The sequence below is a fragment of the Deltaproteobacteria bacterium genome (assembly GCA_035063765.1).
GTDB lineage: Bacteria > Myxococcota_A > UBA9160 > UBA9160 > PR03 > CAADGG01.
On sequence record JAPSFT010000003.1, the window covers coordinates 57145 to 113641 of the forward strand.

The 56497-nt window shown below is 74.9% G+C and carries 53 protein-coding genes and 1 pseudogene (2 of these 54 running past the window's edge); 24 read left to right on the plus strand and 30 right to left on the minus strand.

Annotation, left to right across the window (positions count from 1 at the left end; all coding sequences use genetic code 11):
- Both OZ948_02205 and OZ948_02210 read right to left on the minus strand, forming a co-directional pair.
- Positions 1-160: the beginning of a UUP1 family membrane protein gene (locus OZ948_02205; protein ID MEB2343534.1), read on the minus strand. The gene continues 1412 nt to the left of window position 1, outside the view; 160 of the gene's 1572 nt are visible here — the first part of the coding sequence; its start codon is at positions 158-160; its stop codon lies off the left edge, out of view.
- Between the two features lie 53 nt (positions 161-213).
- Positions 214-1455, minus strand: a complete 1242-nt coding sequence (locus OZ948_02210; protein MEB2343535.1) for a TerC/Alx family metal homeostasis membrane protein — start codon at positions 1453-1455, stop codon at positions 214-216.
- Between the two features lie 194 nt (positions 1456-1649).
- Here OZ948_02210 and OZ948_02215 point away from each other — a divergent pair, with 194 nt between their 5' ends.
- Both OZ948_02215 and OZ948_02220 read left to right on the plus strand, forming a co-directional pair.
- Complete coding sequence (locus OZ948_02215; GenBank protein ID MEB2343536.1) at positions 1650-2600, plus strand: DnaJ domain-containing protein; 951 nt, start codon at positions 1650-1652, stop codon at positions 2598-2600.
- Positions 2597-2881: a hypothetical protein gene (locus OZ948_02220; GenBank protein MEB2343537.1), complete on the plus strand. Its 285-nt coding sequence runs from the start codon at positions 2597-2599 to the stop codon at positions 2879-2881. The genes OZ948_02215 and OZ948_02220 overlap by 4 nt, the downstream gene beginning before the upstream one ends.
- Before the next feature lie 79 nt (positions 2882-2960).
- On the opposite strand, the gene corA is transcribed toward OZ948_02220, so the two are convergent.
- From corA to OZ948_02240, 4 genes are read right to left on the minus strand one after another with little or no spacing between them, the layout of a single operon-like run.
- Positions 2961-4067 carry a magnesium/cobalt transporter CorA gene (gene corA / locus OZ948_02225; protein MEB2343538.1) on the minus strand — a complete coding sequence of 369 codons (1107 nt, stop codon included), beginning with the start codon at positions 4065-4067 and terminating at the stop codon, positions 2961-2963.
- The gene (locus OZ948_02230) at positions 4064-6412 is read right to left on the minus strand and encodes a mechanosensitive ion channel (GenBank protein MEB2343539.1); all 2349 of its coding nucleotides are present in this window, start codon (positions 6410-6412) and stop codon (positions 4064-4066) included. The genes corA and OZ948_02230 overlap by 4 nt, the downstream gene beginning before the upstream one ends.
- A 37-nt stretch (positions 6413-6449) precedes the next feature.
- Positions 6450-7769, minus strand: a complete 1320-nt coding sequence (locus OZ948_02235) for an MFS transporter (GenBank protein ID MEB2343540.1) — start codon at positions 7767-7769, stop codon at positions 6450-6452.
- Position 7770: 1 nt separating this feature from the next.
- Positions 7771-8379: a glutathione S-transferase family protein gene (locus tag OZ948_02240; protein ID MEB2343541.1), complete on the minus strand. Its 609-nt coding sequence runs from the start codon at positions 8377-8379 to the stop codon at positions 7771-7773.
- A 76-nt stretch (positions 8380-8455) separates the two neighbouring features.
- Between OZ948_02240 and OZ948_02245 the strand changes: the two genes are divergently transcribed.
- A complete protein-coding gene (locus OZ948_02245; protein MEB2343542.1) occupies positions 8456-9628 on the plus strand; it encodes an aspartyl protease family protein in 1173 nt (390 codons plus the stop codon).
- Between the two features lie 28 nt (positions 9629-9656).
- A complete protein-coding gene (locus tag OZ948_02250; protein ID MEB2343543.1) occupies positions 9657-10505 on the plus strand; it encodes a thioesterase family protein in 849 nt (282 codons plus the stop codon).
- On the opposite strand, the gene OZ948_02255 is transcribed toward OZ948_02250, so the two are convergent.
- On the minus strand, positions 10502-12100 hold the full coding sequence (locus OZ948_02255) for a serine/threonine-protein kinase (GenBank protein ID MEB2343544.1): 1599 nt from the start codon (positions 12098-12100) through the stop codon (positions 10502-10504). The genes OZ948_02250 and OZ948_02255 overlap by 4 nt on opposite strands.
- A gap of 105 nt (positions 12101-12205) precedes the next feature.
- On the minus strand, positions 12206-13726 hold the full coding sequence (locus OZ948_02260) for a serine/threonine-protein kinase (GenBank protein ID MEB2343545.1): 1521 nt from the start codon (positions 13724-13726) through the stop codon (positions 12206-12208).
- A 90-nt stretch (positions 13727-13816) separates the two neighbouring features.
- Here OZ948_02260 and OZ948_02265 point away from each other — a divergent pair, with 90 nt between their 5' ends.
- Together OZ948_02265 and OZ948_02270 are read left to right on the plus strand one after the other, a co-directional pair.
- On the plus strand, positions 13817-14584 hold the full coding sequence (locus OZ948_02265) for a (Fe-S)-binding protein (protein ID MEB2343546.1): 768 nt from the start codon (positions 13817-13819) through the stop codon (positions 14582-14584).
- Positions 14585-14672: 88 nt separating this feature from the next.
- Positions 14673-15797, plus strand: a complete 1125-nt coding sequence (locus OZ948_02270; GenBank protein MEB2343547.1) for a nitronate monooxygenase family protein — start codon at positions 14673-14675, stop codon at positions 15795-15797.
- A gap of 9 nt (positions 15798-15806) precedes the next feature.
- Here OZ948_02270 and OZ948_02275 read toward each other — a convergent pair whose 3' ends face one another.
- The gene (locus OZ948_02275; GenBank protein ID MEB2343548.1) at positions 15807-16850 is read right to left on the minus strand and encodes a ChaN family lipoprotein; all 1044 of its coding nucleotides are present in this window, start codon (positions 16848-16850) and stop codon (positions 15807-15809) included.
- Positions 16851-16923: 73 nt separating this feature from the next.
- Here OZ948_02275 and OZ948_02280 point away from each other — a divergent pair, with 73 nt between their 5' ends.
- The 3 genes from OZ948_02280 to OZ948_02290 all read left to right on the plus strand — a co-directional run bounded on the left by OZ948_02280 (position 16924) and on the right by OZ948_02290 (position 19714).
- A complete protein-coding gene (locus OZ948_02280) occupies positions 16924-17709 on the plus strand; it encodes a hypothetical protein (protein MEB2343549.1) in 786 nt (261 codons plus the stop codon).
- Entirely contained in the window at positions 17706-19037 is a 1332-nt protein-coding gene (locus OZ948_02285; protein MEB2343550.1) for an LUD domain-containing protein, read from the plus strand. The genes OZ948_02280 and OZ948_02285 overlap by 4 nt, the downstream gene beginning before the upstream one ends.
- A gap of 89 nt (positions 19038-19126) precedes the next feature.
- Positions 19127-19714, plus strand: a complete 588-nt coding sequence (locus tag OZ948_02290; protein MEB2343551.1) for an LUD domain-containing protein — start codon at positions 19127-19129, stop codon at positions 19712-19714.
- 48 nt (positions 19715-19762) lie between these two features.
- Here the strand turns inward: OZ948_02290 and OZ948_02295 are convergent, their stop codons facing one another.
- The 5 genes from OZ948_02295 to OZ948_02315 are packed head-to-tail and all read right to left on the minus strand — an operon-like array spanning position 19763 to position 24391.
- Entirely contained in the window at positions 19763-20470 is a 708-nt protein-coding gene (locus tag OZ948_02295) for an ABC transporter ATP-binding protein (GenBank protein MEB2343552.1), read from the minus strand.
- A 14-nt stretch (positions 20471-20484) separates the two neighbouring features.
- On the minus strand, positions 20485-21279 hold the full coding sequence (locus tag OZ948_02300) for an ABC transporter ATP-binding protein (protein ID MEB2343553.1): 795 nt from the start codon (positions 21277-21279) through the stop codon (positions 20485-20487).
- Positions 21276-22289 (minus strand): branched-chain amino acid ABC transporter permease, encoded by a 1014-nt coding sequence (locus tag OZ948_02305; protein ID MEB2343554.1) that lies wholly within the window; start codon positions 22287-22289, stop codon positions 21276-21278. Before OZ948_02305 ends, OZ948_02300 begins: the two co-directional genes overlap by 4 nt.
- Positions 22289-23191 carry a branched-chain amino acid ABC transporter permease gene (locus OZ948_02310; protein MEB2343555.1) on the minus strand — a complete coding sequence of 301 codons (903 nt, stop codon included), beginning with the start codon at positions 23189-23191 and terminating at the stop codon, positions 22289-22291. Before OZ948_02310 ends, OZ948_02305 begins: the two co-directional genes overlap by 1 nt.
- Positions 23192-23203: 12 nt before the next feature.
- Positions 23204-24391, minus strand: a complete 1188-nt coding sequence (locus OZ948_02315; protein MEB2343556.1) for an ABC transporter substrate-binding protein — start codon at positions 24389-24391, stop codon at positions 23204-23206.
- A 263-nt stretch (positions 24392-24654) separates the two neighbouring features.
- Here OZ948_02315 and OZ948_02320 point away from each other — a divergent pair, with 263 nt between their 5' ends.
- The gene (locus OZ948_02320) at positions 24655-25089 is read left to right on the plus strand and encodes a VOC family protein (protein MEB2343557.1); all 435 of its coding nucleotides are present in this window, start codon (positions 24655-24657) and stop codon (positions 25087-25089) included.
- Between the two features lie 38 nt (positions 25090-25127).
- Here the strand turns inward: OZ948_02320 and asnS are convergent, their stop codons facing one another.
- Together asnS and OZ948_02330 are read right to left on the minus strand one after the other, a co-directional pair.
- Positions 25128-26522, minus strand: a complete 1395-nt coding sequence (gene asnS, locus OZ948_02325; GenBank protein MEB2343558.1) for an asparagine--tRNA ligase — start codon at positions 26520-26522, stop codon at positions 25128-25130.
- 10 nt (positions 26523-26532) lie between these two features.
- On the minus strand, positions 26533-27717 hold the full coding sequence (locus OZ948_02330; GenBank protein ID MEB2343559.1) for a pyridoxal phosphate-dependent aminotransferase: 1185 nt from the start codon (positions 27715-27717) through the stop codon (positions 26533-26535).
- Positions 27718-27784: 67 nt separating this feature from the next.
- Between OZ948_02330 and OZ948_02335 the strand changes: the two genes are divergently transcribed.
- Positions 27785-28708: an SMP-30/gluconolactonase/LRE family protein gene (locus tag OZ948_02335; GenBank protein MEB2343560.1), complete on the plus strand. Its 924-nt coding sequence runs from the start codon at positions 27785-27787 to the stop codon at positions 28706-28708.
- A gap of 106 nt (positions 28709-28814) precedes the next feature.
- On the opposite strand, the gene OZ948_02340 is transcribed toward OZ948_02335, so the two are convergent.
- On the minus strand, positions 28815-29705 hold the full coding sequence (locus OZ948_02340) for a cytochrome c (protein ID MEB2343561.1): 891 nt from the start codon (positions 29703-29705) through the stop codon (positions 28815-28817).
- A complete protein-coding gene (locus OZ948_02345; protein MEB2343562.1) occupies positions 29706-30203 on the minus strand; it encodes a cytochrome c in 498 nt (165 codons plus the stop codon). It abuts the gene before it with no gap.
- A 93-nt stretch (positions 30204-30296) separates the two neighbouring features.
- Between OZ948_02345 and OZ948_02350 the strand changes: the two genes are divergently transcribed.
- The 8 genes from OZ948_02350 to OZ948_02385 all read left to right on the plus strand — a co-directional run bounded on the left by OZ948_02350 (position 30297) and on the right by OZ948_02385 (position 38599).
- On the plus strand, positions 30297-30689 hold the full coding sequence (locus tag OZ948_02350) for a hypothetical protein (protein MEB2343563.1): 393 nt from the start codon (positions 30297-30299) through the stop codon (positions 30687-30689).
- Positions 30690-30694: 5 nt separating this feature from the next.
- Positions 30695-32404: an AarF/ABC1/UbiB kinase family protein gene (locus OZ948_02355; GenBank protein ID MEB2343564.1), complete on the plus strand. Its 1710-nt coding sequence runs from the start codon at positions 30695-30697 to the stop codon at positions 32402-32404.
- Positions 32405-32557: 153 nt separating this feature from the next.
- On the plus strand, positions 32558-32707 hold the full coding sequence (locus tag OZ948_02360) for a hypothetical protein (protein ID MEB2343565.1): 150 nt from the start codon (positions 32558-32560) through the stop codon (positions 32705-32707).
- 84 nt (positions 32708-32791) lie between these two features.
- Positions 32792-34000, plus strand: a complete 1209-nt coding sequence (locus OZ948_02365) for a hypothetical protein (protein MEB2343566.1) — start codon at positions 32792-32794, stop codon at positions 33998-34000.
- An 85-nt stretch (positions 34001-34085) separates the two neighbouring features.
- Entirely contained in the window at positions 34086-35123 is a 1038-nt protein-coding gene (locus tag OZ948_02370) for an EamA family transporter (GenBank protein ID MEB2343567.1), read from the plus strand.
- Between the two features lie 274 nt (positions 35124-35397).
- Positions 35398-36585 carry an efflux RND transporter periplasmic adaptor subunit gene (locus OZ948_02375; GenBank protein ID MEB2343568.1) on the plus strand — a complete coding sequence of 396 codons (1188 nt, stop codon included), beginning with the start codon at positions 35398-35400 and terminating at the stop codon, positions 36583-36585.
- Between the two features lie 8 nt (positions 36586-36593).
- Positions 36594-37379, plus strand: coding sequence for an ABC transporter ATP-binding protein (locus OZ948_02380; GenBank protein ID MEB2343569.1), 786 nt, complete (start codon positions 36594-36596; stop codon positions 37377-37379).
- Positions 37376-38599, plus strand: a complete 1224-nt coding sequence (locus tag OZ948_02385; protein MEB2343570.1) for an ABC transporter permease — start codon at positions 37376-37378, stop codon at positions 38597-38599. The genes OZ948_02380 and OZ948_02385 overlap by 4 nt, the downstream gene beginning before the upstream one ends.
- A 31-nt stretch (positions 38600-38630) precedes the next feature.
- On the opposite strand, the gene OZ948_02390 is transcribed toward OZ948_02385, so the two are convergent.
- The 5 genes and pseudogenes from OZ948_02390 to OZ948_02410 form a co-directional block, all read right to left on the minus strand.
- Entirely contained in the window at positions 38631-39389 is a 759-nt protein-coding gene (locus OZ948_02390; GenBank protein ID MEB2343571.1) for a sulfite exporter TauE/SafE family protein, read from the minus strand.
- A gap of 10 nt (positions 39390-39399) precedes the next feature.
- Positions 39400-40461, minus strand: coding sequence for a pyrroloquinoline quinone biosynthesis protein PqqE (gene pqqE, locus OZ948_02395; protein ID MEB2343572.1), 1062 nt, complete (start codon positions 40459-40461; stop codon positions 39400-39402).
- Between the two features lie 3 nt (positions 40462-40464).
- Positions 40465-40698: a PqqD family peptide modification chaperone gene (locus tag OZ948_02400; GenBank protein ID MEB2343573.1), complete on the minus strand. Its 234-nt coding sequence runs from the start codon at positions 40696-40698 to the stop codon at positions 40465-40467.
- 9 nt (positions 40699-40707) lie between these two features.
- Positions 40708-41421, minus strand: a pseudogene (pqqC, locus tag OZ948_02405) (pyrroloquinoline-quinone synthase PqqC).
- 57 nt (positions 41422-41478) lie between these two features.
- On the minus strand, positions 41479-42402 hold the full coding sequence (locus OZ948_02410; protein ID MEB2343574.1) for an MBL fold metallo-hydrolase: 924 nt from the start codon (positions 42400-42402) through the stop codon (positions 41479-41481).
- 93 nt (positions 42403-42495) lie between these two features.
- On the opposite strand from OZ948_02410, the gene OZ948_02415 reads away from it, so the two are divergent.
- Positions 42496-43122 (plus strand): hypothetical protein, encoded by a 627-nt coding sequence (locus tag OZ948_02415; GenBank protein ID MEB2343575.1) that lies wholly within the window; start codon positions 42496-42498, stop codon positions 43120-43122.
- Here OZ948_02415 and OZ948_02420 read toward each other — a convergent pair.
- From OZ948_02420 to OZ948_02430, 3 genes are all read right to left on the minus strand, one after another.
- On the minus strand, positions 43101-44846 hold the full coding sequence (locus tag OZ948_02420) for an acyl-CoA dehydrogenase family protein (protein MEB2343576.1): 1746 nt from the start codon (positions 44844-44846) through the stop codon (positions 43101-43103). The two genes, OZ948_02415 and OZ948_02420, sit on opposite strands and share 22 nt — an antisense overlap.
- Before the next feature lie 28 nt (positions 44847-44874).
- Positions 44875-48069: an isoleucine--tRNA ligase gene (gene ileS / locus OZ948_02425; protein MEB2343577.1), complete on the minus strand. Its 3195-nt coding sequence runs from the start codon at positions 48067-48069 to the stop codon at positions 44875-44877.
- A gap of 128 nt (positions 48070-48197) precedes the next feature.
- Positions 48198-48770 carry a YIP1 family protein gene (locus tag OZ948_02430; GenBank protein ID MEB2343578.1) on the minus strand — a complete coding sequence of 191 codons (573 nt, stop codon included), beginning with the start codon at positions 48768-48770 and terminating at the stop codon, positions 48198-48200.
- A 76-nt stretch (positions 48771-48846) separates the two neighbouring features.
- Between OZ948_02430 and yhbY the strand changes: the two genes are divergently transcribed.
- The 3 genes from yhbY to OZ948_02445 all read left to right on the plus strand — a co-directional run bounded on the left by yhbY (position 48847) and on the right by OZ948_02445 (position 52504).
- Positions 48847-49146 (plus strand): ribosome assembly RNA-binding protein YhbY, encoded by a 300-nt coding sequence (gene yhbY / locus OZ948_02435; protein ID MEB2343579.1) that lies wholly within the window; start codon positions 48847-48849, stop codon positions 49144-49146.
- Positions 49143-50168: a beta-eliminating lyase-related protein gene (locus tag OZ948_02440; protein ID MEB2343580.1), complete on the plus strand. Its 1026-nt coding sequence runs from the start codon at positions 49143-49145 to the stop codon at positions 50166-50168. Before yhbY ends, OZ948_02440 begins: the two co-directional genes overlap by 4 nt.
- A 182-nt stretch (positions 50169-50350) precedes the next feature.
- Positions 50351-52504, plus strand: coding sequence for an anthranilate synthase component I (locus tag OZ948_02445; GenBank protein MEB2343581.1), 2154 nt, complete (start codon positions 50351-50353; stop codon positions 52502-52504).
- A gap of 9 nt (positions 52505-52513) precedes the next feature.
- Here the strand turns inward: OZ948_02445 and OZ948_02450 are convergent, their stop codons facing one another.
- From OZ948_02450 to OZ948_02465, 4 genes are all read right to left on the minus strand, one after another.
- Complete coding sequence (locus OZ948_02450; protein MEB2343582.1) at positions 52514-53443, minus strand: alpha/beta hydrolase; 930 nt, start codon at positions 53441-53443, stop codon at positions 52514-52516.
- Between the two features lie 244 nt (positions 53444-53687).
- Positions 53688-54608 carry a GGDEF domain-containing protein gene (locus tag OZ948_02455; protein ID MEB2343583.1) on the minus strand — a complete coding sequence of 307 codons (921 nt, stop codon included), beginning with the start codon at positions 54606-54608 and terminating at the stop codon, positions 53688-53690.
- A 77-nt stretch (positions 54609-54685) separates the two neighbouring features.
- On the minus strand, positions 54686-55489 hold the full coding sequence (locus OZ948_02460; GenBank protein MEB2343584.1) for a thioesterase family protein: 804 nt from the start codon (positions 55487-55489) through the stop codon (positions 54686-54688).
- Between the two features lie 102 nt (positions 55490-55591).
- Positions 55592-56227: a glutaredoxin family protein gene (locus OZ948_02465; GenBank protein MEB2343585.1), complete on the minus strand. Its 636-nt coding sequence runs from the start codon at positions 56225-56227 to the stop codon at positions 55592-55594.
- A 167-nt stretch (positions 56228-56394) separates the two neighbouring features.
- On the opposite strand from OZ948_02465, the gene OZ948_02470 reads away from it, so the two are divergent.
- A protein-coding gene (locus OZ948_02470; GenBank protein ID MEB2343586.1) for a PilZ domain-containing protein crosses the window boundary here: on the plus strand, positions 56395-56497 show its 5' end (the start). Its footprint extends 1124 nt past the window's final position; the window shows 103 of its 1227 coding nt (coding positions 1-103); its start codon is at positions 56395-56397; its stop codon lies off the right edge, out of view.

A 56497-nucleotide genomic window follows, 5' to 3' on the forward strand; every position in this document is an offset into this window, starting at 1 on the left:
GGGCGCCGCCTCCGCGCACGGTGATCGCGAGCTCCACCCGCCACAGGCCTTCCGGGTCGCCAGGGACGACGGGCAGGCCGTAGCCGAAGACCTTCCACGCGAAGATCCCGAGGCCGAGCGCGACGAGGACGAGGCCCGTGGCGGCTGCGACGCGGTTCATCGAGCCGGGGGTGTACCGGTGGCCCGGAGCACTGTCCAGCCCGGCGGGTGGGGCTAGGCGGAGCCGTCACCCCGACCCTTCCCGGCGCCCACCAGGCTACGCACCTCGTTGCGCAGCCGTTGCAGGAGCCGGCGGGCCCAGACGAACTCGCTGGCGAGGATCGCGAGGCCGGCCGGGATCACGACCAGCGCCGGCCCCGGGAGCACCACCATCGCGGCGCCGATCACGAGCACCGTGGCGCCGAGCACCAGCACGATCAGCTTGCGGGCGGCGGTCAGGGTCGAGCGCGTGATGGCGTCGAGGTCGGCCCCCGGCAGGCGCAGCGGCCCCGCCTCGCGGGCCAGGGCCAGCGCGCTCGCCAGCACGCCCACCGCGAGGATCCCGATGATCACCGACAGCGAGATCCGGGTCGGGATCGGCTCGTGGTGGGAGAGGATCATCTTCACGCCGACGAAGGCCAGCACGAACACCAGCGAGAGCTTCAGGTAGCGGAACTTGTCCATCAGCGGCGCGATGGCGAAGTAGAGGCTGCGCAGGCCCAGGATCGCGAAGACGTTCGAGCTGAAGACCAGGAAGGGATCGCGGGTGACGGCGAAGATCGCCGGGATCGAGTCGACCGCGAAGATCACGTCCGTGCTCTCCACGACCAGCAACACCAGGAACAGCGGGGTGGCTGCACGGCGCCCGTTCCAGTCCACGAAGAAGTGCTCCCCGTGGAGCGTGGGGGTCACCGGGTAGAGACGCCGGGCCAGCCGTACCACCGGGCTCTTCTCGGGCTCGACGTTCTCGTGGCCGGAGAAGAGCATGCGCAGCGCGGTCAGGATCAGGATCCCGCCGAAGACGTAGATGATCCAGTCGAAGCGCGAGATCAGGGCGGCACCGAGTGCGATCATGATGCCGCGCATGATCAGCGCGCCCAGGACCCCCCAGAACAGCACCCGGTGCTGGTAGGCCAGCGGAATCTGGAAGTAGTTGAAGATGATCGCGATCACGAAGACGTTGTCGAGCGAGAGGCTGTACTCGAGCAGGAAGCCCGTGAAGAACTGGAGCGCCGCGGTACCGCCGTCGAGCGGGTGTCCGACGTGGTGGCCGACACCGAACAGGTTGTGCTCGTACAGGAAGTAGACGAGCAGGTTGAAGGCGAGGCCGAGCGAGATGTAGATCACGCTGCGCGTCAGGGCCTCGCCGAAGGTGATCGCGTGCGCCTCGCGCTTGAACACGCCGAGGTCGAAGGCGAGCACCACGCCGATCAGGGCGAGGAAGAACAGCCAGGGGACGAGGTCCAGCGGCGACATCGGCCGGGCAGGTTACCTCGCGCGCCGATGGCTGCGATACCCTCGGGCCGCGGAACCACGATCTGCCCGGGACGCGGTCACCAGGAGCACGGTCACCAGGAGCCCGGTCACCAGGGGCACGGTCACCAGGGGCACGGTCACCAGGGGCGCGGTCACCAGGGGCGCGGTCATCGACGAGGGGCGCGGCCATCGAGATGGACGAACAGGACCTGTACGCGACGCTCGGCGTCGATCGCAAGGCGGGCGAGGACGAGATCCGCAAGGCCTATCGCCGGCTCGCCCGGCGGTACCATCCCGACGTCAACCCCAACGACCAGACGGCCGAGGAGCGCTTCAAGGAGATCTCCTTCGCCTACGACGTCCTCTCCGACCCCGAGAAGCGCGCCCGCTACGACGAGTTCGGCGTGCAGGGGCTGCAGCCCGGCTTCGACCCCGAGCAGGCGCGCGCGTACAAGCGCTGGTCCGAGGGCGCGCGCCGCTCGCCCTCGCACGAGGCCTTCGGCGCCGAGGAGGTCGATCTCGACGAGCTGCTGGGCCGGCTCGGCGGCCTCGGGGGGCTCGGCGGTGCGCGGCGCGGGTGGCGGAGCGTTCCGCGCCAGGGCCGCGACGTCCACGCCGAGGTCGCCGTCGACTTCCTCGACGCCGTGCTCGGCCGGGAGGTGCGGCTCGAGGTGCCGGGCCGCGGCACCCTGCGCGTGCGGATCCCGGCCGGCGCGGCGGAGGGCGCCCGCGTGCGCCTCGCCGGCCAGGGCGAGCCCGGCGCCGAGGGGGCCCCGCCGGGCGATCTGTACCTGACCCTGCGCGTGCGTCCCCACCCCTTCTTCCGGCGCGAGGGCGACGACCTGGCCCTCGACCTGCCGGTCACGCTGCCGGAGCTGGTGCTCGGGGCGTCGGTCGAGGTTCCGACGCCGGACGGTGTCGCGACGGTGAAGGTCCCGCCGCACGCGCGCCCGGGCCAGCGCCTGCGCCTGCGCGGCAAGGGCGCCGGCCGGCGCGGCGGCGCGGAGCGCGGCGACCTCTATCTGCACCTGGTCGTGGACCTGCCCGAAGGGCGCGGTGCGGAGCTCGAGGAGATCGCGAAGGGCATGGAGCCGCTCTACGCCGGCCGCGACCCGCGGGCGGCCCTCAAGGGAGGCCCGCGATGACCTCCTACAGCCTGCGCCAGATCTGTGAGCTGCTCGAGCTCGACGAGGGCCTGGCCGGTGAGCTGGTGCGCGAGGCCGTCCTGGTGGCCGACGCACCGGAGCGCGACCGCTTCTCGCCGTTCATGCTCGAGCGGGCGCGGGTGGCGCGCGAGCTGGTCCAGGAGCTCGAGGTGAACGTGGCGGGCGCCGCCGTGATCGTGCGCCTGCGCGAGGAGATCGTCGACCTGCGCCGAGCAGCCTCGGAGATCGCGCTCGAGCTCGAGCGGGTGCGCAGGCGCTAGAGCGCCTCTCGCGGATGCAGGCCGGGCCGGATCGAAGATCCGTGGCGGGCGACGGGAGCATCCGTGGGACGTGCGCTCGTCAGGGATCGTCCTCGTCGTCGCCGCCCGTGGGGTCGCCGAGCCAGCCCCGGTGCCGGAACCAGCCGAGGAGGGCCAGGCCCACGGTGATCATCACGATCCACACCACCGGGTAGCCCCACCTCCAGCGCAGCTCCGGCATCCAGTCGAAGTTCATCCCGTAGACCCCGACGATGAAGGTGAGCGGGATGAAGATCGAGGCCATGATGGTGAGCGTCTTCATCACCTCGCCCAGCCGGTTGCTCACGCTCGACAGGTAGACGTCCATCAATCCGACGGTCAGCTCGCGGTAGCTCTCGATCGCGTCGAGGACCTGGAGCGAGTGGTCGTGGGCGTCGCGGAAGTAGACGCGCACGCCCTCGCCGAAGGGCGTGCCGTCGCCGCGCAGGATCTGGCTCAGGGCGTCGCGCTGGCGCCACATCGTACGGTGCAGCGTCATCAGCACCCGGCGCACCGCGTGCAGGCGCACCAGCGTGTCGCGCCCGGGGCGCGCCAGGATGTCCTCCTCGAGCGTCTCCAGGAGCTCTCCCAGCGACTCGAGCACCGGGAAGTAGCCGTCGATCACCGCGTCGACGATCGCGTAGGCCAGGTAGTCGGCACCCATGCGGCGGATCGGGGCGTGCGCGCGCAGCCGCTCGTGCAGCGGCTCGAACAGGTGGTCGCAGGGCTCCTCGAGCACGCTCACCACCCAGTGTGGGCTCGCCACCACCGAGACCTGGGTCATCTCGACGCCCTCGTCCTCGAGGATCCGCACGTGCTGGGCGATCACGAGGTCGCGCTCGCCGTAGTCGTCGAACTTCGGGCGCTGCGGCACGTTGGCGATGTCGGCAACCGCCAGCGGGTGCACCCCGAGCACGTCGCGGATCCAGCCGAGCACGCTGCCGTCACCGAGGCCGACCACCTCGATCCAGGTGAGGCCGGGGCTGTCGACCGCCGCCCGCAGCTCCTCGGGCCCGTGGATCTCGCGCTCTTCGAGCCGTTCGGCGTCCCAGATCACGGCGCGGATCCGGGTCGGGGGGGCCCCCTCGGGCAGCACGAAGACGCCGGGGTGCGCGCCGGGCGGCGGCCGCCGCGCCGAGAACAGGTTCGCGGTGCCGGCGATCCTCATGCGTGCCCCTGCGGAGGGGAGTGGCCGGGCACGTGGGCAGCGAGGTCGCGCACCGGGTAGGCGATCACGATCCCGCGCCGGCGGAAGGTCTCGTCGATCGCGTGGCGCAGGCGGCTGCGCACCGCGCGGTCGTCGAGCAGCGGCGAGAGCTTGACGAAGAACTCGGCATGGAAGCGCAGCGAGTCGGCGGCGAAGTCGTCGAAGACCACGGCCGGGCGCGGGTGCGCGAGGATCTCCGGCTGCGCCGCCATCAACTCGAGCAGCAGCTTCTCGACGTCGCGCGTCGGCGTCCCGTAGGTGACGCCGACCGTGACCCGCGTGCGGACCACGCCGTCCGACAGCGTCCAGTTCACGACGTTGTTGTCGAGCAGCTTGCTGTTGGGGACGATCAGGTAGACGTTGTCGATGGTCCGGATCCGCGTGCTGCGCGGGCCGATCCGCTCCACGCGCCCGGTGTTGTCGGCGTAGACCACCATGTCGCCGACCTTGATCGGCCGTTCGATCATCAGGATCAGGCCGCTCACGAAGTTGTTCACCACGGCCTGGCTGCCGAAGGCGATGCCGATCGCGATCGCCCCGCCGGCGACCGTGAAGGCGGTGAGCGGGATGTTCACGCTGTCGAGCGCGACCAGGAAGAAGAGCGCGACCAGCGCGTAGAAGGCGAGGCTGCGGATGGCGTCGACGGCTCCTTCGTCGAGGGCGCTGCGCCGGCGCACCAGCGCGGCGAAGCCGCGCGAGAGCAGCCGCGACACCACGATCCCGAGCCCGAAGAGCAGGATCGCGGTCGTCACCTTGCCGATCGTGATCGGGTTGTCCTCGACGGCCACGAGCTCCTTCGACCAGACCGAGGCGACCGCCTCGTAGGCGTCCGCGGCGCGGTCGGCGAGCGTGGCACGCTGCTCGCGCAGGCCGAGCGCGCGGCCCAGGCGCCGGGTCAGGCGCTCGTTCTCGGCGAGCCCCGCGAGCTGCTCGCGTGCCTCCGCGAGCACCTGGTCGAGCTCGCGCGCCTGCTCGGCGAGCCAGCGCTGCTCCTCGCCGGGGGCCCCCTCGGCCGGCGCGGCGGCGCGGGCCGCCAGCGCGGTCCGCTCGCGCTCGACGTCCGCGATCCGGGCTTCGACGAGGCGCCGGTCGCGCTCGTGGTCCGCCTCCAGGCCCGGCAGCTCGCGCGCCCAGGTGCGGAGCTCGTCGCGCGCCGCCCCGCCCGAGAGCACGCGCCAGCGCTCCTGCCACAGCCGGCGCAGCTCGGCGAGCCGTTCGAGCTCGTCCGCGAGCCGCGCCTCGTGGCGCTTGGCCACCACGAGTCCGATCCGGCGCGCGTCGAGCTCGGCGAGCAGCGCGGGGCCCGGCTGCGGCTCGGCGTCGGCGCGCTTCTGCACCGCGTCGAGCCGCCGCTCGGCCGAGCGCACCGCCTGCGCGGCCGCCGGCTGCTCCTCGCGCAGCCGGAGCTCCTGCTGCTCGATCCCCGCGAGCTCCTTGGTGAGCTCGTCCTCGCCGAGCGCGAGCCGCTCCTCCACGAACGCGATCCGGGCAGCCAGCGCCAGCCCGTTCTTGCGCTCGATCTCGACCTCCTGGCGCGCGGTCGCGAGCGCGAGCTCCTCGGCCAGCACGCGCTGGCGGGCGATCTCGCTGGCCAGCTCGGTCCGGCGCAGCACGCGCTCGGCCTCGGCGCGGGCCGGGTCGTCGGCGCCGCTGCCGGCGGCCTCCTTCGCGGCGCGGCGCTCCGCCTCGCGCTTCTCGAGCGTGCGCTTCGCGTCCTCGACGCTCTCCTCCGCGGCGGCCACCGCCGCTCCGAGCGCCGCCGTGCGCTCGGCCTTCTGGTCGTCGGAGTCGAGGAGCCGGTCGAGCAGGTCGATCGGGAAGGGCGGCTCGGAGCCGACCTCCGCCCCGGGCCCGTTCGCGAGCTGGCGGTCGAGCGTGGCCAGCACCTCGCCCTGGGTGGCGAGGCGGCGCAGCGCGTCGAGCTGGCGCCCGTAGCTGCGCTCGAGCCGCTCGAGGAGCATCACCCGCTCGGTGAGGCCGGGCTCCGCGCCGGCCTCGCCGCCCGCCGCGGCGATCCGGGCCGCGAGCGCCTCCCGCTCGGCGCTGACCTCGCGGCGGCGCGCCTCGATCGTGGCCGGATCGGGCGCCTGGTCCGCTGCCGCGGGCTGCCCTGGCGCCGGCGGTGTCGCCGGCGGCTCGGCCGTGACGAGCGTCTTCGGGAGCGGGAGCTGCGCCGCCGCGGGCCCGGCGCACACCCCGATCACGGCGCCCGCGGCGAGCAGGCCCGGCCCGGCCAGGCTGGTGAGCAGGCTGGCGAGCAGGCTGGAGAGCAGGCCGGGGAGCAGGCGGGGGAGCTGCCAGGCCATTGCGCGCCGCGGAAACCGCACGCGCGACGGGGTAGCACTAGGCCTCTTCGTCCGCCTGCGCGGTGGGCAGGATCGGCCCCTGCAAGGCGCCGGCGTTCGGGCGCACGGCCACCGTGCGCAGCTCGAGCGGCGCCTCGGGCACCGCGACGTCGCGCACGCCGGCGAGCAGCAGCAGCGCGCCCGCGCGCCCGGCGGTGGAGAGCGCGAAGAGCAGCGCGTAGCCCGCCCGGCCGCCGCCCATGGCGGCGAAGACCAGGCTGCCGAGCGCCGCGCCCCCGGCGATCGCGAGCGCGTTGGCGAGGTTGTAGATCGTGAGCACGCCGGTGCGTTCCGACGCATGGATGTGTTCGAAGAAGGAGAGCAGGATGGCGAGCTCGACGGCGCCCCACGCGATGCCGGCGGCGATCTGGATCGCCAGCAGGGCGGGAACCGCATCGCTCGCGAGCCACAGGACCGGGAGCGGGACGATCCCGAGCGCGCCCGCCCACAGGAGCCGGCGCGCGCCGCGGCGGTGCGCGAGCCGCCCGAGCAGCGGCAGCGCGACGATGCGCGAGGCGAAGACCGCCCCGACGAGTCCCGTGAACGAGGCCCACGAGAGCGCCAGGTGCTCCAGCATGTAGGGGGTGAAGAACGGCGCCGCCACGTTCACGCCGACCTGCATCGCGAGCAGGTAGGCGAGCAACCGCGCGTCGTTGCCGGCCGCGCCGGGACGGAAGCGCCGGCCGAAGTCCAGGAAGGAGACGTGGCGGTGGTCCTCGGGCAGCGGCACCGGCTCGCTCTGGCTGGCCAGGAAGCCCGCCGACACGAGCCGCGCGAGGCCGGCCGCCGCGAACAGCGCCCCGAAGAGCCCGAGACGCTCGCCGCCCGCGTCGCCCCACTCGAGGAGCGTGCCGGCCCCGAGCAGGGCGGTGAGCACCGCCGCCTGGCACCAGCGCGAGCGCCGCGCGAAGAAGCGCGCGCGCTCCGCAGCCGGGATCAGCGTGCCCACCCAGGTGTTCCAGGCCGGCCCGGTCGCGAAGCCGAAGCCCCAGTAGGCCGCCGCGGCCAGGTAGACGAGCGCCAGCGAGGCCTCGCCGCGCCAGGCCTGGACGGCGAGCGGGAGGAAGCTCACCGCCTGGAGCAGCGCGCAGATCACCACCCAGCGCCGGTGCGAGCGCAGCCGGCGCACCGCGTAGGGCGACACGAGCTGGAGCACCGCGCCGCCCACCATCGGCACGGTCGCGATCAGGCCGGCGGCCACCTCGCCGAGCCCCGCTGCGAGCACGAAGGCGGCGAGATACGACTCGCCCATCCCGACCATCACGCTGAAGGCGACGCCGTCGCCGAGCATCGCGCGGCGATCGCGGGGCTGGGACACGCTACTCCGGGACGCGCATCCCGCGCTGGACGGCGGGCCGCTCGCCGATCCGCTCGAGCCAGGCGACCACGCGCGGGTGGTCGAGGAGCGGCGGCGCCCGGAGGGCGAGCAGCGGCTGCAGCCAGGGATAGTGCATGATGTCGCCGATCGAGTACTCGCCGGCAAGATACCCGCGGCCGTCCGAGAGGATCCGGTCGAGCACGGCCAGCAGCCGCGACACCTCGTCGCCGAACAGCTCCATGATCTCGCGGCTGCGCTCGGCCTGGGGCTTGCGGAGCTGCGCGCCGAGCCGGCCCAGGTTCGGGCCGATCCCGCCGGTCTGGAAGAAGGCGTACTGGATCGCGTGGATGCGCCCGGCCGGATCCCCGGGCAGGAGCTTGCCGTAGGTCTCGGCCAGGTGGAGCAGGATCGCCCCCGACTCCCAGACGACGAGCCCGTCGTCCTCGAGCACCGGGATCTTGTGGTTGGGGTTGAGCGCCAGGAACGAGGGCTCCATCTGCTCCTTGCGCTCGAGGTGGACCCAGTGCACCTCGTAGGGCACGCCGATCTCCTCGAGCGCGATCGAGGCCTTGCGGCCGTTCGGGGTGGTGGCGGTGTACAGGCGGATCACGGCGGCCTCCCGTGGGCACGCTACCACAGGCGCTTTTCTGCTCCGCAGCCGACGCGGCGGCGCGTAGGATGGAACGATGAAGGCCGCCGCCCTGCTGCTTGCCCTCCTGCTCTCCGCCGCGCCCGCCCGCGCGGACGACGTGCCGCCCGACGCCGTCGTCGCCGTCTTGCCGTTCGGGAAGGCGGAGGAGCCGAACCGGATCCTCCTCGACCTGGCGCCCGACGGCGCGCCGCCCTTCCCGCTGCTGCTCGACACGGGTGCCAGCATCAGCGTGCTGACACCCCTGGCCGCACGCGCGGCCGGCGTCTCGGTCCGGCGCCACAAGAGCGAACCGTACCGGCGCAGGACGCGCCTCGGCCGGGACCTGCTCTTCCAGGTGGACACGAGCTCGAGCGACACCGGCTCGAAGACGGGCTGGGAGTATGGCGTGGTCGGCGGCGACTTCCTGGAGGCCTACGTGGTCGAGATCGACTTCACGATGCGCGTGGTCCGGTTCCTGGATCCCGACCGCTTCCGCGTGCCCGAGGGTGCCACGGAGCCCGAGGAGGCGGTGGTGCCCTTCACCTTGACCGCCCACAGGCCCTCGCTCGAGGTCGCGATCGACGGGCGTCCCCTGCGCCTGCTCCTCGAAACCGGCGTGCAGCCCGCCCTGGTCCTCTCCGGGGACGCGGCCCGCTCGGTCGGCATCGACCCCGACGCGCTCCCGGACACGGGGACCCTCGGTACGACGCTCGGGCCGATGCAGGTGCGCTTCCACGAGGTCCGCTCGCTGTCGATCGGGGGGCTCGCCGTCGGGCCGGTGCCGGCCCTGGTGTCGCCGCGCGGCTGGTACAACCTGGCGGGCCGAAGCGACTCGGTGGTCGCCTACGACGTGCTGTCGCGCTTCCTGGTCCGGATCGACTACCCGCGCCGGCGCCTGTGGCTGCGCCGCGAGTCCGAGGCGGTGCCGTTCTTCGGGTCCGATTACGGAGCGATGAGCGCGGCGGGTGCGGTCGTCTACGAGGATCCGATCGGCGAGATCGCCGTGCTCGTGGTGCGCCCGGGTACACCCGCCGAGCGGCGCGGCCTGCGGCGCGGCGACCAGATCCTGCGCGACGGCCCGGGCGGGCGCCGCCTCTCGGTGCCCGAGGTGCTCGATGCGCTGCAGGGGGAGGCGCCGCTGCGCGTGGTCCGCGACGAGGGCGGCGTCCCGCGCGAGCACACGCTCGCGGCGCCCGCCGCCGCGGAGGACGCCAGCGCCGCGAACTGAGGCCGGCTTCGCTGCTATCCGTCTCCGGATGCCGGAGGGCGATCCGCTCGCGCGCCTGCTCGCGCGCCTCGAGCTCGAGCCCGGGGGCGCGGGCGCCTTCGCGGCGGCGCCCGTGCAGGCGGGGCGGCGCCTGTTCGGGGGCCTGCTCGCGGCGCAGGCGGCGGTGGCCGCCGCGCGCACCGTCGCGGGCGCGCGGCTCCACTCGCTCCACGGCTACTTCCTGCGCCCCGGGCGCCCGGGCGCGGCGCTCCGCTTCGAGGTGACGCGCGTGCGCGACGGGCGGCGCTTCGCGACCCGGCGCGTGCTCGTCCTCCAGCTCGGCGAGCCGGTCTTCGAGCTGGCCTGCGGCTTCACGGGCGACGAGCAGGGCGTGGCCCACGCGCACGAGCCGCCGCTCGCCCCGGCGCCCCCGCCCGAGGGCCTGCCCGACTGGGAGAGCCTGCGCGCCGCCGAGACCGGCGAGCCGGCCCGGCCCCCCGACGCGATCGAGGTGCGCGTGTGCCAGCCCGCCGACGATCGCCCGGGCGCTCCCGCTCCGCCCCACCGCCTGGTGTGGATGCGCCCGCGCGGGCGGCTGCCCGAGGATCCCGTGCTGCACGCCGCCGCGCTCGTCTACGCGAGCGATCGCACGCTCCTGCGCACGGCGGCGCGCCTGCATGGCGGCCTGCGGGAGCGGCTGCCCGCGAGCCTCGATCACGCGGTCTGGCTGCACCGGCCGCCGCGCTGGGACGACTGGATCCTCTACGCGAGCGAGACCCCGATCGCGCACGGCGGCCGCGCCTGGGTCGCGGGCCGGATCCTCGACCGCAGCGGCGCGCGCCTCGCCAGCGTCGTCCAGGAAGGGCTCCTGCGGCGGCCGCGCCGGGCGGGCGGCTAGGGCTCCGCGCGCCTGCGCAGGGTCGCCTGCTCGATCCCGCGCAGCCGCTCGGCCACCTCGGCGGCCGAGCCGGGACGCTCGTCGGGCTTCTTGGCGAGGAGCTGGAGCACGAGGTCGGCGAGCGCGTCCGGCAGCTCGTGGGCGCGCTCGCGCGGATCCGGCGGCTGCGTCTCGCGATGGTGTCGGGCAGGATCCCCTTCGTCGAACGGGACCGTCCCGGTGAGCAGCTCGAAGAGCGTGACCCCGAGCGCGTAGAGGTCGGCGCGCTCGTCCGCGTCCACGCCCGACGCCTGCTCGGGCGCCATGTAGTCGGGGGTGCCGCCGATGCGCGTCGAGCGCCGGCGCACGGCCTCCAGCATCTTGGCGAGCCCGAAGTCCATGATCTTCACGATCCGGTCGCGGGTCAGGAACAGGTTCGCGGTCTTGACGTCGCGGTGGACGATGCGCCGCTCGTGGGCGTAGGCGAGGCCGGCCGCGGCCTGGCGGCCGAGCCAGGCCACCTCGGAGGCGGCCATCCGCCTGCGCCGGTGGAGCAGGCTCGAGAGCGGCTGGCCCTCGAGGTACTCCATGGTCAGGAAGTAGGCGCCGTCCTCGTGATCGACGTCGTAGAGGGTCACGATGTGGGGGTGGTTGAGCTGGGCGGCGCTGCGTGCCTCGCGCAGCAGGAGCTGCACGGCGCGCGGGTGCGTCTGGAGGTCCTCCGGGAGCCGCTTGAGCGCGACGATGCGGTCGAGCCGCTTGTCGCGGGCCTGGTAGACGACGCCCATCCCGCCGCGCCCGATCTCGGCGAGCAGCTCGTAGCGGCCGCCGCCGGGGAACGGCGTCGCAGACGCGGCGTCGCTCGCCAGCGCCTCGGCCAGGGCCGCCTCGGTGCGGGCGTCGAGGGCGGCGGCGTCGAAGGCGGTCGCGGTGTGCCGGACGGTCGTCTTCTGCCCGCCCGGAGGGACGCGCACGGTGTCGCGCGGGAAGGCCTTCGTCGGCGGAGGCTCGGGCACGGGCGCGAGCGGCAGCGGGATCGTCGGCGCGAACGAGGCGGAGGGGAGCGACGCCGGCTCCGGCGCCGCGGGCCCGGGAGCGCCGGCTGCCGGCGTCGCCGCGCTCGCTGGCGAGGATGGCTGGCGCCGGCGGGCGAAGGCGAGGCCGACGCCCGCGAGGGCCGCCGCGAAGAACCCGAGCAGCGCCAGGCGGCGCAGGCCCAGGTGGGCGAGCCCGTCCCGGAGCAGCTCGGGCTCGGCCGCGAGCGCCGCGGGCGGCCGCTCGGGCCGGGGCGGAGGAAGCGGCAGGGGAGCGAGGGGCTCCTGCGCGAGCGGGACCGGCGCGGGGGCGGGCGGCCGCCGCGGTGCCGCTCGCGGAGACGGGCGCCCGACGGGCTTCGGCGCGGGCTTCGCGACCGTCTCCTGTTCGGCGGGCTGCGCCTCCTCGCTGCGGTCGAAGCCGTCGCCGATCCCGCGCGCCGCCTTCTTCGTCGCGGCCCCGATCTGGCCCGGGACGCGCTTGATCGCCCGCCAGACCCGGGCCGCGCCGCTCGGCTCCTCGGCCGCCGGGGCCGGCGTGCCGAGCAGGGCGAGCCCCAGCACCGCGAGGACGCACGCCACCCGGCGTACGGGGGCGCTCCCGCACCGATTCCGGCGCGCGGGGCTTTCGGAAGCTCCAAGCACCTGCCCCGGATCGGGTTTCTGGACCCCGAGCTGAAGCCCGGGCTAGCCCACCCGGCGGGGCGCCGCCGCGAGCTCGATCGCGCGCAGCCGCTCCGCCACCTCCGCGGCCGAGCCCGGACGCCCGCGCGGCTCCTTGGCGAGGAGCTCGAGCACCAGCTCGGCGAGCGCGGCGGGCGTCCCGGGCGCCCGCTCCCGCGGATCGGGGGGCGGCGTCTCGCGGTGGTGGCGCATCGCGTCGCCCTCCTCGAAGAGCACCCGCCCGGTGAGCAGCTCGTGGAGCGTCGCGCCGAGCGCGTAGAGGTCCGCCCGCCCGTCCACCTCGAGGCCCAGCGTCTGCTCGGGCGCCATGTAGTCGGGAGTGCCACCGATGCGTGTCGCTCGCCGGCGCACGGCGTCGATCACCTTGGCGAGCCCGAAATCCATGACCTTCACGATCCGCCCGCGGGTGAGGAACAGGTTCGCGGTCTTGACGTCGCGGTGGACGATGCCCCGCTCGTGCGCGTAGCCGAGGCCCGCGGCGGCCTGCCGTCCGAGCCAGGCCACCTCGGCCGCCGGGAAGCGGCCGCGCCGCGCGAGCAGGCTCGAGAGCGGCTGGCCCTCGAGGTACTCCATGGTCAGGAAGTAGGCGCCGTCCTCGTGGTCGACGTCGTAGACGGTCACGATGTGGGGATGGTTGAGCCGGGCGGCGCTGCGCGCCTCGCGCAGCAGGAGCTGCACCGCGCGGGGGCGGGTCTCCATGCTCTCGGGCAGGCGCTTGAGCGCGACGATGCGGTCGAGCCGCCGGTCGCGCGCCCGGTAGACGACGCCCATCCCGCCGCGCCCGATCTCGGCGAGGAGCTCGTAGCGGCCGGTGACGGGGAACGGGGTGGGGCGCTCGGCGGCGGCCGCCGCCGTGGCGGGCCGGGCCGGCACGGGAGCGGGGTCGCGCGGGCGCGTGGTGCGCTCGCGGGCCGGCGGAGGGCCAGGGTCACGCGGGTGCGTGGTCCGCTCGTGGGCCGGCGGGGGCGGCGGTGCGGCCTCCGGCGGTGCGGGCGCCGCTGCGAGTGCGCCGGCGCTCGGGCGGCGCCGCCGCGTGAGCCAGGCGCCGGCGAGGGCGGTCGCGAGCAGCGCGGCGAGCCCGGCCGCCCAGCCGTTCGTACCGCTCGCGTGCGGCGCGGGGGGCAGGGCGGCGGGGGCAGCGCGGGCAGCGGCCGGCTCCGGCGCCGGCGCGCCGTCGAAGAGCGGGTCGAGCGCCGGATCCCAGGCTCCTGGATCGGGCGGGAGCGCCGCCCCGAGCGGGTCGTTGCCGGCGCGCTCGGGATCGGGGGGCAGCGCGGGCGGCCGCGCGGGGGGGTCCAAACGGTCGAGCTCGCGCCGGCCCTGCTCGACGCCGGCCTCGAGCTCGCGCAGCGCACGTCCGGTCGCGACCCCGAGCTGGCGGGGGACCCGCCGCAGGGTCCTCCAGGTGCGCGCCGGGATGTCGTCGTGGCGGCGCTCGGCCCCGGCGGCCGCGGGGAGCGCCGCGAGCAGCCAGGCGAGCCCGGCAGCGACCCACGGGCGGAGCCTTTGCGCAGCGCGAGCCATCCGTCCTGGATCGGGTCGCCCGGAGCGCGGCTGAAGCGCCGCGCCGGGGCGGGGCCCTGCCTCGCGGCGGGGGGTAGAGTGGGTCCGCCCATGCGCGTCGGCCTCTTCGTGCCCTGCTACGTGGACCAGCTCGCGCCGCGGGTGGCGGAGGCCACCGTCGCGGTCCTCGAGCGGGTCGGCTGCGAGGTCGCCTACGACCCCGACCAGACCTGCTGCGGCCAGCCCTTCCTGAACCTGGGCCTCGCGCCCGAGGCCGCGCGCCTGGCCCGCGCCCACCTCGAGCGCTTCGCGGCCTACGACACGATCGTGTGTCCATCGGCGAGCTGTGTCGCCACCCTGCGGCGCCACTACGCCGGGATCGGGGTCGGCCTCGACCCGGCCGGGCGGCGCGTCTGCGAGCGCACCTTCGAGCTCGGCGAGTTCCTGGTCGGCGAGCGCGGCGTGGTCGACGTCGGGGCGCGCTTCCCGCACCGGGTGGCGCTGCTCGCGAGCTGCCACGGGCTGCGCGAGCTCGGGCTCGGCCGGCCGAGCGAGAGGGTGGGGGAGGGAGCCCGGCCGGAGGGCACGACGGAGGTGGGATCCACCGAGCGGCTGCTGCGTGCCGTCGCCGGCCTCGAGCTCGTGCTACCGGCGCGCGACGAGTGCTGCGGCTTCGGCGGCGTCTTCGCGGTCGAGGCGCCCGAGCTCTCGGAGCGGATCGGCCGCGCCCGGCTCGCCGACCTCGCCGCCACCGGCGCCGGGTGGATCGTCGGGACCGATACGAGCTGTCTCCTGCACCTCGACGGGATCCGGCGCGCGACCCCAGGCGCGCGGGGGCCGGGGACGATCCACCTGGCGGAGGTGCTTGCGGCGACCTGATCCCCGCCGCCTCCCGGACCGGCCCCGCGCCGGTGCCAGGGAATGAAACATGTTCTAGTTTTAGTGGCCCTGCTGCGAAGGAGCCTTCGTGCGCACCCCGCTTTGCGAACGCCTCGGCATCGAGTTCCCGATCTTCGCCTTCACCCACTGCCGCGACGTCGTGGTGGCCGTCTCGAAGGCCGGCGGGCTCGGCGTGCTCGGGGCGGTCGGCTTCAGCGCCGAGCAGCTCGAGATCGAGATGAAGTGGATCGACGACCACATCGGGGACAAGCCCTACGGCGTCGACGTGGTGATCCCCCAGAAGTACGCGGGCAAGGGCGAGGCGCTCGACGCGGGCGCGCTCGAGCACAAGCTCGCCGAGATGATCCCGGCCGGGCACCGGGCCTTCGCGAAGCGCCTGCTCGCCGAGCACGGCGTGCCCGAGCTGCCCGAGGGCGAGCACGCGCGCGAGCTGCTCGGCTGGACGGCGGCGACGGCGGGCCCGCAGGTCGAGGCGATCCTGAAGCACCCGAAGGTGAAGCTCGTCGCGAACGCGCTCGGGACGCCGCCGGCCGACGTGATCCGGGAGATCCAGGCGAGCGGGCGCCTGGTCGGCGCACTGTGCGGGAGCGTCAAGCACGCGCTCCAGCACAAGGAGGCCGGGGTCGACTTCGTGATCGCGCAGGGCACCGAGGGGGGCGGCCACACCGGCGAGATCGGGAGCCTCGTCCTGTGGCCGCAGGTGATCGACGCGGTGGCGCCGGTGCCGGTGCTCGCGGCGGGCGGGATCGGCGACGGGCGCCAGATGGCGGCGGCGCTGATGCTGGGCGCCCAGGGGGTCTGGACCGGCTCGCTCTGGCTCACCGTCGAAGAGGCCGAGGTGCCGCTCCCGCAGCAGGAGTCGCTGCTGCGGGCGACGAGCCACGACACCGTGCGCTCGCGCGCCTGGACCGGGAAGCCCTGCCGGATGCTCCGCAACGACTGGACCGAGGCCTGGGACCAGCCCGAGAACCCGAAGCCGCTCGGGATGCCGCTCCAGTTCATGGTCACGGCCGACGCCGTCTCGCGCACGACGCGGTACGCCGCCAAGGCCCAGCCGGTCGCCTTCAATCCCGTCGGCCAGGTGGTCGGGATGATGAACGAGCGGCGCTCCACCCGCGACGTGATCGTGAAGCTCGTCGAGGAGTACCTCGACGCGAGCGAGCGCTTCGCGGCGATCCAGCCGAAGGAGTGAGGGCGCGGCTCAGGGCGGGGCGCGCAGCTTCTCGAGCGACTCGCGGTACTTCTCGCAGGGGTCGGCGAGGTCGGCGCGCGGGGTGAGCCAGACGTAGTCGAAGGGTGCGCCCGCGCTGGGATCGGCCGCCGGGTCGTCCGGGTCGATCTCGAGCAGGCCGACGCTCGCGACGTGCGCTCGGGGGGCGAAGCGCGCGAGCCAGCGCGGGGCACCGCGGTCTCGTCGCACGTGCTCGTTGCCGGCCACGAGCAGCGCGCTCCCGTCCGGTGTCGCGGCGGCGGCGCTGGCGACGAGCAGCGCGGCCTCGTCCGGTGTCGCGGCGGCGGCGCTGGCGAGGGCGCGGGCGAGCTGTGCGTTCCAGGCACGCTGCACGTCCACCATGCGCTCGAGCATCGCAGGGGGCGCGTGGCCGCAGTGGGCCTCGCGGATCTGCTCGGCGAGGGCGCGGCGCTCTCCGGGATCGGCGGGCGCGTCGAGGCCGAGCGCGGCGCGCCGCGCGGGCGGGAGCGCTGCGATGCCGCCGTGGCCGATCGCGTGCCGCTCGCTGCGCGGCAGGTTGGCCGCGACGATCGGGAGCCGGGCCCGGAGGACGGCCTCGAAGAGCGGCGCGTAGAGGGCGAAGGGCGGCCAGCCGCTCGCGTCCCAGGCGACCGCTTCGCGCAGCGCGGCGGCGCGGGCGGCGGCGTCGCCCGGCGCCGCGAGGGCCCCTGCGATCGCGGGAGCGTCGCCGGCGTCGAGCATCTCGAAGGCGACGGCGGGGCGGCGGCCGCGGGCGACGAGGCCTGCGACGATGCGCGCCTGGAGCGCGTGGTGGTCGGGGTTGTCGTGGCGCTCGCCCACCAGCACGAGGTCGGCCACGGCGAGCGCGTCGAGCAGCGCGTCCTCGTCGATCCAGCGGCCGGCGGCGACCTCGCGGATCCGGCCGGCGAGCGGGTGGTCGCGGCCATGGGCGGCCTGCCACACGAGGGGTGCGGGAGCGCGAACCGCGTCCCGCCCGGCTCCGGCGCAGGCGGCCGCGAGCAGCAGCAGGACGGTGCTGGCCGTGCGGCGCATCGCGCAGGGGTAGCCCGCGGCGCGCGTGCCTGTCGAGGCGCGTCGCCTACCATCGCCAGCCACGGGAGGGTCGATGAGGCGCGTGCTCCTGGTCGTTGCCATCGGGCTCGCCGTCGTCGCGGGCGCGCTGTTCTGGTTCCTGCGCTTCTCGCTCGACGGGCGCGTCCGGGCTGCGATCGAGGAGCAGGGCTCCGCGATGGCGCTGGCACCGGTGCGCGTGGAGGGTGTCCATCTCGACCTGCGCGGAGGGCGCGGGACGATCCGCGGCATCACGGTCGGCAACCCCGAGGGCTTCCCGCCGGGCACCGCCGTCTCGCTGGCCGGGATCGAGGTGGCGATCGAGCCGGCCTCGCTGCGCGGGAGCCCGCTGGTCGTACCCGAGATCCGGGTCGGCGAGCCGCGCGTCACGGTCGTGCTGAGCGCCGACGGCCGGATGAACGTGGACGCGCTGCGCCGCAACGTCGGCGACTACTCCGATCGCGTCGAGGCAGCGGAGCGGAGCGCGGCGCGGGCGGAGGGCACGCCCCCCGCGCGGCGCGAAGCGCCCGGCACCGAGCCCGAGGGAGCGACGCGGGTTCGCGTCGAGCAGCTGACGATCGCCGAGGGCACGCTCGTCGTCGACGCCTCTGCGCTCGGCCGCGAGCCCGAGGAGCTGCGGCTCGGCTCCGTCGAGCTCCGCGATCTCGGCGGCGAGCGCGGCGCGACCCCCGAGCAGATCGGCCGCCGTGTCGCCGACGCGCTGATCGCCCGGACGGCGCGGGCGGTGGCCGCCGCCGAGCTGAAGCGCACCCTGCGCGACAAGGGCGGCGAGCTCGGTGAGAAGCTCGGCGAGCTGCTCCGGAAGGGCCTCGACCGATGAGGGCGCTGCCACTGCGGTCCCGCGGGCTCGAGCTGCCGATCGACCGGCGCGCGGCGGCGGTGCTGCCGGAGGCGGCGCTCGCGCGCCACGACGCGGCGGTGTGGCAGCTGCGGGTGAAGCGCGATGCGGCGGTGGCGGCGGTGCCGGACTTCGAGGCGCTGCGCACCCGCGCGGCGGCGCTGAAGGACCACGCCCTCGACCACCTCGACCTGCTGCTCGAGCGCTTCGAGGCGCAGGCGCGCGCGGCGGGCGCCGTCGTCCACTGGGCGAGCGACGCGCGCGGCCTGTGCGAGACGGTCGAGGCGCTGCTGCGCGCGCACGGCGCCACACTCGTCGTGAAGAGCAAGTCGATGCTCACGGAGGAGTGCGGTCTCAACCCGTGGCTCGAGGCGCGCGGGTTCGAGGTGGTCGACACCGACCTCGGCGAGCGCATCGTGCAGCTCGGGCACGAGCCGCCCTCACACCTGATCGTTCCGGCCATCCACCGCACGCGGGGCGAGATCGGCGCGCTCTTCGAGCGCACGATGGGAAGCCCCGCCGGCGAGACGGATCCCGCGCGGCTGATGGCCGTGGCGCGCGAGGCCCTGCGTGCCCGCTTCCTGGTGGCGCAGGCGGGGATCAGCGGTGCGAACTTCGCGATCGCCGAGACGGGCTCGCTCGTGCTCGTGACCAACGAGGGCAACGCGGATCTCGGAACCGCCCTACCCCCGCTGCACGTGGCCTGCGTCGGGATCGAGAAGCTGGTACCGACCCTCGACGACGCAGCGGTGTTGCTGCGCCTGCTGGCACGCAGCGCGACCGGCCAGCCGATCAGTGCCTACACGACCGTGCTGACGGGGCCGCGGCCAGGGGGTGAGCTGCACGTCGTGCTCGTCGACAACGGCCGCAGCCGCCTGCTCGCCCACCCCGGGCGGCGCCGCCTGCTGCGCTGCATCCGCTGCGGCGCCTGCCTCAACACCTGCCCGGTGTACCGGCGCGCCGGTGGCCATGCCTACGGCACCGCCGTGGGCGGTCCGATCGGTGCGGCGCTCGCGCCCGCGCTCGCGCCGCAAGAAGGGGGGTCGCTGCCCTGGGCCTCGTCGCTGTGCGGGAGCTGCACGGCGGTGTGCCCCGTCCGCATCGACCTGCACGAGCAGCTCCTCGCCTGGCGGCTCGACGCGCCGCAGCCCTCACCCGCAATCGTGCGCTACGCGCGGCTCGCGGCGTACCTGCTGGCGCACCCGCGCCTGTGGCGGGCCGCGACCCGCCTCGCCCGCCTCGCCTGGCCCCTCCTGGGGACAGTCCCGGCGATTCGGCGATTCTCGGAGCGGTTCGGAGTCCGGCAATGAGGAGAATCGCCGAATCGCCGGGACTGTCCCCGCCCTTTGCCGCGCGGGAGCGGGTTCTCGGGGCGGTCCGGAGAGGGGTGAGGCACGCGGTGGCGCATCCGGGTGCGCACCCCGCACCGGCGATGGACGCGAGCTGGCATGCGTTCGCGGCGGGGCTCGCGAGCGTGGGTGGCGCCGCCTACGGCCCGGTGGCGCGCACGGCGCTCGCCGGCGAGGCGCTCGGGATCGCGCGCGAGTGGGCGGCGGGCGGCCGGGTCGTGGCCGAGCCGTCGGCGGCCGCGCTGCTCGCCGATCCGGCGTCCCCCGTGCCTCCCGGCCTCGAGCTCGCGAGCGCGCAGGCCGCGCCGCACGCGTTCGCCGACGTGGCCGTGGCGATCGTGCGGGGCGAGGTCGCTGCCGGCGAGTGCGGCGCCGTGGCGGTGCTCGGCCGCGACGCGCCCCAGCGCGCGCTGCTCTTCCTTGCCGAGCGCGTCCTGATCCTGCTCGACGCCACGCGGGTCGCCGGCGACCTGCACACGGCCTTCCGGCTGCTACCACCCGACGCGCTCGCTGCCCACCACCTGACCTGGATCAGCGGGCCCTCGAAGACCGCCGACATCGAGCAGACCCTGGTGTTCGGCGCGCACGGGCCGCGCGGGCTCGCGGTCCTCGGGTACGGCGACCACGCCCGGCCGTGAAGCCGGGGTCCGGGCGACGGCGATCGGGTCCGCTCCCGACAGCGCCCCTCAGCCCGCCGCGCCGCCCAGGTACGCCTCGCGCACACGCGGGTCCTGTTCGAGCGCGCTGGCGTCGCCGGCGAGCGCCACCACGCCCGTCTCGAGCACGTAGGCCCGCCGCGCCACGCGCAGCGCCTGGCGCGCGTTCTGCTCGACCAGCACCACGGTCGTGCCCTGGGCGTTGATCTCGCCCACGATCTCGAAGATCTGCCGGACCAGCAGGGGAGCCAGGCCGAGCGAGGGCTCGTCGAGGAGCAGCAGGCGCGGCTCCGCCATCAAGGCACGGCCGATCGCGAGCATCTGCTGCTCGCCGCCCGAGAGCGTGCCCGCCGGCTGGGCGAGGCGCTCGCGCAGGCGCGGGAAGAGCGCGAGCACGCGCTCGAGCCCCTCCGCCTCGCGCGCGGGCTGCAGATAGCCGCCCATCTGGAGGTTCTCGCGCACGCTGAGGTTCGCGAAGATGCGCCGGCCTTCGGGCACGTGCGAGATGCCAGCGGCAACGAGGCGGTCCGCGCGCCAGCCCGTCACGTCGCGGCCCTCGAAGGTGATGCGGCCCGCCGCCGGGCGCAGCAGTCCGCTCACCGCGCGCAGGAGCGTGGATTTCCCGGCTCCGTTCGAGCCGATCAGCGTCACGATCTCGCCCGGCTCCACGACGAAGTCGACGCCGCGCAGGGCGCGGATCGCACCATAGGCCACCTCGAGGCCTTCGACGGCGAGCAGCGGCGCGCCGGCGCTCACGCGGCTTCCCCGGTTCCCAGGTACGCCTCGATCACCTTGGGGTCGCGCCGCACGGCCTCGGGCGTGCCCTCGGCGATCTTCTCGCCGTGGTCCAGCACCGCGACACGGTCGCAGAGGTTCATCACGAAGGGGATGTCGTGGTCGATCAGCACGATCGCGATGCCGAACTCACGGCGCACGTGCGCCACGAACTCGCGCAGCGCCTCCTTCTCGGACGGGTTCATGCCGGCGGCCGGCTCGTCGAGGAGCAGGAGCCTCGGGCCCGTGGCGAGCGCACGGGCGATCTCGAGGCGGCGCTGCTCGCCATAGGGCAGCGAGTCCGCGCGTCCTTCGGCGAAGCGCTCGAGCCCGACGCGCGCGAGCAGCTCGCGCGCGCGCGCGGCGTGGGCGGCCTCGGTGCGGCGCCAGGCCGGACCGCGCACGACGTCGCGCAGGCCCGAACGATGCGCGCCGGAGAGCGCCGCCTGCACGTTCTCGAGCGCGCTGAGGCCGCGGAAGAGGCGGATGTTCTGGAAGGTGCGCGCGATGCCGCGCCGGCAGATCCGGCTCGGCCGCCAGCCGCCGATCTCGACCCCGTCGAAGGCGACACGCCCCGCGGCCGGCGCGTAGACGCCGGTGATCACGTTGAAGGCCGTGGTCTTGCCGGCGCCGTTCGGCCCGATCAGCGCCACGAGCTCGTGGGCGCCGACCCGCAGGTCGAGCCCCGACACCGCGGTGAGGCCGCCGAAGCGGACCGTCACGCCGTCGAGCGCCAGCAGCTCGCTCGTGGGGTGCGGCTCGGGCGAGGTCACCCGGGCCTCCCCGCGACGGCCGTGCTCCGCGGGCGCAGCCAGCGCAACGACAGCTCGCGCGAGCCCAGGAGCCCCTGCGGGCGCAGGATCATCGTCACGATGATGAGGAGCGAGTAGAGGATCATCCGCCACTCCCCGAGCCCGCGCAGCAGCTCGGGAGCGGCGGTCAGGACGGCGGCGGCGAGCGCCGCGCCGGTCAGCGAGCCGAGCCCGCCGAGCACCACGAAGGCCACGATCTCGAAGGAGCGCACGAAGGTGAAGCTGTTGGTGTGGACGTAGCCCTCGGCGTGCGCGAAGAGCGCTCCCGCCACGCCCGCGAAGAAGCTCGCGACCACGAAGGCCTCGACCTTCACGCGCGTCGTGGGAATCCCCATCGCCTCGGCCGCCGTCTCGTCCTCGCGCACGGCGCGGAAGGCGAGCCCGCCCGCGGAATAGACGAGCCTGGCCATCACGAACACCGAGAGCGCCACCACCGCGCCGATCACGCCGATCCCCTCGTAGCGCAGGTCCACGCCCGCCGGCGCCGAGAGCGAGAAGCCGCGCGCGCCGCCCACCGTGTCGACGTTCAGGATCGCGATCCGGATGATCTCGCCGAAGCCGAGCGTCGCGATCGCGAGGTAGTCGCCGCGCAGGCGCAGCGACGGCACCCCGACCACCAGCCCCGCGAGCGACGCCGCGAGCCCGCCCGCCAGCAGGGGCAGCGGGAAGTAGGCGAGCCGCGCGATCCCGGCGGGCAGGACGGCCGCCAGGCTCGCGAGCCAGCCCGCACCCAGGTACACGCTGAAGGCCGCCGACACGTAGGCGCCGACCGCCATGAAGCCCGCATGCCCGATCGAGAACTGGCCGGTGAAGCCGTTCACGAGCTGGAGACTCGTGGCCGCGAGCACCGCGACCAGGATCCGGACCAGGATCGTCAGGTAGTAGCGGTTCAGGATCTGGGGAAGCGCCCAGTCCGCGAGCGCGAGCAGCACGATCGCCGCCGCCACGCCGAGCAGGCCCCGCGCCCGCACTAGACCTTCTCCGCCGGCTCGCTGCCGAACAGGCCCGTCGGCCGGTAGAGCAGGATCGCGATCAGGATCACGAAGGCGATCGCGTCGCGATAGGTGCTCGACAGGTAGCCGGCGACCAGCGTCTCGACGATCCCGAGCAGCAGCCCGCCGACCATCGCGCCGGGGATGCTGCCGATCCCGCCGAGCACGGCCGCGACGAAGGCCTTGAGGCCGGGGAGCAGGCCCATCAGCGGGTCGATCTTCGGGTTCGAGAGCCCGACCAGGATGCCCGCCGCGGCCGCGAGCGCCGAGCCGAGCACGAAGGTGCCGGTGATCACGCGGTCCACCGGGACGCCCATCAGCGCCGCGGCCGGCGCGTCGACGGAGACCGCGCGCATCGCCCGCCCGAAGCGGGTGCGCATCACGACGAGCTGCAGGGCCGCCATCAGCACGAGCGCCGTCGCCACCACGGTGAGCTGGATGTTCGAGACCGCGAGCGCGCCGACCCGGAGCACCTCGCGCGCCTGCAGGAGCGGCGGGAAGAACTTGGGGTCGGCGCCGAAGACGAGCTGCCCGGCGTTCTGGAGCAGCAGCGAGACGCCGATCGCGGTGATCAGCGGCGCGAGCCGCGGCGCAGAGCGCAGCGGCCGGTACGCGACGCGCTCGATCGTGGCCCCGAGCAGCGCGCAGACGGCCATGGCGGCCGCCAGCACGACGAGCAGGCCGGCGAGCGAGGACTGGCGAGCGAGCCCGAGCGCGTGCGCCACGTAGTAGCCGGTCATCGCGCCCACCATGTACACCTCGCCGTGGGCGAAGTTGATGAGGCGCAACACGCCGTACACCATCGTGTAGCCGAGCGCGATCAGCGCGTAGATGCCGCCCCAGGCGATCCCGTTCAGGAGCTGCTGGAGGAACTGCTCCACCGGGGACGGGAATCAGCTCGCGGGCACGGAGCGGAAGAAGCGGAAGCGCCCGTCCTCGATCTTCAACACCACGGCGTCCTTGCGCGCGTTGCGCTCGCGGTCGATCGTGATCCGGCCCGTGACCCCGTCGTAGTCCCGGGTGGCGGCGATGGCGTCACGCAGCGCTGGCCCGTCGGTGGTGCCCGCGCGCCGGATCGCGTCGGCCAGGATCCCGGCAGCGTCGTAGCCGAGCGCCGCCATCGCGTCGGGCTTGCTCCCGACCTTCGCTTCGAAGCGCCGGACGAAGTCCTGCACCTTCGGGCTGTCGGAGTCCGCCGCGTAGTGGTTCGAGAAGTAGTAGCCCTCGACGGCCTTGCCGCCGATCTCGAGCGTCTTCGTCGAGTCCCAGCCGTCACCGCCGAGCAGCGGCACGTCGAGGCCGAGCTCGCGGGCCTGCTTGGCGATCAACCCGACCTCGGTGTAGTAGCCGGGCACGAAGACGGCGTCGGGCTCGGCAGCGCGGATCGTCGTGAGCTGCGCGCGGAACTCGATGTCGCCGCTCGTGTAGCGCTCGTCGGCCACGATCGTGCCGCCGAGCTCACGGAACTTCTTGCGGAAGAAGTCGGCGAGCCCGACCGAGTAGTCCTGCTTGAAGTCGGAGAGGATCGCGACCTTGCGCGCGCCCAGGTCCTCGAAGGCGAAGCGCGCCATGACGGCGCCCTGGAAGGGATCGATGAAGCAGGTGCGGAAGACGTAGTCGCCGACCTCGGTCACCTTCGGGTTCGTGGAGGCGGGCGAGATCATCGGGACCCCGGCGCGCTGTGCCTCCGGCGCCGCCGCCATCGAGCGCGAGCTCGCGACCTCGCCGAGCAGCGCCACCACCTCGTCGCGCTGGATCAGCTTCTGGGCGGCGGTGCGGGCCTCCTCGGTGACGGAGCGGTCGTCCTCGGAGATCACCTCGATCGGACGCCCGAGCACGCCCCCCGCGGCGTTGATCTCCTCGACCGCGAGCCGGATGCCGGCGTCGGTGCTCTGCCCGAAGGTGGCCGTGTCGCCGGTGAGCGACGCGAAGTGGCCGACCGCGATCGGCCCGACGCCGCCGCCCGCCGCCGCGCCCGAGGAGGTGCTCTCGCCGCCCCGGCCGCAGGCGAGTGCCGCGGCGAGCGCGCCCGCGAGCACGAGCGCCGCCAGGCGGCGCAGCCCGATCGACGGTGCCTTCATCCATCCCCCCCGCCGGACTCCTGGCCCTGCCAGGTCTTCTCGGCTGGAGGGCTTGGTAACTGCACCGTCAGGGGATTTCAACCGGGATCGCCCCGGAAGCTCTCCGGCCGCACCCCGGGCGAGCTGGCCGGCTCCGTGCTGGACGGATCCGGGGCGCTGGCGGCGTCGCCGGCCGGAAGATTCCGACGAGACGGCCCGGCGGGACCTGGCATGCTCGAGGCGCGGGGCCCGGATGCCCCGCCGCCACGAAGAAGGGAGTCCCCATGTCCCTCGCGAAGCAGACCACGGCGACCGTGATCCCCTGCCTGCGCTACCGGGACGCGCCCAAGGCCATCGACTGGCTGTGTCGCGCGTTCGGCTTCGAGAAGCAGCTCGTGGTCCCCGACGAACAGGGCGGCATCGCGCACGCCCAGCTCTCGTTCGGCCACGGCATGATCATGCTCGGCTCCGCCAGCCGGCACGCGGGCGACGCCTACGGCGCGCTGGTACGGACCGCCGCGGAGGTGGGCGGCGTCTCGACCCAGACCGTCTACGCGATCGTCGGCGACGTCGACGCCCACTGCGCGCGCGCCCGCGCGGCGGGCGCCGAGATCGTGCTGCCCCTCGAGGACAAGGACTACGGCGGCCGTGACTACACCTGCCGCGACCTCGAGGGCAACGTGTGGAGCTTCGGCAGCTACGACCCGTGGGCGGGGTGAGCGCGCACGGGGCCGGAGCGCGCGGGCCCCGGGCGCCCTCAGAACTCCGCCGACCCCGGCGTGCGCGGAAACGGGATCACGTCGCGGATGTTGGCCATGCCGGTGACGAACTGGAGCAGGCGCTCGAAGCCGAGGCCGAAGCCGGCGTGCGGGACGCCGCCGTGGCGGCGGAGCTCCAGGTACCACCAGTAGGGCGCCGGGTCGAGGCCCGTCTCGCGCATGCGCCGCTCGAGGACGCCGGCGCGGTGCTCGCGCTGCGAGCCGCCGACGATCTCGCCCACCCGCGGGACGAGCACGTCCATCGCGCGCACCGTGCGCTCGTCGTCGTTCAGGTACATGTAGAAGGCCTTCACCTGGCGCGGGTAGTCGGTCACGACGAGGGGCCTCCGGACGTGCTCCTCGCTGAGCCAGCGCTCGTGCTCGCTCTGGAGGTCGGCGCCCCACGACACCGGGTACTCGAAGGTCTTGCCGCTCCGCTCGAGCCGTGACACCGCTTCGGTGTAGGTCATGCGCTCGAAGGGCGTGTCGGCGACGTGGGCGAGGGCGTCGCGCAGGCCCCGTTCGATGCGCTCGTCGAAGAAGGCCAGGTCCTCGCCGCAGCGGTCGAGCAGCTCGCGCACCACCTGGCGCAGGAAGGCCTCGGCGAGCTCGACGTTGCCGTCGAGGTCGCAGAAGGCCAGCTCCGGCTCGATCATCCAGAACTCGGCGAGGTGGCGGCTCGTGTTGGAGGGCTCGGCCCGGAAGGTGGGACCGAAGGTGTAGACGCGCGAGAGCGCGAGCGCCGCGATCTCCGCCTCGAGCTGGCCCGACACGGTGAGGTAGGTGGGCCGCCCGAAGAAGTCCCGGCTCCAGTCGACCGCGCCGTCCGCGGTCCGCGGCGGCTCGCCGGGGTGGATCGTGGTGACCCGGAACTGCGCGCCGGCGCCCTCGGCGTCGGAGGCGGTCACGATCGGCGCCTGGAGCTCGAGGAAGCCGCGCTCGTCGAAGAAGCGCCGGATCGCGCGGGCGGCGGCGTGGCGCACGCGCAGCACCGCCCCCAGCGTGTTGGTGCGCAGGCGCAGGTGCCCGATCGTGCGCAGGTACTCGAAGGAGTGGCGCTTCTTCTGGAGCGGGTAGTCGTCGCCGACCGGGCCCACGAGGGCGACCCGCTCGGCGCGCAGCTCGAAGCGCTGGCCCGCGGCCGGTGACGCCACCAGCTCGCCCGCCGCCTCCACCGCGCAGCCGGTCACGAGCCCGCGCAGCTCGCTCTCGTAGTTCGCGAGCTCCGGCCCGGCGACGACCTGGAGGCCGGCCATGCACGAGCCGTCGCCGAGCTCGAGGAAGGAGACGCCCTTCGTGTGGCGCGCCGTGCGCAGCCAGCCCCGCACGAGCACGCGCCCGCCGGCCGCTTCGCGCGCCAGCACTTCGGCGATGCGCTCCGAGGGCGGGATCACGTCGCTGGGCTCACGCGGGTGCCGCGCTCCCGGTCGCGGGCGCCGCGATCCCGAGCCGCTTCGCGAGCAGCCGCACGGCGGTGGCCACCTGCTCGGGCGGCGCCGCCGTGAAGCACAGCCGCACCCAGCCCGCGTAGTCACGGCCCGCCGAGGCGCCCGGCGCCAGCACGACCCCGTCCTCGAAGACGTCCTCGAGGAAGCCCAGCATGCCGCGCTCGTCGAGCCGGTCGGAGACGTCGAGGAAGAGGAAGGTCGAGCCGTCCGGCGCCGCCACGCCCAGCACCCTCGCGGCGTCGTCCCCGGCGCGCTGGTAGAAGTGGCGCGTCTCGGCGAGCCAGGTGTCCCCGTCGCGCAGCGCGCGCAGGGCCGCGTGCTGCGAGGGCGTCGGCGCGCAGTAGGTCGAGTGGACGTGGAGCTTCTGGATCTCGTGCACCACCGCAGGCGGGCCCACCACGTAGGCGACCCGGTAGCCGGCCATCCCGTACGACTTCGAGAACGAGAAGGCGGTCACGGTGCGCTCGGGCGCGAAGCGGCCGATCGAGACGTGCTCGCCGCGGTAGAGCAGGTCCTCGTAGACCTCGTCGGCGACGAGCCACAGGTTCTCGCGCTCGGCGAAGCGCGCGAGCGCCTCGAGCTGGTCGGCGGGCAGCACGCGCCCGGTCGGGTTCGAGGGGGTCGAGACGTAGAGCGCGACCGTGCGCTTCGTCGTGAGCGCCGCCACCGCGGCGACCGCCTCCGCGGCCGACCCGACGCGATCGTGGAAGGGCACCTCGACCGCGCGCGCGCGCCAGCCCTGCACGATGCCGCGGATCAAGGGCCAGAAGGGCGACAGGATCAGCACCTCGTCGCCCGGCTCGGTGAGCGCGCCCACGACGTGGGAGAGCCCGGCCGTGGCGCCGCCCGTCACCAGGAGCCCGTCGCGCTCGCAGGCGAGCCCGTTGCGCAGGCGCACCTTCTCGACGAGCGCGTCCACCAGCTCCGGCACGCCGTGGGTCGCGCTGTAGCGGTTCATCCCGGGGTGGGCGGCCTGCGCCAGGTCCTCCATGCGCCCACCCTCGAAGGGATCGCGCCAGGTGTCGCCGACGTGGAGCGGGAAGACCGGCCCGACGCGGCTGCGCAGGCGCTCGCCGAGCGGCGAGTAGACGGCGCCGGGCAGCTCGGCGACGGCGGGAGCGACGCGGGGCGCGCGGGGCATGGACGGAGCGTAGGGCGCGCCCCGGGCCGGGGCGAGTAGAATCGGCGTCCCCGGGTCCGGAGGAGCCATGGACGCCGCCCCGAAGCTCGACGAGATCGCCAGCGGTCTCGCCTTTCCCGAAGGCCCCGTCTGGCTGCCGGACGGGTCGATCGTGCTGGTCGAGATCCAGGCCGGGCGCGTGACGCGCCTCCGGCCCGGCGGCGGGCGCGAGACGATCGCCACCCCGGGCGGCGGTCCGAACGGCGCCGCGATCGGCCCCGACGGCGCGCTCTACGTGTGCAACAACGGGGGCTTCGAGTGGTACAGCGTGGGCGGGCTCACGATCCCCGGCCACCAGGCGCACGACTACTCGGGCGGCCGCATCGAACGCATCGACCTCGCGACCGGCGCCGTGCGCGTGCTCTACGACCGCTGTGGCGCGCATCCCCTGCGCGGCCCGAACGACCTCGTCTTCGACGGTACGGGCGGCTTCTGGTTCACCGACCACGGCAAGATCCGCGAGCGCGAGCGCGACCGCGGCGGCCTCTACTGGGCGCGCGCGGACGGCAGCGAGATCCGCGAGGTGGTCTACCCGCTCGACGCCCCGAACGGCGTCGGCCTCTCGCCCGACGGCCGCCGCGTGTACGCGGCGGAGACCTTCACGGGCCGCGTCTGGTGGTGGGAGGTCGCGGCGCCGGGCGAGGTCCGGCCCGCCCTCGACCTCCTCGGCCACGGCGGGACGCTCCTCGCCGGCCTCCCCGGCCTCCAGCTCTTCGACTCGCTCGCCGTCGACGGGGAGGGCTGGGTCTGCGTCGCCACCATCGGCAACGGCGGCATCACGGCGATCGCGCCCGACGGCGCGCGCGTGGAGCACGTGCCCCTGCCCGACCCGCTCGTCACCAACCTGTGCTTCGGCGGGCCGGATCTGCGCACCGCCTACGCCACGCTCTCGGGCACCGGCCGCCTCGTGGCGCTCCCCTGGCCCCGGCCCGGCCTGCGGCTCGCGTACTGAACGTGGCGCCGGCGCGCGACGAGATGCGCCGGCGGGCGGGGGAAGCTCTCGCCCCGGGCGCTCCGCGCGATGGCGAGGCGCTGCCGCGGCGGCGTGTCCGCGCGCTCTACCGGCGCAGCAGCTCGTGCTCGACGGGGGGCACCGAGTCGAGGGAGTCCGCGATCGCCTCGAGGTCGGCGCGCGGCACGTGCTGGAAGCCGTGCTCGATCAGCTCCGCCATGAGCCCCTCGGCGTGATCGCCGTCCGGCTGGAGCCCCGTCTGGAGGTACCAGACGAGGTCGGTGCGGGTCCAGCGGCCGATCCCGGTCGCGTCGTGCGGCGTGATGTTGGGGGCGAGCTCGCCGTCGGGACCCTCGGCGGTGCCGGCGAGCCAGCGCGTGCGGTCGAGCGCGCCGGTCGCGGTGCGCGGGGTGTGGCACTCGCCGCAGTGGGCCACGGCGGTCACGAGGTACGCACCGCGGTTCCAGGCCGGCGAGCGCGCGGGGTCCGGCGCGAAGCGCGCGGGCCGGAAGTGGAGCTCCTGCCAGGCGCGGGCGGCGATCCGCCAGCGGAAGGGCGGCCAGGCCTCGTGTGGCTGGTTCGCCCGCGAGACGGGGGGCAGCGAGAACAGGTAGGCCCGGAGCGCGACGAGGTCCTCGTCGCTCATGCCCGTGAACGAGGGGTAGGGGAAGACCGGGAAGTACGCCGAGCCGTCGGGTGCCCGGCCCTCGCGCATGGCGCGCTGGAAATCCGCGTCGCTCCAGCGGCCGATCCCGGTCTCCGCGTCGGGCGTGATGTTGGTCGAGCGGAAGACTCCGAACGGTGTCGAAAGGGCACGGCCGCCCGCGAGCGGCGGGCCACCGCCCTCGAGGTCGGTGTGGCAGGTGCAGCCGCCCGCCGCCTCGAAGACGGCGCGGCCGCGCGCCACGAGATCCTCCGGAGCAGCGGTGCCGGCCGGCGGCGCCGCCGTGAGCAGCACGAGGGCGGCGGCCGCCGCCCTCGTGCGGTGCCCGCGCACCTACGCCCCGGACGCGCGCTTGTAGGACTCCTCCTTGGGCTTGCGGAAGACCTTGTGGCAGTCCCCGCACGAGTCGCCGAGGGCCTTCACGCGCGTGCCGATCGCGGCCGGCGTCGCCTCGCTGTCGGCGGCGATCTCGGCGAGCTCGTCGGCCGCGGCCTTCATCGCGCGCATCTTCTCGAGGAAGCGCTCGGGCTCCTCCCAGACCGCCGGCTTCGCGTCGGTGGGCCCCGCCACCACCTTGCGCTCGAAGGCCGCCGCCGCCAGGTCCGCGTGCTTCGACAGCGACTGCGCGTGGGCGACCAGCGCGCTCTGGAAGGGCAGGCCGTACTTCAGGATGTCGCCGATCGCGCCCATGTCGGCGCCGACCGCGCTCATCACCTTCTGGCGGTACTGGATGGTGCCCTCGTCGCTGGCGGCGGCGGGCTGGGCGCCGGCGACGGCGGGCGCCGCCAGGACGAGAACGAGGGCGATTCCTGCAGGTCGAACGTGCGGCACGGGTTCCTCCTCGGGTGCAGCGGGTGGCGAGGCGCACGGATCCTAGCCCGGTCGGCTGGACGCTCGCCGGGCCCTCGGCGATGCTCCCGCGCCATGGCCGACCTCGAGGCGATCGCCCGGGTGCTGGTGCGCGGCGGCGGCGCGCTCGCGGAGTCGGCGCGCGCCGAGGCCCGGCGCGTGCTCGAGGAGCTGGTCGCGCGCGGCGACCTCGGGCGCGCCGAGGCGGCGGAGATCGAGGAGGCCGTGGTCGCCGCGGCCGAGACGCACCGGCGCTGGCTCGACGAGCGCGTGGTGGCCCCCCTGCGCGGCGTCTGGCGCAGCACGGCGGAGGCCGTGGGGCGGGCCGCGCGCGAGGCCGGGCGCGACGCGGCGGCGCCGGCCGACGAGGGGCTCCGCGCGCGGCTCGCTGCGATCGAGGAGCGCCTGGCGCGCATCGAGCGCGCGCTCGCCGGCCGCGACCGGGGCGCGTCCGGCGGCGGCGGCTAGCCGCCATGCAGCTCGGCACCCTCGTCCGGCTCCCCCGGACGGTCAAGAACCTCCAGCGCCTGCGCGAGATCCTGGGGGTCGTCGCGAAGTGGGGTTTCGGCGACCTGCTGGCGCGGCTCGACCTCGAGAGCGTGGTCGAGCGGGGCCGCAATCTCCTGCTCTGGCGGCGCAACCGCGAGGCCGCCGTCCGCTACACCACCGAGGAGCGGATCCGGCTCGCCCTCGAGGAGCTCGGCCCCACCTTCATCAAGCTGGGGCAGATCCTCGCCACCCGACCCGACCTGATCCCGATGAGCCTCGTGCACGAGCTGCGCAAGCTCCAGGACGACGTGCCGCCCTTCGACGGCGCGCTGGCGCGCCGCCAGGTGGAGGCGTCGCTCGGGCGCCCGGTCGAGCAGCTCTTCGCGCGCTTCGACGAGCACCCGCTCGCGGCCGCCTCGATCGCCCAGGTGCACCGCGCGCGCCTGCACGGCGGAGACGAGGTGGTGGTGAAGGTACGCCGGCCGCACCTCGAGGCGATCGTGCGCACGGACCTCGAGATCATGCGCGCGCTCGCCGCGCTGCTCGAGCAGAACGCGCCCGAGCTCGAGCAGTGGCAGCCGCGCGCGATCGTCGAGGAGTTCCAGCGCGCGCTCTCGCGCGAGGTGGACCTCACGAACGAGGCCTTCCACCTGCTGCGCTTCGCCGCGAACTTCGCCGGCGACCCGCAGGTGCACGTGCCGAAGGTGTACCTCGAGCTCTCGCGCGAAGCGGTGCTGGTGGTCGAGTACATCGACGGGGTCAAGTTCTCGGACCTGGCCGGGCTCGATCGGGCCGGGATCGACCGCCAGCGGCTCGCGCGGGTCGGGGTCACCTTCTGCCTGGAGCAGGTCTTCGAGCACGGCTTCTTCCACGCCGACCCGCATCCCGGCAACCTCTTCGCGCTGCCCGGCGAGGTGATCGCGCCGATCGACATGGGCATGATGGGCTCGCTCGAGCCCGAGACCGTCGACGCGCTGCTCGAGCTGCTGGTGGGCCTCCTGCTCCGCGACGCCGACAAGATCGTGAAGCTGCTCTTCCGGCTGGGCCTGATCGACGACCGCGTCGACGTGCCCGCCATGCGCCACGACGTGAAGGAGCTGATCGACCGCTACTGGGCGGTGCCGATCGGCCAGATCGACGTGGCGGACCTGATCGGCCGGCTCTTCGAGATGCTGCAACGACACCACGTGGTGATGCCGTCGGAGCTGCTCCTGATCGGGAAGGCGCTGGCCACGGTCGAGGGCATGGCGCGCGAGCTCGATCCCGAGCTCGACCCGCTGCGGGCGATCCGGCCCTACATCCTGCGCCAGTACCTGAAGCGGCTCTCGGATCCGCGCTGGCTCGCACGCGACGTGCTCGACACCGGCCGGAGCTGGCTCGAGGCCGTGCGCACCGTGCCCGCCGACCTGCGCTCGATCACGAGCGACCTGCGGCGCGGCGACCTCCAGCTCAAGACGCGCATCGAGGGCGTCGAGACGCTCGTGCGCGAGCAGGGCCGCAGCGCCAACCGGAGCGCGCTCGCCACGGTCGTGGCCGCGACCCTGCTCGGCTCCGCCTGGCTGCTCACGAGCGAGGTCGGCCCGCGCGTCCTCGGCCTCGCGCTCACGAGCTGGCTCGGCGTCGCCGGCCTGCTCCTCGCGGGTGGCGGCTGGTCGCTGCTGGTGCTCGGCTTCCTGCGCTCGGGGCGCTTCTAGCCGCCGCCTCGCGTTTGTAGAAAGGGCGGCCCTCGATCGACGGCGCCCGCGGGCAGACCCGCCGGATCCGGGGGCACGTCCGTTGCAGGCGCTCCGGGCATGGCGAGCGCCGCATGGGCGGTGGCTGGCCGGCTTCGCGGAGGAGGTCTCGCAATGGATCACGGATCGAGCGACGAGCGGAAGGATCCGGGGGGCTGGGAGACCGTGCGGCGCACCTTCGACCTCACGGTCGCGACGCTCGTGGTGAGCGCCTTCGTCTACGGCGTCTGGATCCTCACCTCGTGGTGGATCCACCCGGGCTAGTCGCTCGCGAGCAGGGGCCACGGATCCGACCGGCCCGCGCAGCCCTGGATTCCCGCGCGCGGGGCCACGTGCTACCGGGGTCGCGTGCCGCCCGAGCCGCCCGCGATCGCGCCCTGTCCGCACCGCCCGCCCTGCCCGGGCTGCCCGCGCTACGGCGAGCCCGGCGTGGATCCGGAGGCGCTCGCGCGCCTGGCCCGGATCGCGGCGGAGGCGGGCGCGCCCGCGCCCGGCGTCCTCACCGGGGCCGCGCTCGGGTACCGGGTGCGGGCGCGTCTCATGGTTCGCGGCCGCGCCGGCTCGCCGAAGCTCGGGATCTTCCAGGCGGGCTCGCACCGGATCACCGACATCCCGCGCTGCGGCGTGCACCACCCGCTCGTGAACCGGGTGGCCGCGGCGGCGCGCGCGGCGATCCGCGCGACCGGCACCCCGCCCTACGCCGATCGCGCCCACCGCGGCGCGCTGCGCGCGCTCCAGGTGGTGGTCGAGCGCGCGAGCGGGCGCGCGCAGGTGGTGCTGGTCGGCAACGCGGACGAGCCCGCGCCGCTCCTGCCGCTCGCGCGCGCGCTCGAGGCCTCGCTCGGCGGGACGCTCCACAGCCTCTGGTGGAACGGCCAGCCCGAGCGTACGAACGTGGTGCTCGGGCCGTCCTGGTATCGTCTGACACCGGATGATGTCGTAGGCGGTCCTCCCGATCGCTCGGCGGGCTGCGTCCGGGAGACGATCGGCGGCGCCACGGTCTTCTTTCCTCCCGGCGCCTTCGGGCAGAGCCACCTCGACCTCGCCGACCGGCTCGTGGCGACCGTCCACGGCTGGACGCCTCCCGGGGTGCGCGTGGCCGAGCTCTACGCCGGCTGCGGCGCGATCGGGCTCGGGCTGCTCGGGCGCAGCGCGGCCCTGACCTTCGTCGAGAGCGCGCCCCACGCGGTGCTGGGGCTCGCGCTCGGCCTCGCCGCCCGGCCCGCTGCCCACCGCGCGCGGGCGCGCGTGATCGCGGCGCCCGCCGGCGACGCCCTCGGCGCGCTGGCCGGCGCCGAGCTCGTGATCGCCGACCCGCCCCGCAAGGGGCTCGATCCCGGCGTGCTCGCGGCGCTCGCCGCCGCGCCGCCGGCGCGGCTCGTCTACCTGAGCTGCGACCTCGACTCGTTCGCGCGCGACGCGGCCCGCCTCCAGGCGGCGGGCGGCCTGCGCCTCGCCGAGCTCGTGGCCTGCGACCTGTTTCCGAACACCCGCCACGTCGAGACGCTGGCGCGCTTCGAGCGGGCCAGCGAGCGAAGCGAGAGCGCAGCGCGTTGAAGCCGAAAGAGGGCCGCGCGCGCCGCGGTACCCTCCCGGGCGGTGAGATCGCCCCTTCGTAGAGGGGCTGCCGCGGAGACGGAGGATGTACGGGTCAGCCCTCGCCCTGCTCGCGGCGCTGCTCTTCGCCGCCTCGATCCCGGCCAGCAAGATCCTGCTCGAGTCGCTCCGGCCGTTCCAGCTGGCCGGGCTCCTCTATCTGGGGGCAGCCATCGGGATGGCTCCCCTGCTCGTGCTCGAGCGCCGGCGGCACACGCGGATCGCGCTCGACCGCAGCAACGCCGCGCGCCTGGCCGGTGCCGTCCTCCTCGGCGGTCTGCTCGGGCCGGTGCTCCTCCTCCTGGCGCTGCGGCTCACGCTCGCGAGCTCGGTCTCCCTGCTCTCGAACCTCGAGATGGGGGCGACCGCGGTGCTCGGCGTCGCCCTCTTCCGCGAGCACCTGGGTCGCACCGGGTGGCTCGGGGTGGCGGGCATCGTGCTCGCGGGCGCGATCCTCGCGGGCGGCGGCTGGCCGGACGCCCTGGCGGCGCTGCTCGTTGCCGCGGCCTGCGCATGCTGGGGGCTCGACAATCACCTGACCGCGCTGATCGACGGGATCACTCCTGCGCGCAGCACGCTCGTGAAGGGCACCGTGGCCGGCGTCACCAACCTCGCGATCGGGGTTGCGACGGATCCGCTGAGCGCCTCGGCGCCGCTCCTGCTGGCGGCTCTCCTGGTCGGGGCCGCCTCGTACGGCGCGAGCATCGCGCTCTACATCCTCTCGGCCCACGAGCTCGGCGCCACGCGCGCCCAGGCCATCTTCGCGGCGGCGCCCTTCGCCGGTGCCGCGCTCTCGTTCGCCCTCCTCGGCGAGCCCTTCGCGCTCACCCAGGGAGCGGCCTTCCTGCTCCTCCTCGTCTCGGTCGGGGCCCTCTTCCGGAGTCAGCACGCGCACCCGCACGTCCACGAGGCGCTCGAGCACATCCACAGCCATCGCCACGACGACGGCCATCACCTCCACGAGCACCCCGGCCTCGAGCGCACCCTCCGGCACAGCCATGCCCACCGGCACGAGCGCTTCCGGCACAGCCATCCGCACTGGCCCGACATCCATCACCGGCACGGGCACCGGCACGCGACGTAGGCCGCGGGCCGCGACGCGCACGTGCGCCCGGGCGCGCGCCGGCCCGCCGCCGCTCCCGTGGCCCCGGGGTCGCGGATCGCGGCCCCCGGGTTGGAAGCCCGTCCTTCCCATCCGGGTCACCCCACGAGGCGGGTCCGCGGACGGTGGTTGCGGGATTGCGGAGCGGGCGTCCGGATCCGGGTCGGGCCGCTCTCCCCCGCGGGCCGTAGAGCGAAGCGCCGCGCCGTGCGTCCAACCTCGCTATCTGATGGGCGCACATCCGCCAGGAGCCACCATGCCCCGACCCCGCCTCGCTGCCGCCCTCGCGGCCGCCGTCCTGCTGGCCGGCGGGCTGGCTGCCTGCGGCGGCTCCGGCGAGCGGGGAGCCGTGGCCGGCTTCGAGACGGCCGAGGCCGCCCGCGGCCCGATCGCCGCGCGCGTCACCGCGACCGGCACGCTCTCGCCGCTCGTCGAGGTGCAGGTCGGGAGCCAGGTGTCGGGCCGGATCCAGGAGCTGCTCGCCGACTTCAACACGCCCGTCACGCGCGGCCAGGTGATCGCGCGCATCGACCCGCGGCTGTTCGAGAGCGAGGTGGCACGCGCGCGCGCCAACGTGGCCGCGGCCGATGCCGCCGTGGCCCGCGCCCGGGCCGACCTCGGCGACGCACGGCTCAAGCACGAGCGCGCTGCCGGCCTCCACGCACGGGACCTCGGCGCCAAGGCCGACGCCGACAGCGCGCTCGCCGCGCGCGAGGCGGCCGAGGCGGCGCTCGCATCGGCGCGTGCGGCCCGCGAGCAGGCGCGCGCCGCACTCGCGCAGGCCGAGACCAACCTCGGCTACACCACGATCCACTCACCGATCGACGGGGTCGTGATCTCACGCGACGTCGACGTCGGGCAGACCGTCGCGGCTTCGCTCCAGGCGCCCACGCTCTTCACGATCGCCGAGGACCTGCGCAAGATGGAGGTGCACACCCACGTGGCCGAGGCCGACGTGGGGCGGCTCGCGCCCGGGATGGCGGTCGAGTTCAGCGTCGACGCCTGGCCGGGCGAGCGCTTCCACGGCGTGGCCAAGGAGGTGCGCTACGCGCCGGAGACCGTGCAGAACGTGGTCACCTACGACACCGTCGTGTCGGTGGACAACGCGGAGCTGAAGCTGCGCCCGGGCATGACGGCGGAGGTGGTGTTCCTGGTCGAGTCGCGGGACGACGCGCTGGTCGTGCCGAACGCGGCGCTGCGCTTCGTGCCGGACGCGGAGCTGCTGGCCGCCGCCGAGCCGCCGCCCGCCGACGGCTCGGCCGCCTCGCGCGTGCTCTGGGTGCTCGCCGACGGCGCCCCGAAGCCGGTGCGCGTCGAGGTGGGCATCACCGACGGGCGCCTCACCGAGGTGTCGGGCGGCCCGCTCGCCGCCGGGGACCGCGTGATCACCGGCACGGCCGGCCCCGCCGCCGAGCGCCGGCCGAGCTTCGGTCGCTTCCTGTGACGGAGGGCATGGCGCAGGCGGGCCCGGCGAGCGCGCCGCGAGCCGCAGCCGACCAGGGGCCCTCGGGAGCGCTGGTGGACGCCCGCGATCTCGAGAAGGTCTACGAGGCCGGTGAGGCCGCCGTCCGCGCCCTCGACGGCGTGTCGCTGCGGGTCGAGACGGGCGAGTCGCTCGCGATCATGGGCAGCTCGGGCTCGGGCAAGTCGACGCTCCTGCACGTGCTCGGCTGCCTCGACCGCCCGACCCGCGGCAGCTATCGCCTGGCCGGGCAGGAGGTGGCGCGGCTCGACCGCGACGCGCTCGCCGGGATCCGCAACCGCACGCTCGGCTTCGTCTTCCAGTCCTTCCAGCTCCTGCCGCGCACGAGCGCGCTCGAGAACGTCGAGCTGCCGCTCCTCTACGCGGGCCTCCCGGCTCGTGAGCGGCGCACGCGGGCGGCGCACGCGCTCGCGCGCGTCGGGCTCGGCGCCCGGCTCGACGCGCTGCCCAACCAGCTCTCGGGCGGCCAGCAGCAGCGCGTCGCGATCGCGCGCGCGCTCGTGAACGAGCCGCGCCTGATCCTCGCCGACGAGCCGACCGGCAACCTCGACACGCGCACGAGCTTCGAGATCCTGGCGCTCTTCCAGGAGCTGGTGGCGGCGGGCATCACGCTGGTGCTCGTGACCCACGAGCCCGACATCGCCGCGTGCCTGGCGCGTCAGGTCGAGATGCGCGACGGCCGGATCGTACGGGATCTGCGGCAGGCGCCGGCGCCCGCGCTCCCCCCGCCGCCCGTGCGGAGCGCGCAGGCGTGAGCCCCGTCTGGAGCGCGCTGCGCGCGCTGCGCCGCAATCCGATGCGCTCGTTCCTGACGGCGCTCGGGGTGATCGTCGGCGTGGGCTGCGTGATCGCCATGACCTCGATCGGGGCGGGCGCCCGGGCGCGCGTCGAGGAGACCTTCGCGGCGATGGGCAGCAACATGCTGATCGTGCGCTCGGGGTCCGCGCAGGCCGGGGGCGCCCGGGGCGGGGCGGGCACCGAGCCGAGCCTCACCTGGGCGGACCTGGCGGCGATCCGCGACGAGGTGCCGGAGCTGGCGCTCGTCGCCGCGCAGCTCACCGCGGCGGCGCAGGTCCAGGCCGAAGGCCAGAACTGGGCCACGTCGGTGCAGGGTACGACGCCCGAGCTCTTCGCGATCCGCAACTGGACGGCGGGAGCCGGGCGGCTCTTCGACGCCGGCGACGTCGAGGGCGCGAGCAAGGTGATCGTGCTCGGGCAGACGGTCGTCGAGAACCTCTTCGGCGCGTTCACGGACCCGGTCGGACGGGTGGTGCGCGTGAACCGGGTGCCCTTCGAGGTGGTCGGCGTGCTGGCCGAGAAGGGCCAGTCCGCCTTCGGCTCCGACAACGACGACGTCGCCTTCGTGCCGCTCTCGACCTTCCGCTCGCGCGTGGAGACGGGCGAGCTCGGCCAGTTCGTCGAGGGCACGATCTTCGCGAGCGCGCGCTCGCCGGAGGGGGCGGCGCTTGCCAAGACGCGCATCGAAGACCTGTTGCGCGCGCGCCACCGGATCCGCAAGGGAGCCCTCGACGACTTCACGGTGCGCAACCTCGGCGACTTCGTCGCCGCCCAGGAGGAGGGCGCCCGCACGATGAACCTGCTGCTCTCGGGCATCGCCCTGGTGAGCCTGGTCGTGGGCGGGATCGGGATCATGAACATCATGCTGGTCAGCGTGACGGAGCGGACCCGCGAGATCGGGCTGCGCATGGCGGTGGGTGCCCGGCCGCGCAGCATCCTCGTGCAGTTCCTGGTCGAGGCGATCGTGCTCTCGGGCGCCGGCGGGCTGGCCGGCCTGGCCGCCGGCCTCGGCACCGCCGCCTGGCTCGTCTCGCGCTTCGACTGGCCGATGCTCGTGCACCCCGCCGTCACCGCGCTCGCGCTCGCCGGCAGCGCCCTGGTGGGCGTCGTCTTCGGCCTCTACCCCGCCTGGAAGGCCTCCCGCCTCGACCCCATCCAGGCCCTGCGCTTCGAGTGAGCGGCGGCAGAGCGGCGGGGGCGGAGGCCGGTCAACGAAGGAAGCCGGCGACGGCTTCGAGGAGCAGCTCCAGCGCGAGCAGGGTGAGGATCCCCTTCACGGCACCGCGGAAGAGACGCTCGGGCAGGTGATCGAGCAGGCGCGTGCCGATCGCGGAGCCGAGGATCGCCGCCGTGCAGAGCGCGAGGGCCGGCAGCGCGAAGGCCCGGAAGTCGAAGCCGGCCGCGCCGAAGAGCGCGAGCTTCGCGCCGTGCTGGAAGACCTGGCAGGCGGCGAGCGTGCCGACCGTCGCCGGCGGCGCGAGCCCGAGCGCCAGCACGAAGGGGGCGAGCAGTGGGCCGGTCGCGCCGATCGTGGTGCCGAGGAAGCCGACCAGCGCGCCGCCGGCCGGGAGCGCGCGGCGCGGGTCGGAGCCCGGGCGCGGCCCGAGCCGGAGCGCGCCCGGCGCCCAGGTGGCGAGCAGCACGAAGGCGCCGATCGCGGCGCGCCCGCCCTCGGGTGGAGCGGCGCGCAGGAGCCAGAGGCCGGCGGCGCCCGCCGGGAGCAGGGGCCACGCGAAACGCCACACCGCATCCCAGCGCACGTGCGCGCGCTGGAACCACGCGCGCGACGCGTTCGAAGCGAGCTGCACGACGCCGTGCACCGGGATCGCCACCAGCGGGTCCATCCAGTGCAGCATCGTCGCGAGCAGCATCATGCCCCCCGCCATCCCCATCACACCCGACACGATCGAGGTGCCGAGCGCAATCGTGCTCAGGAGCAGCCAGGCGCTGGTCGCGGGCTCCGACACGTCGCTGCGATCAGCCGCGGAACACGAGGGTGTCGCTGCCGGGCGCTGCGCGAGCCGCCCGCAGCGCGTCGTGACGCGGCGCCCGGGCGCAGGCCGGATCGGCGGCGGCGGCGTCGCCCGTGAGCCGGAACGCCTGGCAGCGACAGCCGCCGAAGTCGCGCGCGCGCTCGGGGCAGGAGCGACACGGCTCGCGCATCCAGTCCTCACCGCGGAAGGCGTTCATGCCGGGTGCGTCCTCCCAGCAGGCGCGCAGGCCGCGCTCGGCGGCGCTCCAGAACACGAGGCCGGGCAGGTCGCGGGCGGCGTGGCAGGGGAGCACGAGCCCGTCGGGCGCCACGACGAGGAGGCGCCGTCCCCAGCCGCCCATGCAGGGCTTGGGGCGATCGGCGAACCAGTCGGGCAGGACGAGCAGGATCTCGGGGCGGGCCGCGCGCCCGCGCTCGGCCCGGACGGCGGCGGCCGCCGCCGCCACCTGCTCGCGGGTCGGCAGGAGCGCCGCGCGGTTGCGCAGCGCCCAGCCGTCGTACTGGGCGTGCGCGAGCTCGAGGCGATCCGCGTCGAGCTCGCGCGCGAGCGCCACGAGCGCGGCGACGCGGCCCAGGTTGTGCCGGTGCAGGACGACGTTGATCGTGAGCGCGAGGCCGGCCGCGCGCACGGCGCGCGCCACCGCGAGCTTGCGCGCGAAGCTCTCGGTCCCCGCGATCGCGTCGGAGGCGGCGGCTTCCGCGTCCTGGATCGAGAGCTGCACGCTGCGCAATCCGGCGTCGCGCAGCGCCGGCAGCGCCGCGGGCGAGAGCGGAAGCCCGGCGGTCACGAGGTGCACGTAGAGGCCGGCCGCGGCCGCGTGCCCGACGATCGTCTCGAGGTCGCGCCGCGTGCTCGGCTCGCCGCCGGTGAGCCCGACGTGCACGCAGCCGAGCGCCGCCGCCTCCGCGAAGACGCGGCCCCAGGCGCCCGCGTCGAGGCCGTCGCGGATCGCCCGGTGGCCGGTCGGGTTCGAGCAGTAGGGGCAGCGCAGGGGGCAGCGGTAGCTGAGCTCGGCGATCAGGTTCCAGGGCCGCGGCGCCGGCATCGCTCAACCCCCCGGTGCCACGACGCCGAGCCGCGTCATCTCGCCCAGGAAGGCGTGCACGTCCTCGAAGACCTGCGGCTCCTCGTGATGACGGGCGGCGAGCGTGCGCGCGATGGCGTCTGCGCTCTGCCCGCCGTCGCAGAGCGCGAGGATCTCGCGGCCGGCGGCGTTCAGGCGCACCGCACGCTCGGGCAGCACGGCCACGAGCCGCGCGGGATCCTCCTCGTCCTCGCGCACGAGCGCGTGCGGCGAGAGCCGCGGCCGGCGGTGGGCGGCCTCGACGGCGTCGAGCAGGGCCCAGAGGATCTCGCACTTGCGTTCGACCGCCGCCACGCAGCGCTCCTGGTCGGCGCGCGTGCGCGCGCGCTCCTGCACGAAGCGCAGCCCGAAGGCGGCGTCGCGTGGCGCCTGGCGGGTGCGCGAGCGGAAGTAGGCGAGGCCCGCGGGATCGACCCACGGGTAGTGCCGTTCGAAGGCGGCGATGCGCACCGTCATGATGTCGCCCGCGAAGAGCTCGGTCAGCGAGGAGGCCACCGCGACCAGGAGATCGGCGCCCTCGACGAGCTCGACGTAGGCGTCGCAGGCACGGCGCACGCCCGGGAGCACCTCGCGCAGGCCGGCGACCTCGTCCCGCGCGAGCCCCACCGTCTCCGCAAGCCGCAGCCACAGCTCGAGCCCGCCTTCGCCGGGCGCGCGGCCGTCGTGGTCGTGGAGGCGCTGCACCCACTCGCGGCGGAAGGCCGGCGCGTCGGCCTTGGCGAGGATGGCCGAGTCCTTCACCGGGATCCGGGTCTGGTAGTAGTAGCGGTTGCGCACCCAGGTCTGGATCTCCTCGCGCGAGAGGCCGCCCTCGTGCATGCGCAGGTGGAAGGGGTGCTTGTCGTGGTAGCGCGCGGCGCCGACGGCGCGCAGGCGCGCCTCGAAGGCGGCGGCGTCCCAGGGCGGTGCGGGGGAGCTCACGGTGCGGGCAGGATACCCCGTGCGCGGGGGCTCGGGGGTGCCCCACGCGGGCTGGAGCTAGAGCTCGAGCTCGAGCCCGTCGGTCGCGATCCCGACGCCCGCGCGGCGGATCGCGGCCGCCGCCTCGGAGCCGGCGTCGTGGGCCGGGTTCGTGTTGTTGAGGTGCGTGTAGAAGACGCGGGCGCGCAGCCCCGCGAGGTGCTGGAGCGTGCCGCGCGCGCCCGTGATCGGCGCGTGGCCCATTGCGTGGGCGTCGGGCGCGCCCGGGCGGAGCTGCGAGAGCTCGTCGGCGCGGAAGAAGGTGCCGTCGGCGAAGGCCACGTCGGCCGCCTCCAGCTCGGCGAGCGTGCCCGGGTCCAGCCCCTGGATCCCCGGTGCATACACCAGGCGGCGTCCGGTGCGCAGGTCCGTCACGCGCACGCCGGCCGTGGCCTCGGCGTGGTTCGCGGCGAGCTTCGCGGCCCACGCGGGCGGCTTCCCCGGCACCGGGAAGAGCCGCGCCTCGAGCTGCCCCTCGCGATCGAGCGCGATCGGCTGGTCGAGCTTCACGATGCCCCAGGCCGGCTCCAGCAGGCGGAACACCGCGTTGTGCTCGAGGACCACGTCGCGCACCCAGGGCGTCGAGACGATCCGGTGGGGCAGGGCCTCGCGCAGCACCAGGAGGCCCATCACGTGGTCGAGGTCGGGGTTGGTGACGACGACGGTGTCGAGCGGCACGTCGCGCGTGCCCGGGCGGGGGTGGAGGGCCGGGAAGCGGGCGAGCTGGTCGCGTACGTCGGGGCTCGCGTTGAGCAGCGACCAGCGCGCGCCGTCGGCGGAGAGCGCCAGCGAAGGCTGGCTGCGCGCGGGCACGTCGGGGTCGCCGGCCCGCGCGCGCACGCACTGGGGGCAGCCGCAGTTCCACTGCGGCAGCCCGCCGCCGGCGGCGGAGCCGAGCACGCGCGCGCGGAGCCTGGCTCCCGAGTCCACCCGGTCCGACATCGGAGCGCGAGGATACCCCGGACGGGAAGCCGCCGGCGCCTCGCTCAAGTCGCAGCGCGGGACGTTCGAAGCGGGGACGGGGAGGCCTGCCCCGTGCGCTCCGCGAACGCCCTTGCCTGCCTCGTCCTGCTCGTGGCCGTGCGCGCCGGCGCCGACGAGCCGCTGCGGATCGCCGGCGCCGCGCTCGGCCCCGACGGGGTGCTGACCCGTCGCACGGCCGACGTGATGGGCCACGACGGGCCCTCGCACACGGTCCTGCTCGTCGTGGAGGCGCCCGCGCTCCACGGTGCGAGCCGGATCAGCGGCCGCGTCGAGGCCTTCGAGATCGACCCGGAAGCGTGGCTCGAGCTGGCCGCGGTCTTCCCCGACGGCCACCGCGAGGTGGCGCGCACCCTCGACGCGAGCGACCCCGCGGCGCCCCTGCACGGCACGGCCGCGCCGCGGCGCTTCGCGCTCGCGGTGCCGGCGGGCCGCGACGGCGCGCAGCCGGTGCGGCTCGAGCTCGGCGTCGGCATGCTCGGCCCCGGCGTCGTCAGCGTGTCGGAGCTGCGGCTCGAGACCGGGCCGGCGCCGGCCGCCGCGACCGGGCGGCGCCCGTGGCTCGCGCTGGCGGTCCTCGTCCCGATCGTGCTCGGTGCCGGCGCGCTCCTGCGCCGAGTCCGCGGATCCGGCTCCCGGGGTGATCCCTCCGGGGTCCTTCAGCCTCCGGCGGCTCCGTAGGCCGCCAGGATCCGCTCGTCGCGCTCGAGGCGGCCCGCCTGGTTCTCGCGGATGCGCCGCGCCATCGCCTCGGTCTCGAGCATGCGCCGGCGCACGAAGGCCTCCGCGAGGTCGAGGCGCCCGGGGTCGGCGCCGACCTGGCGCAGGAGCTCGGTCGCGGCGATCACGTTGATCACCATCTCGGCGATCATCTTGGCGCGCAACAGCGCGTAGCCGAGGTCCGAGAAGAGCACCGCCGCGCACTCCTCGATCCGGCCGACGGTGCCGTCCACCTGCTTGGCCAGCTCGGCCCGCTGGGCGTCGCTCTTCATCGCGCCGAGCTGGTGGCGCAGCTCGGCCACCATGGTGCCGAGCGCGCCCTTGCCCATCTCGCGCAGGGCGAAGCTGGCCTGGATCTCGCTGGTGCCCTCGTAGACGGTCATGATCAGGCTGTCGGCGTGGAGCTTCGCGACGTCGGCGTCCATCGTGTAGCCGATCCCGCCGAAGACCTGCATCGCGTCGCGCGTGACGTCGTGGCAGATCTCGGTCGCGTAGTACTTGCAGAGGGGGGTGAGGAGCCGGATCCGCACCACGTCGCGTTCCACGGCCTCGCGGATCCGGCTCGCGGCGTCGGCGGCCAGGTCGCCGCGCGCGAGCGCCCGCTCGCGGGCGGCGTTCGTGTCGATCAGCTCGAAGGTGTGGTAGAGGAGCGCACGCGCTGCCTCGATGTTGACCTGCATCTTGGCCAGCATGGCGAGCACCAGCGGCTGCTTCGCGATCGGCTGGCCGAACTGCTGGCGCTCGTGGGCGTAGCGGTGGGCGTCGTGCAGCGCCGCCGCTGCCACGCCGATCGCCTGGGCGGCCACGCCGAGGCGCGCGTTGTTCATCAGGTCGAGCATCGCCCGGAAGCCCTGGCCCTTCTGGCCGAGCCGCCAGCCGACGGCGTCCTCGAACACCACCTCGCAGGTGGGCGAGCCGTGGATGCCGAGCTTCTTCTCGAGCCGCGCGACGCGCACGCCGTTGCGCGAGCCGTCCGGCAGGCGCCGCGGCACCAGCACCAGCGAGAGGCCGTTGGTGGTGCCCTTCGACTCCTCGAAGTGATCGGCGTCGCGAGCCAGCACCAGGTGCACCTCGGCGCCGCCGTTGGTGATGAAGATCTTGACCCCGTCGACGCGCACCGTGCCGTCCGGCCGATCGGCCGCCCGCGTGGTGATCCCGCCCAGGTCGCTGCCGGCCTTCGGCTCGGTCAGGTCCATGGCCCCCTGGACCTCGCCGCTCGCGAAGCGCGGCAGCCAGGCCTGCCGGAGCTCCTCCGAGCCGTACTTCTCGATGTCGCCGGCGACGCCCGTCTGGAGCCCGACCACCGTCATCAGGCTGGTGTCGGCGCGCGAGACCATCTCGAGGTAGAAGCCGTTCAGCATCCCGGGAAGGGCGGCGCCGCCGTAGGTGTCCGACACCATGAGCGAGACCAGGCCGGCCTCGCGCAGCCGATCGTAGGCGGCGCGGATGTGCGCGGGCGGGCGCGCGCCGCCGTCCTCGCTGAGCTCGGCCTCCACCTCCCAGTGCTCGCGGGCGGGGCGCTCGAAGCTCTCGGCGAGCTGCGCCGTCGTCTCGAGCACGCTGCGGAAGGCGCCGAGCTCGCCCGCGACGTCGGGGGCGCCGCCGTCGCGCAGCCGCAGGAGCGTCTCCCAGTCGACGAGCCGGTCCAGGTAGAGGCGCATGCTCGCTGCGTAGTAGCTGCTCATGGGGGCTCCTCCAGCGGGAGACGGGGGCTCAGGGGACGCGGGCCAGGCCGATCGCCAGGGAGTGCTCGCCGAAGCGGGCCTCGTGTCGCGAGAGGGCGTCGTCGGGGAGCGCCGCCGGCAGCTCGAGGCCGCGGGCGAGCGTCTGCTCGGCGATCCAGTCGCGGTGCCGCTCGATGGCGGGACGCCAGTCCTCCGGCGCCACCAGCACGAGCCGGATCCGGTCGGAGACGTGCAGGCCGGCCTCCTTGCGCGCCTGCTGCACGCCCCGGACGACGTCGCGGGCGACGCCCTCGTCGAGCAGCTCCGGGGTCAGCACGAGGTCGAGCACGGCGATCGCGTCGTTGCTCGCCAGCGGCTCGCAGGCGACCCCCGGCTTCGGGAGCAGGCGGAGCTGGAACTCCCCGGGCTCGAGGGTCTGGCCGGCGACCTCCGCGCGCCCGTCGGGCAGCGTCCGCCAGCTGCCGCGCTTCGCCGCCGCGAGCACCGTCTTCATCTCCGTGCCGAGCCGCGGTCCGAGCGCGCGCGCGTTCACCTGGAGCTGGACGCTCGCCCACTCCTCGATCGAGCCGGCGAGGCGCACGGCCTTCACGTTGACCTCGTCCCGCAGCAGGTCCTCGTAGGGCGCGAGGTCCGCGACGCCCGGGCCCGCGAGCGTGAGCGACGCCAGCGGCTGGCGCACGCGCACGTTCTCGCGCTCGCGGAGCGTGCGCGCCGCGGAGGCGGCGTCGCGCACGCGGTCCATCTCGGCGACGAGCTTCGGGTCCGCGGGCAGCGCCTCGGCGTCGGGCCAGTCGGCGAGGTGCACGGAGAGCTCGCCGGTCAGGCCCCGGTAGATCTCCTCGGCCACGAAGGGCAGGAGCGGCGCCACGGTCTTCGCCACCGTGACGAGCACGGTGTAGAGCGTGTCGAAGGCGTCGCGCTTGTCGTCGTCCAGGCCGGCGCGCCAGAAGCGCTCGCGGCTGCGCCGGACGTACCAGTTGGTGAGCGCGTCGAGGAAGCCGGTCACGGCCTGGCAGGCGCCGCCGAGGTCGTAGGCGTCCATGCGCTCGCGCACCGTGTCGACCAGCTCGCGGGTCTTCGCGAGCGCGTAGCGGTCGAGCCGCCCCGTCTGGTCGCTGCGGACGCGCGCCGTGAACGCGGGGCCCTCGGTGTTCGCGTACAGGCAGAAGAACGAGTAGACGTTCCACAGCGGCAGGAGCACGCTGCGCACCACCTCGGCGATGCCCTTGCCCTCGCGGTCGATGCGCAGCTCGAGGCCGCGCAGGACCGGCGAGGAGACCAGGTACCAGCGCATCGCGTCGGAGCCCTGGCTCTCGAAGACCTCGAGGGGGTCGGGGTAGTTGCGCAGGCGCTTGCTGAGCTTGCGGCCGCTCTCGTCGAGGACGGTGCCGTGGCAGATGCAGTTCTGGAAGGGCGGGCGGTCGAAGATCGCCGTCGAGAGCACCATCATCGTGTAGAACCAGCCCCGGGTCTGGGCCACGTACTCGACGATGAAGTCGGCCGGGAAGTGGGTCTCGAACCACTCGCGGTGCTCGAAGGGGTAGTGCACCTGCGCGTAGGGCATCGAGCCCGAGTCGAACCAGACGTCGAGCACCTCGGGCACCCGGCGCATGGTGCTGCGCCCGCTCGGGTCGTCGGGATTCGGCCGTACGAGCGCATCGATCGTGGGGCGGTGCAGGTCCTTCGGCCGCACGCCGAAGTCGCGCTCCAGCTCGTCGAGGCTGCCGTAGACGTCGATGCGCGGGTGGGCGGGGTCGTCGCTGCGCCAGACCGGGAGCGGCGAGCCCCAGAAGCGGTTGCGGCTGATCGACCAGTCCCGGGCGCCCTCGAGCCACTTGCCGAAGCGCCCGTCGCGCACGTGCTCGGGGATCCAGCGGATCTGCTGGTTCAGCTCGAGCATGCGCCCGGCGAAGGCCGACACGCGCACGTACCAGGACGTCATCGCCCGGTAGATCAGGGGCTGGTCGGTGCGCCAGCAGTGGGGGTAGTTGTGCACGATCGTGTCGTGGCGCACGAGCGCGCCGCGCTGCTTGAGCGTGCGGATGATCTCCGGGTTCGCGTCGAAGACGTTGGTACCGGCCCAGGGCTCGACGGCGGCGGTGAAGCGGCCGGTGTCGTCGACGGGCACGACGGTCGGGATCCCGGCCGCCTGGCCGGCCGCCAGGTCGTCCTCCCCGAAGCCCGGCGCCACGTGGACGACGCCGGTGCCCTCCTCGGTGGCGACGAAGTCCGCGGCCAGCACGACGAAGGCGCTCGGCGTGTCGGCGAAGAACGGGAAGAGGGGGCGGTAGCGCAGGCCCGCGAAGGCTTCGCCGCGGCGGATCGCGATCGGCTCGGCGCCCTCGAGCTCCCGCGCGAAGCGCTCGCGCGCGGCCTCGGCGACCAGGATGCGCCGGTCCCCGAGCCGCAGGATCGTGTAGTCGATCGCGGGCCCCACCGCGAGCGCGAGGTTCGAGGGCAGCGTCCAGGGCGTCGTCGTCCAGGCCCAGATCTCGGTCGGCCCGTCCGCGGCCGGCTCCCGGACCTCGAAGCGCACCGTGAGCGCCGGGTCCTGGCGCTCGCGGGTGGCGTCGTCGAGGCGCGTCTCGAAGTTCGAGAGGGGCGTCTCCGCCGCCCAGGAGTAGGGCAGGACCCGCTCCCCCTCGTAGACGAGCCCCTTGTCCCAGAGCTGCTTGAAGGCCCAGATCACGCTCTCCATGTAGGAGAGGTCCATGGTCTTGTAGTCGTTCTGGAAGTCGACCCAGCGGCCGGCGCGGGTGACGTAGCGCTCCCACTCCTGCGTGTAGCGCATCACCGAAGTGCGACAGTGCTCGTTGAAGTTCGCGATGCCGAACTCGAGGATCGCAGCGCGGCCCGAGACGCCGAGCTCCTTCTCGGCCTCCATCTCGGCCGGGAGCCCGTGGCAGTCCCAGCCGAAGCGGCGCTCCACGCGGCGGCCGCGCATGGTCTGGTAGCGCGGGACGATGTCCTTCACGTAGCCGGTCAGCAGGTGGCCGTAGTGGGGCAGGCCGTTGGCGAAGGGCGGCCCGTCGTAGAAGACGTACTCGTTCGCCCCGCGTGGCCCCGCCGGCCGCCGCTCGACCGACTCGCGGAAGATCCCCTCCCGCTCCCAGTACGCGAGCACGCGGCGCTCGATCTCCGGGAAGCGCGGGCTCGGGTCGGGGCTCGGGTAGCGGGGGGGGTGGCCCGGGGCCCCGGGCCGGGTTGCGGACTCGTCGGGCATCGGCTCCGCCTCGGGGGAGATCGCAAGCTAACCCCCGGCCAGGGCGCGCACAATCGGACCGGGAGTCAGTCCGGGCGGAACCTCGCTCGAGCCGCCGCCGGCGGGCGCCCGGCGCGGAGCGCGTGTGTTCAGGGCATGGTGGCTGCCGGCGCCGGCGCTCCGCCCACCGCCATCACGCTCGTCATGACGAGGCCGGCCAGCAGCAGGCTGATCAGCAGGTAGACGACGAAGCCGATCACGCAGACTCCCACCGCTCGACCCGTGCTGGTGTAGTCGAGGGCCTGGCGCACGGCGATCACCATCGACGCGAGCTGCCAGAGCCGCAGCACGAGCAGCACGAGGCCGCCCAGGATCGGCACGGCACCGACGATGCCGAGGATGCCGGGGGCCGCGGAGAAGCCGGTCGTGCGCAGCATCTGGCCGAGGTCGGCCTGGGTCTCCGGGGTCGGCAGGATGCGCGTTCCCACCAGGTACGCGACGAGGGCCCACGCGAACCAGCCGACGAAGTTGAGGAGCACGCCGAACACCAGGTTCACGCCTTCCCCGCCCGAGGCCAGGGAGGCGCCGATCCCGGTCGAGACCGAGGCGAGCGCCACCACGGCCATCGCCTGCCCGAGCGCGCTCGGGTCGGCCTCGACCTCCTCGTAGGTGGCAGCGTCGAGGCGCGCCGCGCCGATCGCCCGTTCCATCAGGCTCGCCATGGGTCCTCCTTCTGGTGGCTCGCACCGCGGGCAGTCTACACCCGACACCGGTGGCTGCGCGCTACCGTCGCACACGATGGACGCCCCGCCCCTCAGCGCCCGCCAGCGCCGCTACCTGAAGGGCCTGGCCCAACGCCTCGAGCCGGCCGTGCGGGTCGGCGACGCCGGGATCACGGAGGCGGTGCTGCGCGCCCTCGACGAGGCGCTCCTCCATCACGAGCTGGTGAAGGTCCGGATGCGGCAGCCGCGGGAGAAGACGGCGATGGCCAGCCGCCTCGCCGAGGCCAGCGGCGCCACGCTCCTGGGGCTCGTAGGACACACCGTCGTGCTGTACCGCCGCCATCCCGAGGAGCCCGTGATCGAGCTGCCGGCGTGAAGCCGATCGACCTGCGCAGCGACACCGTGACCCGGCCCACGGCCGCGATGCGCGAGGCGATGGCGCGCGCGCCGCTCGGCGACGACGTCTACGGCGAGGACCCGAGCGTCAACGCGCTCGAGGCGGCCGCGGCGGCGCGGGTCGGAAAGGAGGCGGCGGTCTTCGTGCCCTCGGGCACGATGGCGAACCAGATCGCGATCCAGCTCCACACGCGCCCCGCCGAGGTCGTGCTGGCGCCCGCCGGCGCGCACGTGCTGCGCTACGAGGGCGGCGCCGCCTCGGCGCTGGCCGGCGTGCAGATCGCGACGATCGGCGCGGCGGGCCGCTACACGGCTGCCGACCTGCGCGCGGCGGTCGTGCCGGCGGCCGACCCGCACCTCGCCCCCACCACGCTGCTGGTGGCCGAGGACACCCACAACGCCTCGGGCGGGCGCGTCTTCCCGCTCGCGGCGCTGCACGAGGCGGTCGCGGCCGCGCACGAGCTCGGCCTGCGCGCGCATCTCGACGGCGCCCGCCTCTTCGACGCCGAGGTGGCGAGCGGCGTCCCGGCGGCGCGCATCGCCGCGCCCTTCGACACCCTCGCGTTCTGCTTCTCGAAGGGGCTCGGGGCGCCCGTCGGCTCGGTGCTGTGCGGGACGCGAGAGGCGATCCTGCGCGCGCGACGCGTACGCAAACGGCTCGGGGGCGGCATGCGCCAGGCCGGCATGCTCGCCGCGGCGGCGCTCCACGCGCTCGAGCACCACGTCGAGCGGCTCGCGCAGGACCACGCGCACGCGCGCCGGCTCGCCCGGGGAATCGCGGAGCTCGGCCTGCGCGTCGCCCCGGAGCCCGAGACCAACATGGTGCTCTTCGAGGTGCCCGACACGATGGCCTTCCTGCGCGCCACCCGCGCCCGCGACCTGCTCGTGAACCCGATCGAGCCCGGCCGCTTCCGGGCGGTGACGCACCTCGACGTCTCGTCCGACGACGTCGAGGACGCGCTCGGCCGGCTCGCGGAGGCGCTCGCGGAGCTGCGGGCTTGACGCGCTCCCGCCCGTGTGGGACCGTCCCCGCCATGTCTCCGCGCGCGCTGCTCGTCGGCATGCCCTCCTTCGGCTGGTGGTGGCTCCCTCGCTCCTGAGGCGGCCCTCGTTCGCGCGCGCATGGACCCAGGCCGCCTCCCGAGGCGGCCTTTTTCGTTTCCCCCTCCGCTGGAGAGCCCGTGATGAGTGAAGCCCAGAGCTACCGGACCCGCGGTGGGCTGCGCGTCGAGCGCACGGTCGAGGCGATCGACGGCGCGGCCGCGATCGAGGTGCTGACCGCCGCGCTCGACGAGCGGCGCGGCGTGCTCTTCGCGTCGAGCTACGAGTACCCGGGCCGCTACACGCGCTGGGACCTGGGCTTCGCGGATCCGCCGCTCACCGTCGTCGCGCGCGGCCGCGAGCTGCGCGTCGAGGCCGCGGGCGAGCGCGGCCGCGTGCTGCTCGCCCCGATCGCGCGCGCCCTCGAAGCGCTGCCTTCACTCGAAGCCTTCGAGGCCAGCGCCGGTTCGCTCCGCGCCCGGCTCGCCACGCCCGAAGGGCGTTTCCCCGAGGAGGAGCGCAGCAAGCAGCCCTCGGTGTTCTCGGTGCTGCGCGCGCTCGTCGAGCTCTTCGGCTCGCCCGAGGACCCGCACCTCGGGCTCTACGGCGCGTTCGGCTACGACCTGGCCTTCCAGTTCGAGCCGCTGCGCCTGTGCCTCGAGCGCCCGGCGCGGCAGCGCGACGTCGTGCTCTTCCTGCCCGACGAGATCGTGGTCGTCGACCACCGCCGCGAGCTGGCGACCCGGCGGCGCTACGAGTTCGAGGCCGACGGGCGTTCCACCGCCGGCCTCGCCCGAACCGGCACCGTGACGCCCTTCACGCCCGCGGCGCCCGGGGCCGTGGCCCGCCCGAGCGACCACGGCCCGGGCGAGTATGCCGCCGCGGTGCGCACCGCGCGCGAGGCCTTCCGGCGCGGGGACCTCTTCGAGGTGGTGCTGTCCCAGACCTTCGCCGAGCCGGCCGCCGCTTCGCCCGCCGAGATCTTCCGGCGCCTGCGCGTGCGCAACCCCTCTCCCTACGGGTTCCTGATGAACCTGGGCGACGGCGAGTACCTGGTCGGCGCCTCGCCCGAGATGTTCGTGCGCGTCGAGGGCCGCCGCGTCGAGACCTGCCCGATCGCGGGCACGATCCGGCGCGGCCGGGACGCCCTCGAGGACGCCGAGCAGATCCAGACGCTGCTCTCCTCGCCCAAGGAGGAGAGCGAGCTCACGATGTGCACCGACGTCGACCGCAACGACAAGTCGCGGATCTGCGAGCCGGGCTCGGTGCGCGTGATCGGCCGGCGCCAGATCGAGCTCTACTCGCGCCTGATCCACACCGTCGACCACGTCGAGGGCACGCTGCGCCCCGGCTTCGACGCGCTCGACGCCTTCCTGTGCCACACCTGGGCCGTCACCGTGACGGGCGCGCCGAAGGCCTGGGCGATGCAGTTCGTCGAGGACCACGAGCGCTCCGCCCGGGCCTGGTACGGCGGGGCCGTCGGCCTGGTCGGCTTCGACGGCAGCCTCAACACCGGGCTCACCCTGCGCACGATCCGGGTGCTCGACGGTGTCGCCGAGGTGCGCGCCGGGGCGACGCTCCTCTACGACTCCGATCCCGAGGCCGAGGAGGAGGAGACGCACGTGAAGGCCTCGGCGCTGCTCGACGCGATCCGCAGGCCCGCGGGCGTCGAGGCCGAGGCGCCGCGCGTCTACCAGACCCGGGTCGGCGCGGGGCTGCGCATCCTGCTCGTCGACCACCAGGACTCGTTCGTGCACACGCTCGCCAACTACCTGCGCCAGACCGGCGCCGAGGTGGTGACCTGGCGGGCCGGCTTCCCGCACGCCGAGCTCGACCGGCTGCGGCCGGACCTCGTCGTGCTCTCGCCCGGCCCGGGCTCGCCCTCCGACTTCGACGTCCCCGGCACGCTCGGGGCGCTGCGCGAGCGGCGGCTGCCGGCCTTCGGCGTGTGCCTCGGCCTCCAGGGCCTGGTCGAGCACCTCGGCGGCAAGCTCGACGTGCTGGGCTATCCGGTGCACGGCAAGGCCTCGACGATCGAGGTGCGCGGCGGCGGGCTCTTCGAAGGCCTGCCGCGGCGCTTCCGCGCCGGCCGCTACCACTCCCTCCATGCTCGCTCCGACGCGCTCCCGCTCGAGCTGCGCGTCACCGCCGAGAGCGAGGACGGGGTCGTCATGGCCGTCGAGCACGAGCGCGAGCCGCTGGCGGCCGTGCAGTTCCACCCGGAGTCGATCCTGACCCCCGGAGAGATCGGGCTGCGGATCCTCGCCAACGCGGTGGCGAAGCTGGTGCGGCACTGAGAGCGCCGGCTACGCGAGTGCGCCGAGCAGCGCCGCGCCGATCTCGTCCGCCGCGCGGCGGCCGGCCTCGAGCAGGTCGAGCATCGACGCGAAGCCGTGGATCTGGCCCTCGTAGCGCGAGAGCGAGGTCGGGACGCCGGCCTCGCGCAGGCGCGCGGCGTAGGCCTCGCCCTCGTCCCGCAGCGGATCGTACTCGGCGGTGATCACGGTGGCGGGCGGCAAGCCCGCGAGCTTCTCGGCGCGCAGCGGGGCGGCGCTCGGGTCGTCGCGGCGGGTGGGGTCGGGGACGTAGTGGCCCCAGAACCAGCGCATCGCCTCGGTGGTGAGGAAGTAGTCGCTGCCGTTCTCGCGGTAGGACGCGCGCTCGAAGTCGTGGTCGGTGACCGGGTAGATCAGGACCTGGTGGCGGAGGCGCGGGCCGCCACGCTCGCGCGCCAGCAGCGCCACCACGGCCGCCAGGTTGCCGCCGGCGCTGTCGCCCCCCACGGCGAGCCGCGTGCCGTCGATCCCGAGCGCGCCGCCGTGCTCGCCCAGGTGACACGTGGCCGCGTAGCAGTCCTCCGCGGCCGCCGGCCAGCGATGCTCCGGTGCCAGCCGGTAGTCGACCGACACCACCCGTGCGCCCGCGCGGTTCGCGAGCGCCCTGCACAGGTGTTCGTGGGTCTCGAGGCTGCCGATCACCCAGCCGCCGCCGTGGAAGTAGACGAGCGCGCCCGAGCGTGCCGCCGCACCTGCCGGCACGTAGAGCCGCACCGGGATCTCGCCGGCCGGCCCCGGCACGCGCAGGTTCTCGATCGCGGCCACCGGCTCACCCGGCACCGGCAGGCGCATCGACTCGAAGGCCTGGCGCGCCTGCACGGGTGTCATCTCGTGCAGCGCGGGAGCGCCGGCGGCCGCGAGCTGGTCGAGCAGGAACCGGGCCTGGGGATCGAGCGGCATGGGAGCCCTCCGGCGGAGCGCCACCTTACCGCAGCGCGGCGGCCCGGGCGCAGGCGGTCGCGTGCGAGTCTCGCCGGGCGGTTCGTCGCGTCGGCAGGGAGGGGCCTCGGAGCGGGCCGGTTTCCGCGCGCAGAGCGCAGCGCCGTTGGCGGTCACGGGTCCAGGCGCAGGCGGTCGCGTGCGAGTCTCGAGCACGGAAACCGGCCCGCTCCGAGGCCCCGGCGTCCCTTACGAAGCGCGCTAGCTAGCGCGCCACCCGATGGCGTCCCTGCCGCTTCGCCTCGTGGAGCCGCGCGTCGGCCTGGGCCAGGAACGCCTCGGCGTCGCGCAGGTCGGGCGGGGCGGTGGCGACGCCGACCGAGATCGTGACGGGCAGCCGCTCGCCGTTGGCCCGGAACTCGTGCTCCTCGACGAGCTGACGCACCCGCTCCGCGAAGAGCCGCGCTCCCTCCGGATCGGTCTCGGAGAGCGCCACCGCGAACTCCTCGCCGCCCCGGCGCGCGAAGCAGTCCTCGTGGCGCACGCGCGCGCGCACCAGCTCGGCCAGCTCGCGCAGCACCGCGTCGCCGGTGAGCTGTCCCCAGTCGTCGTTGATGCGATCGAAGCCGTCGAGGTCGAAGAGCAGCAGCGAGAGCGGCCGCTGATGGCGCTGGTGGCGGGCGAGCTCGCGGTCGAGGAACTCGAGGAGGAAGCGGCGGTTGTGGGCCTGGGTCAAACCGTCGACGATCATCGTGCGGTAGATCTCCTCGTGATGGAGCGTCTCGACGGAGTCGCCCTGGAGGAACTTGAAGATCACGCTGCCGGTGCGCAGGCGGTTGCCGGAGGCGAGCGGGACCTCCTCGTCGCCCTTCAGCGGACACTCGTCGACGAAGGTGCCGTTGGTCGAGCCCAGGTCGCGCACCCGCACCGTGCCATCGTCCAGCGAAACGATGCAGTGTCGTCGCGAGACGGTCTCGAGCGCCACGACCACGTCGCAGCCCTCGTCGCGGCCGATCAGCAGCTCGAGCCGCTCGATCGGCCAGTGCCGGCCGAGGGTGGGGCCGTGGACCATGACCAGGGAGCCACCCGCGCCGGCGGTCCGCTCCGGGCGGCCGCCGTCGAGGGCGGCGAGGGAGGGACGGCCGGCTCGCGCCACCCGCGGCTCGCTCGGATCCGGCGCACGCATGATCGGTCCTTTCGGACGGTCACGGACGCGCCTGAACGGGGGTGTGGCCGCCCTGCCCGTGCGCTGCGGGCGAGCTGCTAGCCGATGACGGCGAGCTGCCGCGACTGGGCCAGCAGGAGCCCGTCCCGGCTCCAGATCTCGCCGTCCTCCTCGAGGAAGCCGCCGGCCGCGAGCCGCGAGCGGAAGACCGCGAGGCACCAGTCGTCGGACCGGGCGCCAGGCAACGGGAGCTCGCGGCGGAAGTGGACCGTGAGGTCGACGGTCGGCACCGGCCCCATCGCCTCGCGCGAGGGCGCCCTCGAGAAGACGGCCGGCGGCCACGCGTCGGTGTAGGCGGCGACCAGCAGCGCGTCGGCGGAGCGCGGCTCGGCGAGCCGGATCCAGCCGCCGCTCGAGGCCTCCTCCGCGCCGCCGCCCGGCAGCCCGCCCACCGCCCAGCGCGACTCGTAGCGCTCGTGCAGCGGAATCGTGCCCGAGGACGGGGGGCAGGCCTCGGGCGGCGCCACCTCGGGCATCCGCGCGTGGTCGAAGCCCGGCCCCGGCCGCGGGAGCGAGAAGGCGGCGAGCGCGAGCGCCAGCAGCCGGTCGCCCTGCACGAGGCGGCCCGACACCGTCGAGAGCGAACGGCCGACGCGTTCGACGCGCGTCTCGATCCGCACGGGCCCCTCGCCGGGCGGAGCCGTGTAGTGCACGGTGAGCGAGCGCGCCGCGCGCTCCGCCGGCACCTCGGCCGACAGCGCGCGCAGCAGCAGCGCGGCGACGTAGCCGCCGTTCGGGCCGCGCACCACCCACCAGCCGCGGTCGATGCGCCCCTCGTAGGTGCCGGGGCCGGCGGCGCCGGCCGGACGGACGGCGGTGTCGCGATCGAAGCGATTCGTCACGGGCGCGCGAGGATGGCATGGGCCGATGCCCGGCGCACCCGCGGGCGGGCGGCCGTCGGGTCCCCGGGCGGCTTCGCCGCTCCGCGGCCCACCCGCGCCTCGTCAGAGGAGCTCTTCGAGGGTCCCCGGATCGAAGCCGCGCACGAGCCGGCCGCCGACGTCGACGACCGGGATCGACTGGCCTCCCGTCTTGCGCTCGAGCTCCGCTGCCCACTCCGGGTTGCGCTCGATGTCGCGGTTCTCGTAGTCGACCCCGCGTTCGTCGAGCCACGCGAGGGTCTTGCGGCACCAGCCGCACCACGACGTGGTGTAGACGACGACCGCGGCGTCCGCGTGGCGGGCAGGCTCCTCCGGGGCCGGGCGCCGCGGGCGCAGCGAACGCGCGGGCGCCGCGGCGGTGCGCCGCGCCGCGGCCGGCCGCGGGGCTCCGGTGGCGATGTGCTCGGCGCCCGCGCGTGCCGAGGCCGGCACCTCGGCGAGGCTCTGGACGAAGCGAACCGACCCGCTCGGCTCCGTGTAGCGCCAGTAGCCGGGGCCCGCGTCGGGCGGATCCGCCTGCTCCACACCGACGGCCCGCGAGACCGCCCCGAGCACCTCGCCGACGGCATCCCCGCCGGCGCCCTCCTCCGCGCGGCCGGGCTCGCGGATCGCGTGATCCCCACCCGCTCCGCAGCCAGCGAAGGGGAGAGCGAGCGCGAGGGCTGCCAGCAGGGCCGCCGGGCGGGGATGGCGCGACACGGGATCTCCGTCGGAGGCGTGACGGGGACCTCATCGGCGCGCGGCTCCACGGATCTGAACCCCGAGGGGCCGCGACCGTAGCCCCGGATCCGCGAAGCCGGACCGGCGTCCTACAGCTGCCTCCGACACTTGCCGATCGCGGAGGGGGTCCTTCCGCGAGGTCGTCGGTGGCGATCGACGTGTCCAGCCGCAACGTGCTGCTGCTCCACGATGGGGAGCTCGCGGAGGTGCGCGCGCTGGTGGAGGCGGTCGGGGCGCGGGCGATCGAGG

Coding starts and splice junctions, on each gene's coding strand:
- OZ948_02210 (MEB2343535.1), bottom strand. CDS start 1,455: ATGTCGCCGCTGGACCTCGTCCCCTGGCTGTTCTTCCTCGCCCTGATC.
- OZ948_02215 (MEB2343536.1), top strand. CDS start 1,650: ATGGACGAACAGGACCTGTACGCGACGCTCGGCGTCGATCGCAAGGCG.
- OZ948_02220 (MEB2343537.1), top strand. CDS start 2,597: ATGACCTCCTACAGCCTGCGCCAGATCTGTGAGCTGCTCGAGCTCGAC.
- corA (MEB2343538.1), bottom strand. CDS start 4,067: ATGAGGATCGCCGGCACCGCGAACCTGTTCTCGGCGCGGCGGCCGCCG.
- OZ948_02230 (MEB2343539.1), bottom strand. CDS start 6,412: ATGGCCTGGCAGCTCCCCCGCCTGCTCCCCGGCCTGCTCTCCAGCCTG.
- OZ948_02245 (MEB2343542.1), top strand. CDS start 8,456: ATGAAGGCCGCCGCCCTGCTGCTTGCCCTCCTGCTCTCCGCCGCGCCC.
- OZ948_02250 (MEB2343543.1), top strand. CDS start 9,657: ATGCCGGAGGGCGATCCGCTCGCGCGCCTGCTCGCGCGCCTCGAGCTC.
- OZ948_02260 (MEB2343545.1), bottom strand. CDS start 13,726: ATGGCTCGCGCTGCGCAAAGGCTCCGCCCGTGGGTCGCTGCCGGGCTC.
- OZ948_02265 (MEB2343546.1), top strand. CDS start 13,817: ATGCGCGTCGGCCTCTTCGTGCCCTGCTACGTGGACCAGCTCGCGCCG.
- OZ948_02275 (MEB2343548.1), bottom strand. CDS start 16,850: ATGCGCCGCACGGCCAGCACCGTCCTGCTGCTGCTCGCGGCCGCCTGC.
- OZ948_02280 (MEB2343549.1), top strand. CDS start 16,924: ATGAGGCGCGTGCTCCTGGTCGTTGCCATCGGGCTCGCCGTCGTCGCG.
- OZ948_02285 (MEB2343550.1), top strand. CDS start 17,706: ATGAGGGCGCTGCCACTGCGGTCCCGCGGGCTCGAGCTGCCGATCGAC.
- OZ948_02315 (MEB2343556.1), bottom strand. CDS start 24,391: ATGAAGGCACCGTCGATCGGGCTGCGCCGCCTGGCGGCGCTCGTGCTC.
- OZ948_02320 (MEB2343557.1), top strand. CDS start 24,655: ATGTCCCTCGCGAAGCAGACCACGGCGACCGTGATCCCCTGCCTGCGC.
- OZ948_02330 (MEB2343559.1), bottom strand. CDS start 27,717: ATGCCCCGCGCGCCCCGCGTCGCTCCCGCCGTCGCCGAGCTGCCCGGC.
- OZ948_02335 (MEB2343560.1), top strand. CDS start 27,785: ATGGACGCCGCCCCGAAGCTCGACGAGATCGCCAGCGGTCTCGCCTTT.
- OZ948_02350 (MEB2343563.1), top strand. CDS start 30,297: ATGGCCGACCTCGAGGCGATCGCCCGGGTGCTGGTGCGCGGCGGCGGC.
- OZ948_02355 (MEB2343564.1), top strand. CDS start 30,695: ATGCAGCTCGGCACCCTCGTCCGGCTCCCCCGGACGGTCAAGAACCTC.
- OZ948_02360 (MEB2343565.1), top strand. CDS start 32,558: ATGGATCACGGATCGAGCGACGAGCGGAAGGATCCGGGGGGCTGGGAG.
- OZ948_02370 (MEB2343567.1), top strand. CDS start 34,086: ATGTACGGGTCAGCCCTCGCCCTGCTCGCGGCGCTGCTCTTCGCCGCC.
- OZ948_02375 (MEB2343568.1), top strand. CDS start 35,398: ATGCCCCGACCCCGCCTCGCTGCCGCCCTCGCGGCCGCCGTCCTGCTG.
- OZ948_02380 (MEB2343569.1), top strand. CDS start 36,594: ATGGCGCAGGCGGGCCCGGCGAGCGCGCCGCGAGCCGCAGCCGACCAG.
- pqqE (MEB2343572.1), bottom strand. CDS start 40,461: ATGCCGGCGCCGCGGCCCTGGAACCTGATCGCCGAGCTCAGCTACCGC.
- OZ948_02410 (MEB2343574.1), bottom strand. CDS start 42,402: ATGTCGGACCGGGTGGACTCGGGAGCCAGGCTCCGCGCGCGCGTGCTC.
- OZ948_02420 (MEB2343576.1), bottom strand. CDS start 44,846: ATGAGCAGCTACTACGCAGCGAGCATGCGCCTCTACCTGGACCGGCTC.
- ileS (MEB2343577.1), bottom strand. CDS start 48,069: ATGCCCGACGAGTCCGCAACCCGGCCCGGGGCCCCGGGCCACCCCCCC.
- OZ948_02430 (MEB2343578.1), bottom strand. CDS start 48,770: ATGGCGAGCCTGATGGAACGGGCGATCGGCGCGGCGCGCCTCGACGCT.
- yhbY (MEB2343579.1), top strand. CDS start 48,847: ATGGACGCCCCGCCCCTCAGCGCCCGCCAGCGCCGCTACCTGAAGGGC.
- OZ948_02445 (MEB2343581.1), top strand. CDS start 50,351: ATGAGTGAAGCCCAGAGCTACCGGACCCGCGGTGGGCTGCGCGTCGAG.
- OZ948_02450 (MEB2343582.1), bottom strand. CDS start 53,443: ATGCCGCTCGATCCCCAGGCCCGGTTCCTGCTCGACCAGCTCGCGGCC.
- OZ948_02455 (MEB2343583.1), bottom strand. CDS start 54,608: ATGCGTGCGCCGGATCCGAGCGAGCCGCGGGTGGCGCGAGCCGGCCGT.